This window comes from Streptomyces uncialis, from assembly GCF_001905345.1.
GTDB classification, from domain to species: Bacteria; Actinomycetota; Actinomycetes; order Streptomycetales; family Streptomycetaceae; genus Streptomyces; species Streptomyces uncialis.
In genome coordinates, this window is sequence record NZ_LFBV01000010.1 from 809,529 (window position 1) to 867,199 (window position 57,671).

At 73.3% G+C, this 57,671-nt stretch carries 35 protein-coding genes and 1 pseudogene (1 of these 36 only partly in view); 17 read left to right on the forward strand and 19 right to left on the reverse strand.

Annotation, left to right across the window (positions count from 1 at the left end; translation table 11 throughout):
- Together AB852_RS33695 and AB852_RS33700 are read right to left on the reverse strand one after the other, a co-directional pair.
- On the reverse strand, positions 1–1,215 hold a 1,215-nt coding region (locus AB852_RS33695; RefSeq protein ID WP_073794051.1), incomplete at its 3' end, for a serine/threonine-protein kinase.
- 134 nt (positions 1,216–1,349) lie between these two features.
- Entirely contained in the window at positions 1,350–3,134 is a 1,785-nt protein-coding gene (locus AB852_RS33700) for a serine/threonine-protein kinase (protein WP_073794054.1), read from the reverse strand.
- Positions 3,135–3,751: 617 nt separating this feature from the next.
- Between AB852_RS33700 and AB852_RS33705 the strand changes: the two genes are divergently transcribed.
- The 4 genes from AB852_RS33705 (at position 3,752) to AB852_RS33720 (ending at position 11,991) form a co-directional block, all read left to right on the forward strand.
- On the forward strand, positions 3,752–7,312 hold the full coding sequence (locus AB852_RS33705) for an FHA domain-containing protein (protein WP_425444200.1): 3,561 nt from the start codon (positions 3,752–3,754) through the stop codon (positions 7,310–7,312).
- Between the two features lie 983 nt (positions 7,313–8,295).
- Positions 8,296–9,717, forward strand: a complete 1,422-nt coding sequence (locus AB852_RS33710) for an ABC transporter substrate-binding protein (RefSeq protein ID WP_073794057.1) — start codon at positions 8,296–8,298, stop codon at positions 9,715–9,717.
- 7 nt (positions 9,718–9,724) lie between these two features.
- The gene (locus AB852_RS33715; protein ID WP_073794060.1) at positions 9,725–11,077 is read left to right on the forward strand and encodes a carbohydrate ABC transporter permease; all 1,353 of its coding nucleotides are present in this window, start codon (positions 9,725–9,727) and stop codon (positions 11,075–11,077) included.
- Positions 11,074–11,991: a carbohydrate ABC transporter permease gene (locus AB852_RS33720; RefSeq protein WP_073794063.1), complete on the forward strand. Its 918-nt coding sequence runs from the start codon at positions 11,074–11,076 to the stop codon at positions 11,989–11,991. Before AB852_RS33715 ends, AB852_RS33720 begins: the two co-directional genes overlap by 4 nt.
- Positions 11,992–12,135: 144 nt before the next feature.
- Here the strand turns inward: AB852_RS33720 and AB852_RS33725 are convergent, their stop codons facing one another.
- Entirely contained in the window at positions 12,136–14,409 is a 2,274-nt protein-coding gene (locus AB852_RS33725) for a bifunctional glycosyltransferase/CDP-glycerol:glycerophosphate glycerophosphotransferase (protein WP_073794066.1), read from the reverse strand.
- 364 nt (positions 14,410–14,773) lie between these two features.
- On the opposite strand from AB852_RS33725, the gene AB852_RS33730 reads away from it, so the two are divergent.
- A complete protein-coding gene (locus tag AB852_RS33730; protein WP_073794069.1) occupies positions 14,774–16,336 on the forward strand; it encodes a hypothetical protein in 1,563 nt (520 codons plus the stop codon).
- A 712-nt stretch (positions 16,337–17,048) separates the two neighbouring features.
- Complete coding sequence (locus tag AB852_RS33735) at positions 17,049–17,504, forward strand: GNAT family N-acetyltransferase (protein WP_245877015.1); 456 nt, start codon at positions 17,049–17,051, stop codon at positions 17,502–17,504.
- On the opposite strand, the gene AB852_RS33740 is transcribed toward AB852_RS33735, so the two are convergent.
- Positions 17,425–18,786 (reverse strand): DHA2 family efflux MFS transporter permease subunit, encoded by a 1,362-nt coding sequence (locus AB852_RS33740; RefSeq protein ID WP_245877016.1) that lies wholly within the window; start codon positions 18,784–18,786, stop codon positions 17,425–17,427. The two genes, AB852_RS33735 and AB852_RS33740, sit on opposite strands and share 80 nt — an antisense overlap.
- A gap of 194 nt (positions 18,787–18,980) precedes the next feature.
- On the opposite strand from AB852_RS33740, the gene AB852_RS33745 reads away from it, so the two are divergent.
- The 4 genes from AB852_RS33745 (at position 18,981) to galE (ending at position 23,842) form a co-directional block, all read left to right on the forward strand.
- Positions 18,981–19,313 carry an ArsR/SmtB family transcription factor gene (locus AB852_RS33745; protein WP_073794074.1) on the forward strand — a complete coding sequence of 111 codons (333 nt, stop codon included), beginning with the start codon at positions 18,981–18,983 and terminating at the stop codon, positions 19,311–19,313.
- A gap of 163 nt (positions 19,314–19,476) precedes the next feature.
- Complete coding sequence (locus AB852_RS33750; RefSeq protein WP_079185123.1) at positions 19,477–20,793, forward strand: glycosyltransferase 87 family protein; 1,317 nt, start codon at positions 19,477–19,479, stop codon at positions 20,791–20,793.
- Complete coding sequence (locus AB852_RS41160) at positions 20,766–22,610, forward strand: glycosyltransferase family 2 protein (RefSeq protein ID WP_073794076.1); 1,845 nt, start codon at positions 20,766–20,768, stop codon at positions 22,608–22,610. Before AB852_RS33750 ends, AB852_RS41160 begins: the two co-directional genes overlap by 28 nt.
- Positions 22,611–22,855: 245 nt before the next feature.
- Positions 22,856–23,842, forward strand: coding sequence for a UDP-glucose 4-epimerase GalE (gene galE / locus AB852_RS33760; RefSeq protein ID WP_073794079.1), 987 nt, complete (start codon positions 22,856–22,858; stop codon positions 23,840–23,842).
- Positions 23,843–24,805: 963 nt separating this feature from the next.
- Here the strand turns inward: galE and AB852_RS33765 are convergent.
- From AB852_RS33765 to AB852_RS33785, 5 genes are all read right to left on the reverse strand, one after another.
- Entirely contained in the window at positions 24,806–26,548 is a 1,743-nt protein-coding gene (locus AB852_RS33765; protein ID WP_079185104.1) for a glycosyltransferase family 2 protein, read from the reverse strand.
- Positions 26,545–28,764, reverse strand: coding sequence for a CDP-glycerol glycerophosphotransferase family protein (locus AB852_RS33770; RefSeq protein ID WP_073794082.1), 2,220 nt, complete (start codon positions 28,762–28,764; stop codon positions 26,545–26,547). Before AB852_RS33770 ends, AB852_RS33765 begins: the two co-directional genes overlap by 4 nt.
- Positions 28,765–28,871: 107 nt before the next feature.
- Positions 28,872–30,428, reverse strand: coding sequence for a hypothetical protein (locus AB852_RS33775; RefSeq protein WP_073794085.1), 1,557 nt, complete (start codon positions 30,426–30,428; stop codon positions 28,872–28,874).
- Positions 30,425–31,093 (reverse strand): GtrA family protein, encoded by a 669-nt coding sequence (locus AB852_RS33780; RefSeq protein ID WP_245877017.1) that lies wholly within the window; start codon positions 31,091–31,093, stop codon positions 30,425–30,427. The genes AB852_RS33775 and AB852_RS33780 overlap by 4 nt, the downstream gene beginning before the upstream one ends.
- 536 nt (positions 31,094–31,629) lie before the next feature.
- Positions 31,630–36,579 (reverse strand): NAD-glutamate dehydrogenase, encoded by a 4,950-nt coding sequence (locus AB852_RS33785; RefSeq protein WP_073794088.1) that lies wholly within the window; start codon positions 36,577–36,579, stop codon positions 31,630–31,632.
- A gap of 674 nt (positions 36,580–37,253) precedes the next feature.
- On the opposite strand from AB852_RS33785, the gene AB852_RS33790 reads away from it, so the two are divergent.
- Entirely contained in the window at positions 37,254–37,832 is a 579-nt protein-coding gene (locus AB852_RS33790) for a DJ-1/PfpI family protein (protein ID WP_073794090.1), read from the forward strand.
- A gap of 120 nt (positions 37,833–37,952) precedes the next feature.
- Here the strand turns inward: AB852_RS33790 and AB852_RS33795 are convergent, their stop codons facing one another.
- Together AB852_RS33795 and AB852_RS33800 are read right to left on the reverse strand one after the other, a co-directional pair.
- The gene (locus AB852_RS33795; protein WP_073794478.1) at positions 37,953–38,633 is read right to left on the reverse strand and encodes an HAD family hydrolase; all 681 of its coding nucleotides are present in this window, start codon (positions 38,631–38,633) and stop codon (positions 37,953–37,955) included.
- A 42-nt stretch (positions 38,634–38,675) separates the two neighbouring features.
- Positions 38,676–39,191, reverse strand: coding sequence for a DUF6912 family protein (locus AB852_RS33800; RefSeq protein WP_073794093.1), 516 nt, complete (start codon positions 39,189–39,191; stop codon positions 38,676–38,678).
- Positions 39,192–39,537: 346 nt separating this feature from the next.
- Between AB852_RS33800 and AB852_RS41165 the strand changes: the two genes are divergently transcribed.
- Entirely contained in the window at positions 39,538–40,260 is a 723-nt protein-coding gene (locus tag AB852_RS41165) for an Rv3235 family protein (protein ID WP_245877018.1), read from the forward strand.
- A 221-nt stretch (positions 40,261–40,481) separates the two neighbouring features.
- On the opposite strand, the gene secA is transcribed toward AB852_RS41165, so the two are convergent.
- Positions 40,482–43,292 (reverse strand): preprotein translocase subunit SecA, encoded by a 2,811-nt coding sequence (gene secA / locus AB852_RS33810; RefSeq protein WP_073794096.1) that lies wholly within the window; start codon positions 43,290–43,292, stop codon positions 40,482–40,484.
- Positions 43,293–43,523: 231 nt separating this feature from the next.
- Between secA and AB852_RS33815 the strand changes: the two genes are divergently transcribed.
- Positions 43,524–44,135 carry a GNAT family N-acetyltransferase gene (locus AB852_RS33815; protein ID WP_073794099.1) on the forward strand — a complete coding sequence of 204 codons (612 nt, stop codon included), beginning with the start codon at positions 43,524–43,526 and terminating at the stop codon, positions 44,133–44,135.
- A gap of 214 nt (positions 44,136–44,349) precedes the next feature.
- The gene (locus tag AB852_RS33820; protein ID WP_073794102.1) at positions 44,350–45,528 is read left to right on the forward strand and encodes a winged helix-turn-helix domain-containing protein; all 1,179 of its coding nucleotides are present in this window, start codon (positions 44,350–44,352) and stop codon (positions 45,526–45,528) included.
- Between the two features lie 168 nt (positions 45,529–45,696).
- Here the strand turns inward: AB852_RS33820 and AB852_RS33825 are convergent, their stop codons facing one another.
- The 7 genes from AB852_RS33825 to mtnA all read right to left on the reverse strand — a co-directional run bounded on the left by AB852_RS33825 (position 45,697) and on the right by mtnA (position 55,315).
- Positions 45,697–46,440, reverse strand: a complete 744-nt coding sequence (locus AB852_RS33825; protein WP_073794105.1) for a response regulator — start codon at positions 46,438–46,440, stop codon at positions 45,697–45,699.
- A 213-nt stretch (positions 46,441–46,653) separates the two neighbouring features.
- Entirely contained in the window at positions 46,654–47,352 is a 699-nt protein-coding gene (hpf, locus tag AB852_RS33830) for a ribosome hibernation-promoting factor, HPF/YfiA family (protein ID WP_399502650.1), read from the reverse strand.
- Positions 47,353–47,667: 315 nt separating this feature from the next.
- Positions 47,668–48,405, reverse strand: coding sequence for a ComF family protein (locus tag AB852_RS33835; RefSeq protein WP_073794108.1), 738 nt, complete (start codon positions 48,403–48,405; stop codon positions 47,668–47,670).
- Positions 48,406–48,727: 322 nt separating this feature from the next.
- A complete protein-coding gene (locus tag AB852_RS33840) occupies positions 48,728–50,515 on the reverse strand; it encodes an LpqB family beta-propeller domain-containing protein (RefSeq protein WP_073794111.1) in 1,788 nt (595 codons plus the stop codon).
- Between the two features lie 331 nt (positions 50,516–50,846).
- Positions 50,847–53,420, reverse strand: a complete 2,574-nt coding sequence (mtrB, locus tag AB852_RS33845) for an MtrAB system histidine kinase MtrB (protein WP_079185105.1) — start codon at positions 53,418–53,420, stop codon at positions 50,847–50,849.
- Between the two features lies 1 nt (position 53,421).
- The gene (gene mtrA, locus AB852_RS33850; RefSeq protein WP_187284748.1) at positions 53,422–54,111 is read right to left on the reverse strand and encodes a two-component system response regulator MtrA; all 690 of its coding nucleotides are present in this window, start codon (positions 54,109–54,111) and stop codon (positions 53,422–53,424) included.
- Positions 54,112–54,115: 4 nt separating this feature from the next.
- Complete coding sequence (mtnA, locus tag AB852_RS33855) at positions 54,116–55,315, reverse strand: S-methyl-5-thioribose-1-phosphate isomerase (protein WP_073794114.1); 1,200 nt, start codon at positions 55,313–55,315, stop codon at positions 54,116–54,118.
- A 149-nt stretch (positions 55,316–55,464) separates the two neighbouring features.
- On the opposite strand from mtnA, the gene AB852_RS33860 reads away from it, so the two are divergent.
- From AB852_RS33860 to AB852_RS33870, 3 genes and pseudogenes are all read left to right on the forward strand, one after another.
- Positions 55,465–56,766: a DUF7847 domain-containing protein gene (locus AB852_RS33860; protein ID WP_073794117.1), complete on the forward strand. Its 1,302-nt coding sequence runs from the start codon at positions 55,465–55,467 to the stop codon at positions 56,764–56,766.
- A 46-nt stretch (positions 56,767–56,812) separates the two neighbouring features.
- Positions 56,813–57,481 (forward strand): annotated as a pseudogene (locus tag AB852_RS41170) (DUF4129 domain-containing protein); the annotation flags it as partial.
- A 170-nt stretch (positions 57,482–57,651) separates the two neighbouring features.
- Positions 57,652–57,671, forward strand: partial view of a DUF4350 domain-containing protein gene (locus AB852_RS33870; protein WP_073794120.1) — the beginning only. It continues 1,192 nt past the right edge of the window; the window shows 20 of its 1,212 coding nt (coding positions 1–20); the start codon lies at positions 57,652–57,654; its stop codon lies off the right edge, out of view.

Below are 57,671 nucleotides of genomic sequence, written 5' to 3' on the forward strand. Positions count from 1 at the left end.
GGGGGGGGGGGGGGGGTCGTCCGTGGTGGCCCAGGTGGCTACGCCGGCCGCGGCGGCGAGGACGGCCGCGGCGGTCGCGAGGGTGATCCGGCGGCGCCGGACGGCGCCGCGGTTGCGCGCGGAGCCGGGGCGAGGCGCCCCGGCGGCCCGCGGCGCCCGCGCGGTGCCGTGCGCGCCGCCGTCCAGCTCGTCGGGCCCGGGCACCCGCATGCTCGTATGGGTGTCCCGGTTGGAGTCGGGGGCATGACCAGGGACCAGCGGGACCGCACCCCGCCGCACCGGGGACCCGGTCCCGGCGGCGGAGCCGTCGGCGCCGCCCTCCGCGGCCCCGGGCTCGTCCGCGGACTCCGTGAGGACCGCCTCGGGCTCGTCCACGTCCAGCGGGGGCATCCCCGCCAGCAGCGGCAGCTGCTCCCGCAGCCGCCCGCCCAGCTCGGAGGCGCGCAGCCGCGACGCGGGCGCCTTGGCCAGGCACTGGACGATCAGCTGCCAGAGCTCCTCGGGAATCCCGGGCAGCGGTACGACCGTCTCGGTCACATGCCGGCGCAGCACCGCGCCGGGGTGGCCGCCGCCGAACGGCGTGAACCCGGCGAGCAGCTCGTACAGCACGGTCGCCAGGGCGTAGATGTCGACGGCCGCGCGCGGCGGGAGGCCCTCGACGATCTCGGGCGCCAGATAGTCCGGGGTGCCGATGATCTTCGTGGCCTTGGTGCGGCGCGGTGAGTCGATGAGCTTCGCCACACCGAAGTCGGTGAGCAGGGCGCGGTGGGAGCCGCCGGGGCCGAGCGGGCCCTGCATGTCGAGGAGGACGTTCTCGGGCTTGACGTCCCGGTGGACGACACCGGCCTTGTGGGCGGCGGCCAGCCCGTCGGCGACGTCCGCGACGATGGCGACGGCGGCCTCGGGCGCGAGTCTTCGTTCCCGGTCGAGGCGGGTGCGCAGATCGGTGCCGCGCACGAGGTCCATGACCAGGGCGAGGTCGTCGCCGTCGACGACGAGGTCCCGCACGGCGACCACGTTCGGGTGGTCGAGGCCGAGCAGGGCGGTGCGTTCCTGGACGAAACGGCCGACCAGCTCCTGGTCGGCCGCGAGGTCCTCACGCAGCAGTTTCACGGCGACGGGACCCTCGGGACCCTCGCCCAGCCACACCGTGCCGGCACTGCCGCGGCCCAGGATCTGGTTCGCGGTGTACCGGCTGCCGATCTTCCGTGCCAAGGCTGCTCCTACGGACGCGTGTTGCCGACAAAGCTACGCGCCACCGGCGGCCGCCTTCACCCCGGCCGGGGAAATCACCCTCCGGATGTCGACAAGTCTCCTGGGCGGGTGTCCGCCGCCGTACGGCGGCGGACTCAGGCGCCCGAGCCGCCGCCGAGTTCCCCGAGCCAGCCGGTGACCGTACCGAACCAGTCGCTGAGCTGTTCCCAGTACCCCTTGCCGGTGCCGATCCAGCCCTGGAGCGGGCTCAGCTCCCAGACCAGCCAGCCCGCCACGAAGAGGATGAGCACGCTGAAGAGGCAGCCCTTGAGGCAGCCGAGGCCGGGGATGCGCATCCGGTTGGCGCTGCGCTGCCTCGGCTCACGGGCCGGACGCGGCTCGCGGGGCGCGCGCGGGGCGGGCTCGCGGGGCGGCGAGTAGTGCTGGGGCTGCCGGTCGGGGACCGGCGCGGGGGCGTACCGCTGCGGCTGCTGCTGTTGCGGGGCGTACTGCTGCGGCGGCGGGGGCTGGTGCTGCTGCTGCGGCGCGTACTGGGGAGGCTGCTGCGGCTGCTGCTGCTGCCGGGGCTGGTGCGACTGCTGGGGCTGGTGGTGCGGGGCCTGCTGCGGCGGCTGCTGCGGGCGCGGGGCCACCTGGCGCTGGGGGCGGCGGCGCAGCGGGTCCTCGTCCGGGTTCAGGTACTGGACCTGGGTCTGCTCGTTGCGGTCACGGGCGGCCCGGAGCTGGTTCTGCCAGGGGTGCGGGTCGTCGGGGCCACCGGGGGCGGCGCCCTGCGGGTGGTGGCCCGGGACCGGCGGCATCACGGAGGTGGGATCGGCGTCCCGGGGGCCGGTGCTCGGCAGCACGGCCGTCGGGTCGGCCGCGCCGGGGGCACCGGGGGCGCCCGCGGTGTGCGGGAGGTAGCTGGTGGCGGCGTTCGCGTCGTAGCGGCCCGCGTCGAACAGACCGGGGGGCCCGGTGTTCGGCAGGACGGTGGTGGGGTCGGCCGCGCCGGGCACGGCCGTGGGCGCCGGGTCCGGCGCGAGCAGCACGCCCACGTTCTCGGCGGCGGCGATCTGCGCCGAGGTGGCGTGCACCCCGATGCCCTGGGCGACGGCCCGCAGGCCCCGGGCGAGGTTCTCGGCGCTGGGCCGCTCGTCCGGGTTCTTGCGCAGGCAGCGCTCTATCACCGTCCACAGCGGCTCGGGCACGGTGGACGGACGGCGCGGCTCGGCGCTCAGATGCTGGTGCAGCACTTCGAGCGCGGACCCGCCGGAGAACGGCGGACGGCCGGTGAGCAGCTCGTAGAGCAGGATCCCGGCGCCGTAGATGTCGACGGCGCTGGTCTGCGGGCGGCCCTCGGCGGACTCCGGCGCGACATACGCGGGGGTGCCGACGAACTCATGGGTCCGGGTCAGCCCCGGGGAGTCGGCGAGCCGCGCGATGCCGAAGTCCGTCAGCAGCGGGTGCATCTCGCCGTTGTCCTGGCGCAGCAGGACGTTCGCGGGCTTCAGATCGCGGTGCACCACACCGTCGGCGTGGCTGGCGGCGAGCGCGTCCGCGACCTGCGCGGTCAGCAGGGAACCCGCGACCGGCGAGAACGGGCCGTTCTCGCGGAGGTAGCGGTGCAGGTCGGGACCCTCGACGAGGTCCATCACCAGGGCCAGCAGATCGCCCTCGACGACCAGGTCACGGACCCGGACGATGTTCGGGTGGGTGAGCCGCAGCAGCACCGAGCGCTCGCGCAGGAACCGCATCACGACATCGGAGTCGTTGGCCAGCTCCTCCTTGAGGACCTTGATCGCCACGGTCTCGCCGGGCTGCCCCGGCACGGCCGCCTCGGCGCCCGCCCGTTCCCGCTGCTGCGCCCGCCAGACGGTGCCCGTGGCACCACGTCCGAGCGGCTCCTCCAGGAGGTACTTGCTTCCTACCGGCCGCACGTCATGCGCTCCCTGCTTGCTTCGGGGCCTGCTCAGCCTCGCTCCGGCCCGATCCGGGTTCGGTCGGACTGTTCCGGGGGGTGGTCCGGGCGTGATCGTCGGTGACCGCGCTCTCTTCGGTTACCCGCGCCCGCCCCCGGTCATCCGGACCGCTCGGCGTGCTCGGGGTGGTGCCACCCGCTCCGTGCCCCGGTTCCGCGGGAGGTGCTCCGCGGGTCCGGGGCGAGGGACCAGGGCGTGATGCTTGCGGCCCACTGTAGTGCCGCCCGCCCGGGCCACCCGGTTTCCCGGGGACCGCGTACCGGCCCGGGCGCCCCGGTTCCCCGGTCGCGCCCGCGTCCCTCCGGGTCCGGGTGTCCGGGGGAGATCAGGGTTCCCCCGACCGCTCCCGGACCCCGCCCCGGCACCCCGTACCGGCCGGGACCGGCCCGTATCCGTGTTCGGCGGTAAGACGCGCGGCCGGGGGCGTTGGTTGCCGGGAGCGCCCGCGCGGGCGCCGGGCGGGCACTTTTGCGGGCAGAGCCGATCATTCAAGATCACGAACAGATGGCGGCCGGGCGTGTTGTCGGTGGCGGATGCGAGGATGCCCCCGTACTGGTCGACGTGCCCGGAGTGCGGTGGGGGGAATCACAGCACGGCCCCCGGTGGCCTCGTTCTGGGCGCATCCGCAGAAGGGACCGCTGACGGCGATGCAGATCCGGCTGACCGTCCTCGGGCCGCGCCCCGACGCCACGAGCCGCGTCATGGCGCGGGACGTCCTCGTCACCGCGCCCGCCGGGACCCCGCTGGCGGCGGTGGCTTCGGACCTCGCGTCGGCGGTGGCGGGCGGTGACGGACCCGTGGTCGTGTACCGGGGCCCGGAGCGCCTCGACCTCCAGCGCCGGGTCCTCGGCGAGCCGCCGCTGATCGACGGCGCGGTGCTGTCCCTCGGCGCTCCCGCGGACCCCGGTCCCGGACCGGCCGACGCGGCGGCGCAGCTCCAGGTCGTCGGCGGGCCCGACGCGGGCGGGGTGCATCTGCTGCACGGCGGCCGGGTCCTCGTCGGCCGGTCCGCCGAGGCCGGGGTCCCCCTCGACGACCCGGACGTGTCCCGGCTGCACTGCGAGATCACCGTCACCGAGGACGGTCTGGTGACCGTCGCGGACCTCGGCTCCACCAACGGCACCCGGCTCTACGGCGCGGCCGTCGGGCGGGCGCCGATGCCGCTGGAGCCGGGCGCGCTGCTGCGGCTCGGCGAGTCCACGCTGCGGCTCGCCTCCTCCCGGGAACTGCCGCCGCCGCTGCCCACCACGCCGGACGGCGAGGGCTTCGTCCGCGTACCCGGGCACGGCGACGACCCGGCAGCGGGACCCGACGCCGGTGAAGGCGACGGCGTTCCCGGCCCGGCGGGCCCCGGACCCGGGGTGCCGAGGGCACGCCAGGCCGGTGCGGCCACCCACCCGGGAGCCGCGGTCACCCATGGGGCGGGGCAGTCGTACGGCTCCCCCGGCCCGGACCGCGCGGACCCGCGGTCGTACGGCTCCGCCGCCGCGTACCGCGCGGAGCCCGGGCGGGACGCGCGGGCCCACGCGGGCGTGCGCGGGGGCGCGGGGACCGGCGCGCACCCCCCTCACCGCTCCGGGGACGACGGCTCCCACGGCTTCGGACACGACAGCAGGGGATACGACGACGGCCCCCGGTGGGCGGACGAGGCCGCGGGGCGGGACCCGTACGGCGGCGGGCACCCGTACCCGGACGACGGCCCGTCGGAGCGGGACCACGAGGACGACGGGCCGTCCCGGCCGGGCGCGCGGCGGCGGGGCGGGCTGACCGCCTGGGCCCGCCGCCTCACGGGCGGTCGCGGGACGCGGCCCGAGTGGGACCCGTACGAGGACGACGACCCGTCCGCCGACGGACACGGGCACCTGGACGAGGACGCCGGGCCGGACCCGGCGGCGACACCCGAGCTGTGGCCCGATCCCGCGTCGCTGCTGCTCACCGCGCTCGGCCCCGGGCCCCGGCTGTGGGAGCGGGACGGCGCGCACCGGGAGGCCCTGACGGTCCGGCTCGGCACCACGGACCGCGCCGACCCGGCGGGCAGCGGGGTACTGGCGGGCGTCCCGGTGACGGTCGGGCTGCGCGAGGCCGGCGGGCTGGGGCTGACCGGGCCCGGGGCGCGGCTGGCTGGGGTGGCCCGGTCGGTGGTGGCGCAGCTCGCCGCGCTGCACTCGCCGGACACCCTGGAGATCGTGCTGCTGAGCGTGGACCGGGCGCGGCCGATGGAGGAGCGGGTCGCCCGCTGGAGCTGGCTCGGCTGGCTGCCGCACACCCGCCCGGGACACGGCCAGGACTGCCGGCTGCTGCTCGCGTACGACCGGGAACAGGCCATGGCGCGGACGGCCGAGCTGATCCGGGTACTGGAGGAGCGCGGCGGCGGGGCGCCCGCGGGCGGGGACGTGTTCGGCGGGGACGGGGCGGGCGCGGTCCGCGGCGGCGGGACCTCCTGGGCGCTGGGTTCGGAGGGTGAGGCCGGGGTGTTCGCCCGGACGGCGGCCGGGGGCACCGGGCAGCCCGCCCCGGCGGCCGGGAACGACGGATCGCTCACGGTGCTGATCGTGGACGGCGACCCGGGGTCCGCCCCGCTGCGGGACGCGGTGGCGCGGCTGTGCGCGTTCGGGCCGGGCGCCGGTATCCATGTGGTGTGTCTCGCGGAGACGGCGGCGGTGCCCGGCGACGGCGGGGCGGCCGTGGCCGAGGTGTACGAGGACGCGTGCGCGGCGAGCCCGCCGCTGCGGGAGTGCGGGGCGGTCGCGCTGCTCAGCGGGGACGTGGCGACGGAGGTCCGGCTGGTCCGGGTCGCCGCCGGGCGGGTCGCCGGGCAGGGCACGGCCGGTGCGGTGGACGCGGTGTCGGGGGCGTGGGCCGAGCGGTTCGCGCGGGCGCTGGCGCCGTTGCGCACGGAGGGCGGCGCGGGCGACCGGGCGCCCCGGGTCGCGGCTCCGCTGCCCCGGGTCGCGCGGCTGCTGGACGAGCTGGGGCTGGCGCGGGCGACACCCGCGTCGCTGATGGCCCGCTGGGCCGCCGCGTCCGACGACGCGCGGGCCGTCGGCGGGCGGGCCTGGACGGTGCTCGGTGCCGGGCCGCGCGGGCCGGTGGGCGTGGACCTCGCGCACGAGGGCACCCATCTGCTGATCGAGGGGCCGCCGGGCAGCGGCCGCACCGAACTGCTGCGCGCGGTCACCGCGTCGCTGGCGGCCGCCGAACGCCCCGACCGGCTGGCGATGGTCCTGGTCGACGGCCGGGACGTCACGGGTGGCGCGCCGCCCGGCCGGGACGGCGCGGGCGGGCTCGCGGTCTGCACCGAACTGCCCCATGTGACGACGTATCTGGCCGCCGGGGACCCGCTGCGGATGCGGGAGTTCGCGCAGGCGCTCAGCGCGGAGCTGAAGCGGCGGGCCGAGCTGCTGGGCCTGCTCGACTTCACGGGGTGGCACAGCCGCGAGGAGGTACCGGGCCGGGTCGTCGCCCAGCGGGGTCCGCTGCGGGGGAACCGGGTGTCCGGGGTGGTCCGCCAGGGCGGGGAGCCGCGCCCCTCGGCGGTTCCGGGTGACGGGGCGGGGGATCTCGACACGCCGCCGAGTTCCACGATGCGGCTGCGGCCCGTGCGGCGCGGTGATCCGGGGCCGCCGCTGCCCCGGCTGGTCGTCGTGGTCGACGACCTCGACGCGCTGCTGTCGCCGCCGCTCGGCTCGACCGGCCGGCCCGCCGCGGGGTCCGTCGTCCGGGCGCTGGAGGCGGTGGCCCGTGAGGGCGAGCGGCTCGGTGTGCACCTGGTCGCGGGCGCGGCGAGCGGGACCCGGGTCGTGGACAGCGAGGCCGCGCGCCGCGCGGGGGTACGGGTCGTGCTGGACGCGGTACGGGGCGGGGCGGACGAGCCGGGGCCCGGGCGGGGCACCCTGCGGGGGGCCGACGGGCGGGTCACCGGGTTCCAGGGCGGGCGGGTCACGGGGCGGATTCCGCGGACGGCGACGTCCCGGCCGCGGGTCGTGGTGGTGGAGTGGGAGCGGATGGGGGATCCGCCCGTCCGTCGGTCCGTGCGGGAGTTGGGGAACGGGCCCACGGATCTGGCGTTGCTGGCCAGTGCGGTGGAGCGGGCTACGCGGTCGATATCCGCGGTAGCGGTCCCGTCCCTGCTGTGACGGTGGCCGTCCGGCCCTCGTGACGGCGCCCGTACCTGGGCCCCGTGGGGGTTGCCTTGGCTTGCGCTTGTGCGGTCTGTCCGGCCGGGCCTACCTGTTCCCGTGCGGGTCGTCCGTGGGTGCGCAGTTCCCCGCGCCCCTGGATGCTGCCCCATTGCGGTCGCTCTTCGGGTGCGGGCCGGTTCTCGTTTTTGCGCAGTTCCCCGCGCCCCTTTGGGGGCGCCCACCTGGGGCTGTCGTCAGAGTGCGGGCTGTCAGCAACCGGGGCCGGGGTTCACCCCCCTCCTCGTGCAGTCGCGGGACTCACGTAAGGGGGTGGGCGGGAATCTCTGCCCGCAGACTCCGATGCTCTTCAGTCGGACAAGGGGGATGTCCGACCGAGCGCGTTGGAGCGAGGACGGAGAATCCCGACCGGCACCGACCCGAAGAACAAGCAGAACGCGCCCCAAAGGGGCGCGGGGAACTGCGCACCCCACGAACGACGGCACAGGGAACAAGTACGCCCACCCGGACAGACCTCGGGGCGCAAGCGAAGGCGACCTGCGGGGAACTGCGCAAAGACGAGGGCCAACCCGCACCCGAAGAAGCGATCGCAAGGGGGCAGCATCCAGGGGCGCGGGGAACTGCGCACCCACGAACGACCCGCACAGGAACAGGTAGGCCCACCCGGACAGACCTCGGGGCGCGAGCGAAGGCGACCTGCGGGGAACTGCGCACCCACGGACGTAGCCGCACAGGGAACAAGTACGCCCAGCCGGACGGACCTCGGAAGCGCGAGCGAAGGCGACCCGCACGGGAAACCCAGGGGCGTGCGCGTGGAGGGCTTGGACGGGGGCGGGGTCGGGAAGTCACGAGGGCGACACGATCGGGTAGTTGGGCGGGGCGGTTCCCTTGTCGGGCCGAACCCCACGGGCGTACACCAGGTCCCACGGACCAGCGTTCGCAAGCACGCGAGCCAGACGCGTCAAGAGGACGGGGCAGCGATGCGCACCACCAACCCGCACGGAAATCCGAACGGAACCAGCAGGACCACGAGCCGCCGGCACCGGCATCCGGTCAGGGCCCTCGCGGTCACCACCGCCCTCGCCCTGAGCCTGGCGGCCTGCGGTGACGACGGCGGCGACAGCGACGGCGACGGGGCGAACAACGCGACGGGCACCGCCACCGCGCCCAGTGGCTCCGGACTCCAACTGCCCAAGCTGGACGGGCAGAAGCTGGAGGTCGCCGCCGTATGGACGGGACCGGAGCAGGAGAACTTCAAGAAGGTGCTCGCCGAGTTCGAGAAGCGGACGGGCGCGAAGGTCACGTTCGTCCCCGCACAGGACCCGATCATCAACTTCCTCGGTTCGAAGATCGCGGGCGGCGCCCCGCCGGACGTGGCGATGCTCCCGCAGGTCGGCGCCGTGAAGCAGGCCGTCGACAACAAGTGGGCCAAGCCGGTCGGCGCGGACGCGAAGGAGCAGTTGACGAAGAACTTCGCCCGGGGCTGGCAGGACCTGGGGAAGGTGGACGGCGAGCAGTACGGCGTGTACTTCAAGGCCGCCAACAAGTCGCTGGTCTGGTACAACACGACCGTCTTCGAGAACGCGGGGGCGAAGGAGCCGAAGACCTGGGACGAGTTCATGGCGACGGCGCGGACCGTGTACGACTCGGGGGTGACCCCGATGTCGGTCGGCGGCGCCGACGGCTGGGTGCTCACCGACTGGTTCGAGAACGTCTATCTGTCACAGGCCGGGCCGGAGAAGTACGACCAGCTCGCCAAGCACGAGATCAAGTGGACGGACCCGTCCGTGAAGAAGGCCCTGACCACCCTCGGGGAGCTCTTCGGCAAGGACGACTATCTGGCGGGCGGCGCGGACGGCGCGCTCCAGACGGAGTTCCCGCGCTCGGTGGAGCAGACGTTCACCGGCGGCGACCAGCCGGAGGCGGGCATGGTCTTCGAGGGGGACTTCGTCGGGATCAACGTCGCCCAGGCGAACGCGAAGATCGGCACGGACGCGAAGGTGTTCCCGTTCCCCGCGGTGGGCGGCGAGGCGCCCGTGGTCAGCGGCGGTGACGCGGCGGTGCTGCTGAAGGAGTCGAAGGCGGGCCAGGCACTGCTCACCTTCCTCGCGTCGCCGGACGCGGCGGCGGTCTGGGCGAAGCTCGGCGGCTATCTCTCGCCGAACAAGAGCCTGGATCTCGCGTCGTACCCGAACGACGTCCAGCGGGACATCGCGAAGGCGCTGGTCGGCGCGGGCGACGACTTCCGCTTCGATATGTCGGACCAGGCTCCGCAGGCGTTCGGCGGCACCCCCGGCAAGGGCGAGTGGAAGGTGCTCCAGGACTTCCTGAAGGATCCGAAGGACGTGGCGGGGGCCCAGCAGAAGCTGGAGGCCGCCGCGGCCAAGGCGTACAAGGACTGATCCGGCGATGACGTCGGCAACGGCGGGGGGCACCGGCAGCGGCCCGGTGTCCCCCAGGTCCCCACGGCGCAAGAGTGTGACGGGTACCCGCAAGGCGGTGGTGGTGCTGTTCCTGCTGCCCGCCGTGATGCTGCTCGGCGCACTCGTGGTCTACCCGATCGGGTACTCGCTGATCCGCAGTTTCGTCAGCGACACCGGCGGCGGTTTCGCCGGGATCGACAACTACCGGGAACTCTTCACGGACGACGGCATCAGGACCGCGTTCCGCAACAACGTGATCTGGATCGTCCTCGCGCCGACCCTGGCGACGGCCCTCGGGCTGATCTTCGCGGTGCTGACCGAACGGGTCAGCTGGGGCACGGCGTTCAAGCTGGTCGTCTTCATGCCGATGGCGATCTCGATGCTGGCGGCGGGCATCATCTTCCGGCTGGTCTACGACCAGGACCCGGACCGGGGTGTCGCCAACGCGGTGTGGGTGGGGGTGCACGACACGTTCGCCGAGTCGTCGGCGTTCCCGAAGGCCCACCCGGGCCGTGATTCGCCGCTGCGCGCGGCGGGCGGCGGGGCGTTCGTCACCAAGGATCCGGTGCGCGTAGGTGAGCCGGTCGTACTGCCGCTGGTCGGGGTGGCGCCCGATCTGATGCCGGACGGGGCGAAGGCCGCGAAGGCCGCGTCCGCCGATCCGGGGAAGGTGACGGGCACGACCTGGCAGGACTTCACCCGGGGCAAGGGCGTGGGCACCCTCGGCGGGGTCGACAGCGCGGAGCTCGGATATCCGGGGATGCGGATCGAGGCCGTGCGGGACGGGACGGTCGTCGAACGGACGACCGCCGCCGCCGACGGGACGTTCACCCTGTCGGACAAGGCGGACGGGGCACTGCTGCGGCTGCCGGAGGCCAACTTCCGGGAGGCGTACAACGGGGTGGACTGGCTCGGGCCGGGGCTGGTGACCCCGGCGGTGATCGTGTCGTACATCTGGATGTGGGCGGGCTTCGCGATGGTGCTGATCGCGGCGGGGCTCGCGAGTGTGCCCCGGGAGCTGATGGAGGCGGCCCGGGTCGACGGGGCGAACGAGTGGCAGGTGTTCCGCAGGATCACCGTGCCGCTGCTGGCGCCCGTGCTCGCGGTCGTCCTGGTGACGCTGATGATCAACGTCCTGAAGATCTTCGACCTGGTGTACATCATCGCCCCCGGCTCGTCGCAGGACGACGCGAACGTGCTGGCGCTCCAGCTCTACCGGTCGGCGTTCAGCGACGGCAGACCAGGGGTAGCGAGCGCGATCTCGGTGCTGCTGCTGCTGCTCGTGATCCCGGTGATGCTGTTCAACATCCGGCGGCTGCGGCGGGAGGCACGGCGATGACCGCGCACGGTGGAACGGCCGCCCCGGCGGCCACGGCGAAGACCGGGGGGACGGCCCCGGCGAAACCCTCGCTCGGGGCACGGCTGGCGGGTGTGGTCAGCGGTGGGCTGGTACGGGTGCTGCTGGTCGTCGTGGGGGTGTTCTGGCTGGTCCCCACGTTCGGACTGCTCCTGTCGTCGCTGCGCACCCCCCGCGATCTCGCGGACAGCGGCTGGTGGACCGTCCTCACGGAACCCGCGCAGCTGACGTTCGGCAACTACAGCAAGCTGCTGGACAACCCCGCGATCACCGACTCGCTGTGGAACACGGTCCTCATCGCCGTACCCACGACGGTGCTGGTGGTGGTGATCGGCGCGCTCGCCGGGTACGCCTTCGCATGGCTGGAGTTCCCCGGGCGGGACTGGTGGTTCCTCGGGGTCGTGGGGCTGCTGGTGGTGCCGGTGCAGGTGGCGCTGCTGCCGATCGCCCGGCTGTTCGGGGATCTCGGGCTGTTCGGGTCGATCCTGGGCGTGGTGCTGTTCCATGTCGGCTTCGGGCTGCCGTTCGCGGTGTTCCTGCTGCGGAACTTCTTCGCGGAGATCCCCCGGGAGCTGCTGGAGGCCGCGCGGCTGGACGGCGCGGGTGAGCTGCGGCTGTTCCTGCGGGTGGTGCTGCCGCTCGGCGGTCCCGCGGTCGCGAGCCTCGGGATCTTCCAGTTCCTGTGGGTCTGGAACGACATGCTGGTGGCCCTGATCTTCACGGACGCGGCGAACCAGCCGATCACCGTGGCGCTCCAGACCCAGGTCCGCCAGTTCGGCAACAACGTCGATGTGCTGGCGCCCGGGGCGTTCATCTCGATGGTGATCCCGCTGGCCGTGTTCTTCGCGTTCCAGCGGCAGTTCGTCTCGGGGGTGATGGCGGGCGCGGTGAAGTAGCCGCTCGTGGAGCACAGCCGCTCGTAGTGTCCCGGTGGCCTGATCCGGTGCGGGGGCCGGTGCGGTCCTCCGGTGAGCGGGTGCGGGGGTCCGGTGAGGGGGTGCGGGGTCCGGTGGGCGGGGTGCCGCTCGCCGGGCCCCGTCTCAGGTCAGCATGAGTTCGCGGACCACCCGTTCCGCCGCGTGGCCGTCGTCGTAGGGGCAGAAGCGGGTGCGGAACGCCGCGCGGAGGCGGTCCGTCGCGGGGGTGTCCCAGCGGTCCGAGCGGAACAGTTCGATCAGTTCGTCCTCCACGGTGGCGACGGCACCCGGGGTGTCGCCGGGGCGGCCGGACAGCAGGTCGAAGTAGGTGCCGCGGGCCAGCCGGTACGCCTGCCAGTCGGGGGCGTAGGTGATGATCGGGCGGTCCAGGCAGGCGTAGTCGAACATCAGTGACGAGTAGTCGGTGATCAGCGCGTCGGCGGCGAGGCACAGTTCCTCGACCCGGTGGTGGGCGGTCACGTCGAGGACGCGGGGGTGCCGGGGGACCTCCGCGCCGGGTCCGCAGCGGTAGTGGGCGCGGACCAGCACCACGTACCGGGGGCCCAGCGCGCGGACGAGGCGTTCCAGGTCGAGCCGGGGCAGGAAGCCGGGCTGGTGGTCCCGGTGGGTGGGCGCGTAGAGCAGGGCCGTGCGGCCGGGCGGGACGCCGAGCGCGGCACGCAGCCGTCCGACCTCGTCGGGTCCGGTGCGGAAGTAGACGTCGTTGCGGGGGTAGCCCAGTTCCAGGGCGCGGTACGCGGTGGAGGGGTAGCCGCGTTCCCAGACCTCGGTGGAGTGGGGGTTGGCCGAGAGGCTGAGGTCCCACTGGTCGGCGTGGGCGAGGACCGCGCTGAAGCTGATGCCGTGCGTCCCGGCGGGATAGCGGCGCTGGTCGAGGCCCATCCTCTTGAGCGGGGTGCCGTGGTGGGTCTGGAGGTAGGTCTGGCCGGGGCGTTTGGTGAATCCGCCGGGGAAGCCGGAGTTGCTGACGAGGTAGGTGGCGCGGGCCATGGTCCGCCAGTAGCGGCGGGTGCCCTCGACGACGTACTCGACGCCGTCCGGGACATGGTGGCGGTGCTCGGCGGCGACCACCCACACCCCGCGGATGTGCGGGGCGAGTTCCCGGGCCTTGGCGTACACGGCGGCGGGATTGCAGGAGACACCGCGGTTCCAGTAGGCGCTGTAGACGGCCAGCCGGGGGTCGAGCCCGCGTCGCAGGTCGGCGCGGTAGGCGGCCCGCATGAGCCTGCCGCGCAGCCCGGCCCGTCCGCGGTTCAGTCCCGCGGCGAGGCGTCGGCGCCGGGTGCCGGCCTTGCGCAGCTTGTCGTAGGCGAGGGACGAACCGGCGGCGACCGCGCGTTCCTCCGCGGTCCGCGGGACGTGTCCGGCGGGTGCGTGGGCGCGGTGCAGCCGGGCGGTCTCCCGGAAGAAGTCCCGGCGGTCGGCGGACCTGATCCGGCCGGGGTCGGTGAGCACGGCGAGCGCGCGGGGGGTGAGGTACGGGAAGACCCGGGCGCGCTCGTCCGGTGCGAGGCCGCCGAGCAGGGTGTCGTAGCGGGCGAGGAACGCGAGGTGCGCGGGGCCGGGGGTGGTGGAGACGCTGCCGCCGCGCCGTTCGCGCCAGCGCACACAGACCCGGTCGAGCACGGTGGCCCGCTCGCCCGCCAGCAGGACGGCCCGGTGGGCGGGGATCACGTCCTCGTAGGGGGCCTCGTCGGTGAACCCCAGCGCGTGGGCGTGCCAGAACTCGCGTCGTACGACCCGGTTCCAGGCGACGGGGGCGAGGGCGAGGGGGTCGCCGGTCAGGTCCTCGTCGACCGGCCGGACGGTCTCCCACCAGTCGATCGTGTCGTGTCCGAACAGCAGGACCTCGGGGTCGCCCGCGTGGGTGAGGGCCCGGTCGAGGGCGGGGAGGGCCCCGGGCAGCAGCAGGTCGTCACCGTCGAGGAAGAAGAGGTACTCGCCCCGGGCGCGGGCGGCTCCCGCGTTGCGGGCCGCGCCCGCGCCGGTGTGCCGGTCCAGTCGGATCAGCCGGACCCGGGGGTCCCGGGCCGCGTACTCGGCGGCGATCGCGGCGCTCGCGTCGGGGGACGCGTCGTCCACGACGATGAGTTCGAGGGTGGGGGGACGGCTGGGGGTGGGGCGGTCGACGGTGAGCGCGGCGGGGGCGGCGAGGTGGTGGGGGGCGCGGCGGATGAGGGTGGGGCGGTCGGGGGTGCGGTCGCCCGGGGTGGAGGGGTCGGGGGTGGGCGCGGCGGGGGCGTCGGGCGTGGGGGTGACGGGGGCGGGGTCGGGGGTGCCGTCGGGGGGAGGGGTCTGTCCCAGGACCGACTCCAGGCACTCCCGTAGGTAGCCCTGAATGCGATATACGGGGACGACTACGGAGAATCGGGGCATAACTCTCGACGGTAGTCAGGTCGGCCCAGCCTGTCGAAGACCGTTCGTCACTCGATGGGGTGATCAACGGCGCGGGCGATGACGGGAATCGGCAAAGGCGACGAACCCTCCCCTTTGCTGAGAGGTCACGCGTCTCACGCTTTCCCGTCGAAAGGCGGCGCCACGTGCAGCTCCCGCCCAGCCCCGTCCTGCCCGGCAGCCACGCGGAACGCCGCACGGCGGCATGCCGCCAGCGCCGGCAGGAGCTCGGCCGGCGGTCCGGCACGTCCTCCCCCAGGGGCGGGGATTCCCCGCCCCGGCCGCACCACCACCGATCACGGGGCTCCGACATGACCATCGACACCGCACGACACGGAGGCGCACGATGAGCGCCGATCTCCTGACCCGTACCCGGGCCCGGGGCGCTACCGCGCTTCGCGGACACCGCCGGCGCCCCACTCCGTTCATGGTGTTCGGCGGGCTGTTCTGGCTGGTGATGTCCCTCGCGTACTGGCGGGTGCCGATGTGCTGCGACTTCGGGCAGCACGCGGCCGTGGTGGAACGTCTCACGGCGGATCTGCTGTCGCCCCGGCACCCGATGGCCGACCTGCCGGGCGACGGCAGCCCCTACTACACGCCGTACGCGGTGACGCAGGCGCTGTTCGCGAAGCTCACGGGCCTCGCGGGCTGGGAGGTCGTCAAACTCTCCGGCCCGGTGAACCTGCTGGTCCTGCTCACCGGTGTCGCCCGGTTCACCCGCGCGGTCTCCCGCCCCACGACCGGGCCGTGGGCACCGGTGTTCGCGCTGGCCGCGATGCTGCTGCTGTGGGGCACGCTCGGCACCTGGTGGTCCGGGTTCCTCGGGCTGATGTCGATGACGGGGAACCTCGGGTACCCGTCCACGTTCGCGATCGGCCTGACCTTCTGGGCCTGGGCGTGGACGGCGTCGCTGATCCGGGACTCCGCGCCCCGGTGGCGGGGACACGCGGGACTGGGCGCGCTGCTCGGGCTGATCCTGCTCGTCCACCCGATCACCGTGATCGCGGCGGCCGTCGGCGTCGCGGCGTTCGTCGTCCCCGCGCACGGGCGGCAGTGGCTGTCACGCGCGGCGTGGCGCCGGTACGGGGTCGGGCTGCCGTGGCTGCTCGCCGCGCTCGCGGCGTGCGCGGTGGCGGCGATGTGGCCGTACTTCTCGGTGTTCTCACTGGCGGGCGACTCCAGCGTGGACGCCATCCACGCACGGCTCTACCGGAACACCCGCGAGCGCTTCTGGCTCGGGGCGCTGGGGCTGCCCGCGCTGTGGGCCAGATGGCGGCGCGACGGCGGCCGGGACCCGCTGGTCCTGATGTTCGGCCTGGACCTGCTGGTCATCGCGTACGGCTGGTTCACCGGGCACTACACCTACGGACGGGTGATGGGTATGGCCCTGGTCCCGCTGCACTTCGCCCTCGCGGTGGAGCTGGCCACGCCCCGGCCCTGGTCACGGCGGCGGCGTGCGCTCGGCGTGGCGGCCGTGGCGGCGGCGCTGACCGGCTTCCTCACGGTGCACGCGGGGGCGGTGGTGCCCCGCTCGCTGGACCCGGTCGGGTTCAAGCAGCCGCCGCGGTGGCCCACGTACGCGTGGGTGACGCAGCATGTCGGGCGCGGCGAGGTGATCCTCGCGGACGGGTACCGGCCTGCCCGGTCACTGCCGGGGTACGGGCTGAACCTGGTGGCGCCGCCGTGGCCCGATCCCGCGCTGGAGGAACGCGAGCGGAGCCGCCGGTGGTCGGCGGTGCACACCTATCTCGCGCCGAACTCCTCGCCCACGCGGCGGGCGGAGATCGTGAAGCGCTACGGGGTGCGGTGGCTGCTGCTGTCGCCCCGGCAGACGGCTCCGCCGGAGGCGGTCGTCGTCGCGTGGGACCCGCGCAGCGGGGAGGTGCTCGCCCGGGTGCGGGGCGCCTGACCAGGGCACCCCGTACGCGGGTGACGGGCGTCTGACCAGGACGCCGGGGTGCGCCGGGCGGGCCCGGCGCACGATCGGGGGGCGAGGATGCGCGGGGCCGCTGGTGGGGGGGGATACCAGCGGCCCCGCCACACCCTCTGTGGTGTCTGACGAGCGGGGCGGGGGGATTGTTCCCCTCGGGTCGCCTTCACTTGCGCTTCCTGGGTCTGTCCGGCGGGGGGTACTTCGTTCCTGTGCCGTCGCTCGGTGGGTTTGCGCAGTTCCCCGCGGGTCGCCTTCGCTTGCGCTTCCTGGGTCTGTCCGGCGGGGGGTACTTCGTTCCTGTGCTGTCGCTCGTGGGTTTGCGCAGTTCCCCGCGCCCCTGGGTGGGTGCCTCTTGCTGTCGCTCTTCGGGTGCGGGGCTGCCCTCGTCTTTTGCGCAGTTCCCCGCGGGTCGCCTTCGCTTGCGCTTCCCAGGTCTGTCCGGGTGGGCGCACTTCGTTCCTGTGCTGTCGCTCGTGGGTTTGCGCAGTTCCCCGCGCCCCTTTGGGGGCGCTGCCTGGCTGATGGTGTCCTTCGGGTGCGGGGCTGTTCCTGTGGACTGGGGGTTAATGGGTCGCGGGGGGTGTGGGGGTGTTGGTAGGTAGGGGGGATGACGGATGGGGTGGGTGTTTTCGGTGCGGGGGCTCGGTTGCGGGCCGCGGGGGCGGGGGACGGGGGGTTTCTGGGGGAAGTGCTGCTCGCGGCGTTCAACTGGGACGGGCCCCGGTTCACCCTTGACGAGGCCCTGGGGACGCCGGACATCGCGCACTACGTCACGGGGTGGCCCCGGCCGGGAGACTTCGGCGTGGTGGCCGAGGACGACGCCGGGCGGCCTGTGGGTGCTGCCTGGGCGCGGGTCTTCCCGGCCGACGAGCCCGGCTACGGCCATGTCGACCCGCAGGTACCGGAGCTGACCATCGGTGTCTTGCCCGGACATCGGGGGCGCGGTGTCGGGAGTGCCCTGCTGGACGAACTGGTGAGGCTGGCGGAGCGGTCCGGCGCCGACGGGCTGAGCCTCAGTGTGGAGGACGGGAACCCGGCCGTCCGCCTCTATGCCGCCCGCGGCTTCACCGCCGTGGGACGTGAGGGGGCGTCGGACACGATGCTGCTCCCGCTCCCCGGCGCGTCCACAGCCACAGGCCGGTGACCACGGCGCCGGCCAGGGTGACGGCGCCCGCCACGACGAAGGCGCTGCTGAGGGCTGCCTCGAAGGAGGCGCCGCCGGACTGCCGGGTGCGGACGACCGCTCCGAGCACCGCCACCCCGAGCACCGCGCCGATCTGCCGGGTGGTGCTGATGACACCCGACGCGAGTCCGCTCTCGTGCGTGCCCACGGACTGGATGGCGGCTCCGGTCAGCGGGGACATGGTCAGGGCGAAACCGACGCCGGTGACGGCCAGCCGCCACCAGACGTGCGCGTAGGCGGTGTCGGCCTGGACGAAGCCCAGCGCCAGCAGCCCCGGTCCGGCCAGGGCGAGGCCGGTGGTGACCACGATCCGGAAGCCGTACCTGACGGCGAGACGGCCCGCGTACGGGCTGACGACGACCATGGCGAGGGTGACGGGCAGGGTCTGGAGGCCCGCGCGCAGGATCGAACTGCCCTGGACGTGGACGAAGAACTGGGAGAAGAAGAAGGACGACCCCATGAGCGCGAAACCGACGACGGCCATCGCGGTGCTGGAGACGGTGAACAGCCGCTGCCGGAACAGCCGCAGCGGCAGCATCGGTGCCGGAGCGCGCTGTTCGACGGCGACGAAGGCGGCGAGGGTCACCACCGCGGCGGCGAAGCTGCCGAGGATCACCGGCGAGGTCCAGCCGCGGGAACCGCCCTCGATCAGTCCGAAGGACAGCGCCCCCACACCGAGGACGGACAGGGCCGCGCCCGGGATGTCGATCGCCGGTGCGGCCGGGTCGCGGGACTCGGTCAGGACGTACAGAGCGGCCACGAGCAGGACGGCGGGTACGTTGACGAGGAAGATGGCCGGCCAGCCGAACGCGTCCACCAGGACCCCGCCGGCGACCGGTCCGGCGGCCAGGCCGATCCCGCTGAGTCCGGCCCACAGCCCGATGGCCTTGACGCGGTCCTGCGGCACGGGGTGGGCGGCGGCGAGCAGAGCCAGCGAGGCGGGGCTCAGCGCGGCGGCCCCGATGCCCTGGAGCGCGCGTCCAGCGATCAGCCATCCCGGCGAGGGCGCGGCGGCGCACAGCACCGAGGCGAGGGTGAACACTGTCGCACCGGCCAGGAACACGCGTTTGCGGCCGAGACGGTCGGCGAGGACACCGCCGGAGAGCAGCAGCATGGCGACGAGCAGCACATAGGAGTCGACGATCCATTGCAGGCCGTCCAGCCGGAGGTGCAGGCGCTGCTGCATATCGGGCAGCGCCGCGCCGACGATCGTGCTGTCGAGCAGCACCATGAACTGCCCCATACAGGTCACGGTGAGCAGGAGCGCTGTCCGCTTCGGCCGCCTGTCCGCTGCCTCGGGTGCCTCGGCCTTCGGTAAGTCCTGGTGTGCGGTCAACGCCGTTCCCTTCTGCGACGCGGATGCCCTTGAGGGCGTCGAAGAACTTCCAGGATAGTTCCATAATCCCGAACTATCGAACTGAATGTTAGGATCGGGCCATGCGACCACTGCCCCAGCCCTCGACCGAGTCGTTGACGCTCGCACCGGTGCTGCACGCGCTCGGCGATCCGGTACGTCTGGAGCTGGTGCGGCGAGCCATGGGAAGCCCGGACTCGACCTGTTCCGCGCTCGCCGAAGGGCTGACCGTGCCGCTGTCGACGCTGTCCAACCACTGGCGGATCCTGCGCGAGGCCGGTCTGATCAGCATGACCGTCGACGGTCGGCACCGGCGCATCCGGCTGCGCGCCGACGATCTCGGCACCCGCTTCCCGGACCTGCTCGGGCCGATCCTGCGCCTCGCCGCGACCGAGTCGCCGAGCGGTACGCCATGAGGACACACGACGGGCGGCCCCGCGCGGCAGTTCGCCGGCCCTCCCGCGCGCACCGGGCCGCGAGGCAGGTCTTGAGCAGCATGCGGGCGATTTTCTGGTCATACGGTGGCGCCTGGGCGTATTAGGCGGGGTCTCGTCCGTTGTGCGGCATACGCTCCCGCTGATGACCCCTCAGACTCTCGTCCCGGGCAGCGCGTCCGCACGCCGTACCCGGCCCCTCGGCGGCGCACCGCTCGCCCTGGCGGCCGGATGGCTCGCCACGCGCGCGGGGATGCTGTTCCTGCTCACGCACAGCGGTTCCGTCCTGCTCGGTTCCGGTGGGGTGTCCCGCGAGGTGCACCATCTGTACGCGCGCTGGGCGGGGCAACTGGGCGACGGGACCTTCCCGGTGGGCGACGCGCTGTGGCAGTACCCACCGGGCGCGGGACCCGTGCTGCTCGCGCCCGCGCTGGTGCCCTGGCTGACCTATTTCGAGGCGTTCGTCGCACTGACCCTGCTCGCGGACGCCATCGTCACCGCGGCCCTCACGCGCGCGGGGCTGCGGCCCGGCCGCACCCTGGGCGGCGCCGCGCTGTGGGTGTGCGCACTCCCCCTGCTGCTGCATCTGCCGCTCGCGCGCTACGACGTACAGGTGACCGCCTTCGCCGTGGCCGGGCTGCTGGTCGCGGAGCGGTCCGCGCGCGCGGGAGGGGTGTGCGCGGCGCTCGGGGCCGCGGTGAAGCTGTGGCCCGCGCTGATCCTGCTGGGCACACCCCGGGGCCGCCCCACCCGCCGGGCGTGGACGGCGGCGGCCGTCACGGGCGGGCTGCTGCTGACCCTGCTGGCCGTCGCGTTCCGCAACCCGCAGGGCTTCCTGCGCGAGCAAGGCGCGCGCGGGGTGCAGATCGAGTCGCTGGGCGGCACCCTGCTGGGCCTCGCCCGGCACGCGGGATGGCCCGGGACGGTGCGGTACCGGTACGGCGCGATGGAGTTCGTCGGCCCCCAGGTGGACACCGTCGCCGCCGTGTCGCTGGCGCTGACCGCCGCCGCCGGGGTGCTGCTGCTGGTGTGGCGCGCGGGGGCCCGCCGCTGGACCGAGGCCACGCCCTACGACGCGGCCCTGTGCGCGGTGCTGCTGTTCACGACGACGAGCCGGGTCATCAGCCCGCAGTACCTGGTGTGGCTGCTGGGGCTCGCCGCCGTGTGCCTCACCTCGCACCGCACCAGCCAGCGGCCGGTGGCGGCGCTGGTGGTGCTGGCCACGGCGGTCAGCACGGTCGTCTACCCGCTGCTGTACGCGGAGGTGGTCGCTTCGAGCTGGACGGGCTGTCTGCTGATGCTGACACGCAACGGACTGCTGGTCACCGCGACCGCGCTGTCCGCGCGGCGGCTGTGGCGCGCGACCCGGCCCCCCGGAGCCCGCCGCCCGCCGCCGCCCGCCCCCGACGCGCACGAGACCCCGAGGAGTGTTCCGTGGAACTCCCGCGCCACGCCCAGGTGAGCGTGATCGTGATCGGCCACGACGACGCGACGCACGTGGCCGACGCGGTGCGCTCCGCCCTGGCCCAGGGGCCGGTGGTCCGGGAGGTGATCGCCGTGGACGACGGCTCCACCGACGGCAGCCGGGAGGTACTGGCCGCCCTCGCGGACGGCGAACCCCGGCTGCGGGTCCTGCCCCGCACCGGCAACAGCGGCGGCTGCGGGACGCCCCGCAACGACGGTCTGGCGGCCTGCACGGCCCCGTACGTGATGTTCCTCGACAGCGACGACCTCCTGCCGCCCCGGGCCGCCGAACGGCTCCTCACGGCCGCCCAGGAGCACCGTGCCCAGGTCGCCGCGGGGCTCTGCGTACGCCGCGAACTCCCCCACGGCCCCGACACCCCCTGGCAGCCCCGGCTGTACACCCCGCGCCCCACCGGGCCCGGTGATCCGGCGCTCCCCCCGCCCCCGTCGGCACCACCGGACCCGTCGGACCCGGTGAACCCGGCGGAGGACCCGCTGGACCTGGTGGATCTGTCGGACCCTTGGAAACCGGCCGACCCCGCCGAACCCTTCGACCCGGCCGGGGCCGCCCCACGTCCCCCGGCCGTCACGGAAGGCGGCCCGGCCGGACCCGTCGGAGCACCCACCGGGCTGCCCGTCGTGGAGCACCCGGCCGATCTCCCGGCGCTCGCGCGGGACACCCTGTGCGTCAACAAGCTCTACCGCACGGACTTCCTGCGCGACCACGGCATCCGGTTCCCCGACGGCCGCTTCCCCTACGAGGACTTCGTGTTCACCGCGCGGGTGCTCGCCGCCGGGCCCCGGATCGCGCGCGTGCCGGACCCCGTCTACGTGTGGCATGTGCGGCGCGGGGCGTCCCGGCTGTCGATCTCGCTGGACCGCGCGGGCGTCGACAACTGGCGGGCCCGCACCCGCGCCCACGGACAGGCCGTCGACATCCTCCGCGCGGCGGGCGAGCAGTCCCTCGCGCGCGCGAGCAGCGCCGCGTTCCTCGACCTCTCGCTGCGCATGTACGCGAAGGAGCTCGTCCGCCGCTCCCCCGAGTACCGGCGGCTGTGGTGGGCCGACGCCCGCGCCCATCTGGCCGGATTCGACAGCGCCGACCTGGAACCCGCCGACAGCCCGGGACGCCTCGTCGCGCGCGTGCTGCTCGTCTCGCCCGAACCCAGGGACCTCGTACGGCTGCGGGAACTCGCCGCCCGTCCCGCCCGGCTGCTGCCGCCCTACGCGCGCGATCCGGACGGCACCCCCGTGTGGTCCGCCGAGCTGCCCGGGGCCACCCTGGAGAAGCTCGTCGTCCGGCCCGCCGCGGCCCTGCCGCTGGCCGTCGAGGGCCGGCTGCGCCCCCGCGCGCGCGGGACACTGCTGCGCCTCCGGCTGCACGAGCTGTACGGGCGGGTGGCCGCGGCGGGACCCGTGACGGCCGTCGCGGAGTTCGCGGAACGGCGGTCGGGACGGGTGGGATGGGCGCACGCCGTGGAGTTCACCGCCGGGCGGCACGACGGCACCTGGACCGCCGAGGCCGCCGTGCCGCTGCGGGAGCTGGGCGCCGGGACATGGGACCTGCGGGTGCGGCTGCGGTTCGCCGACGGCACCGGGCGCCGCGTCACCGCGCACGCCACGGAGGAACCCGGGGACCTGAGGCGCCACGCCGTCCCCGACCCCCGGCACGGCTTCCTGCTGGCGCAGCCCTACGCCACCCACTCGGGGGCGCTCGCGCTGCGGATCGCCCTCGGGCCACGCGGGGCGCTCGGGGTCGCACGACGCCGGCTGGTCCGGCTGCTGCGCCCCGGCGGACGGCGGCCCTCCCCGTAGCACCGGCGCACGACACTGCACCTCGTCGCGGAAGATCACCCAAAGGGGTTACTTGCGCCCACTGTTGACGGGAAGTCAGAATTCCTCTTGGTTGCGTCGCAGCTCAGCGCGGGGGCGGTGGGCTCTGACAGACTGCGCCCGTACGGGCGATCCCTCTTCGCGCGTCCGTGCGACCACCGCATGACACGCTTCAGCGCGCGCCGCCAGACGCGCGCCCATACGACAGGACAGGGTGAACAACGACCATGACCTGGCTGATCACCGGCGGTGCCGGCTACATCGGGGCCCATGTCGTCCGCGCGATGCGCGCGGCGGGCGAGCGGACCGTGGTCTACGACGACCTCTCCACCGGCGACGCCGACCGGGTGCCCGACGGCGTACCCCTGGTGGTGGGATCGACCCTGGACCCGAAGCTGGTCGCCCGCGCGCTGTCCGGGCACGAGATCACCGGGGTCGTGCATCTGGCGGGCCGCAAACGGGTCGACGAGTCCGTGGAACTCCCGCTGCGCTACTACCACGAGAACGTCGAGGGGCTGCGGGTCCTCCTCGACGCGGTGACGGCGGCCGGGGTGTCCTCGTTCGTCTTCTCGTCGTCGGCGGCCGTCTACGGCGCGCCGGACACCCGGCTGGTCACGGAGGACACCCCGTGCGTGCCGGTGAACCCGTACGGCGAGACCAAGCTCGTCGGTGAGTGGCTGGTCAGGGCCGCCGGGCGCGCCCATGGGCTGTCGACGGCGTCGCTGCGCTACTTCAACGTCGCGGGGGCCGCCTCCCCCGAACTCGCGGACAGCGGCAAGTTCAACCTTGTCCCCATGGTCCTGGAGCGGCTGACCGCGAACCGGCCGCCGCGTATCTTCGGCACCGACCACGCGACGCCGGACGGCACCTGTGTACGTGACTACATCCATGTCGCGGACCTGGCCGAGGCGCATGTGGCCGCCGCGCGGCATCTGCGGGAGCGGGGGCCGGGCGCCGAACTGACCCTCAACATCGGGCGGGGCGAGGGGGTCTCCGTGCGCGAGATGATCAGCGAGATCACGGCCGCCACGGGCAGTCGTCTCCCGCCGGAGGTCGCGCCGCGGCGGGCGGGGGACCCCGCGCGGGTCGTCGCCTGTGCCGATCGGGCCGCGCGGGTGCTCGGGTGGAAGCCGCAGCGGGATGTGCGCGACATGGTCACGTCGGCTTGGCTGGGCTGGCAGCGCGCCCAGTCCCGCCCGGCGCCCCGCCGCTGACACGTTCCACGGCTCCCCGTCGCGCCTGGGGTTCCAGCTGGGCGCACTTGTTCCCTGTGCCGTCGCTCGTGGGGTGCGCAGTTCCCCGCGGGTCGCCTTCGCTTGCGCTTCTGAGGTCTGTCCGGGTGGGCGCACTTCGTTGCTGTGCCGTCGCTCGGTGGTTTCGCGCAGTTCCCCGCGCCCCTGGATGCTGCCCCTTCTGGTCGCTCTTCGGGTGCGGGGCGGTTCTCGTCTTCGCGCAGTTCCCCGCGGGTCGCCTTCGCTTGCGCTTCCCAGGTCCGTCCGGCGTGACGCACTTCGTTCCTGTGCCGTCGCTCGGTGGTTTCGCGCAGTTCCCCGCGCCCCTTTGGGGCGCGTTCTGCTTGTTCTTCGGGTCGGTGCCGGTCGGGATTCTCCGTCCTCGCTCCAACGCGCTCGGTCGGACGTCCCTCTTGCCCTGCTGAAGAGCATCGGAGTCTGCGGGCAGAGATTCCCGCCCACCCCCTTCGCTGAGTCCGGCGAGTGCGCGAGGAGGGGGGTTCCGCAGAAGACGGACAGCCCCAGCAACCCGAGGCGCCCCAAAGGGGCGCAGGGAACTGCGCAAACGAGGACCGGCCCGCCCCCGAAGAGCGACCGTAATGGGGCAGCACCTCAGGGGCGCGAGGAACTGCGCACCCACGGACAACCCGCACAGGCACAGATGCGTTCAGGTAGGCGAACCCAGGGGCGCAGGGAACCGCGCAAAAACGAGGACAGCCCCGCACCCGAAGAACAACCGCAAAAGGGCAGCACCTCAGGGGCGCGGGGAACTGCGCACCCCCGGACAGCCTGTACAGGAACAAGTACGCCCACCCGGACAGACCTGGGAAGCGCAAGCGAAGGCGACCCGCGGGGAACCGCGCACCCGACGAGCGACGGCACAGGGAACAAGTACGCCCCGCCGGACGGACCTCGGAAGCGCAAGCCAAAGGCGAGCCGTCCAGCTCAGCGACGGGGGCGGCCCCCACCTCGAAGCCCGGCCCGCAGGGCCCCCGCTCGGGCCACCTGGAAGACGCGCGCGGGCAGCCCCTTGGGGGCCCACCGGATCTGGAGCCGCCCCGCACCCTGCGGCTCCGGCTCCACCGTGATGTCGTGCGGCGCGAGCCCCCCGTGGTAACCGACCCGGGTACTCATCGCGGGGAACCCGAGGGGCGCCAGCAGCGGCCCCGTGTTCCGCAGGCCGTCCTGGGTGAGGACGACGACGGGATGCCGTGCGCCCACGAACCCGCGCACCGGGACCGGGGCCTGCGCGAGGTCCAGCCGCACCTGCCCCTCGAACACCCCGGGCCGCACCGGGTCGAGGCGGAAGGGGACTTCGAGCCGCCGCCGGCCCGGCGCGATGGCCAGCAGCGCGGACTGCGGGCCGACCGCCAGCCGCAGCCCCGGGTCGTAGCTGCGGACCACGAGGTCGACGACGGCGCCGGGGCCCTGGGCGACGGACAGGATCTCGTGCCGGAACAGCTTGCCGGAGAACGGTCCGCTGTCCACCCGCTCGTCCGCGAGGTCCAGTTCCCGGCGTCCGGCCGAGGTGGCCGGCACCCGGTCGCCCCAGTACAGCCGTCCGTCGGTGCCCGCGCTGACGGTCCGGGGCGCGACCTCCTGCGCGAGGCCGCGCGCGGCGATCCGTGCCTCGTCGAGCCGCCCGTCCCGAACCAGTTGGAGCACCACCCGCTCGGGGCGCGTCAGTCGGGCGTACGCGGCGGGGGCGAGCGTCGCGAGGTACGGGTTCACCAGCTCGGCGAACCCGGCGAGCCACGCGTCGTCGCGGTGGGGGAGGTCACCCGCGTACATCCGGAAGTCGTGCTTGAGGAACTTGTGGTCCTTGTCGGGGCGCAGGTCCGTGTGTCCGGTCTCCACGAGGAACTCGTCGATGAGGCGCTGGACGTGGACGCGGTCGCGGACGTTGCCGAGTTTGTGGCGCTGGTTGGAGATCGAGGCGGCCCCGGCGGCGGCGAGCGGCGCGATGTACCAGCGGTAGACACGGTCCGGGACGACGGTGAACGCCTCGGCGAGGCAGTACGCCTGGGCGGAGAACAGCTGGTCCTCGTAGTGGATGCCCTCGGGGAAGCGCAGCCGGTGCCGGTCCAGGAATTCCGTGCGGTACATCTTGCTGGTCGCCAGGTGTTCGAACAGCAGCCCGGGTTCCGACCCGATACCGCGGACGGTCCGCCGCTCGGCCACCAGGTGCGGCATCCAGGTCGAGGTGCGGCCGGTGTCGACGCGGACGCGTTCGACGGCGCCCATCACGAAGTCGACGCGCTGCTCCCGGTGCGCGGCGAGCAGCGACTCGACCGCGCGGGGCGGCAGTTCGTCGTCGCTGTCGAGGAACATCACGTACGGCGCGCGGGCGATGTCCAGGGCGCGGTTGCGGGGGACGCTGCATCCGCCGCTGTTCTCGGGCAGCCGCAGGACGGTGATGCGGTCGTCGAGGTCGGCGAGGGCGCGGGCCACGCGCGGGGTGTCGTCGGTGGAGTGGTCGTCGCTGATGATGATCTCGATGGCGCGGTGCGTCTGCGCGCGCAGCGACTCGACGGCGCGCGGCAGCCGTTCGGCGTCGTTGTGGACGATGACCGTGACGGTCACATCGGGTTCGCCGACCGCCTGGGCGGACCGGACGACCAGCGAGGAGCGGTCGGGGCGGTCGGGGCGGTCGACGCGCGGCGGGACGGCCGCCTCGGGGGATGTCATGTGTCGTCCGCCTCCTGCGGGGTCGGGACCGGGGGCCTTTCGCCGACGGGGACCACCGTCGGCAGGGTGTCCCCGGTCTCCCCGAGGAAGACCCGGCGTACGACGCGTTCTGCGGCGTGGCCGTCATCGTATCCGCAGAACCGCAGGCGGAACGCGGCGCGGGTGCGGGCGGCCTCGGCGTCCCGCCAGGCGCCCGAGCGGATGATGTCGGTGAGCTCGTCCTGGGTGCGGGCGAGCCGCCCGGGCGGCTGGGCCGTCAGGTCGAAGTAGACGCCGCGGGTGGTCGCGTACGTCTCCCAGTCGTCGGCGTAGATCACGATGGGCCGGTCGAGGCCCGCGTAGTCGAACATGATGGACGAGTAGTCGGTGATCAGTCCGTCGGCGGCGAGCAGCAGGTCCTCGACGGGGTCGTACGAGGACACGTCGACGACCCGGCCGCTGCGGCGCAGCGCGGCGAGCGCGGGCGGGGCGACCCCGTAGAAGTAGTGGCCGCGGACCAGGATCACGGTGTCGTCGCTGAGCTGTCCGGCGAGTTCGGCGAGGTCGAGCCGGGGTGTCCAGCGCGCCTCGTAGTCCCGGTGGGTGGGCGCGTAGAGGAACGCGGTGCGGCCGCGGGCGATGCCGAGGCGTTCGCGGATCGCGCGGATGCGGGCGGGTGTCGCGCGGTGCAGGACGTCGTTGCGGGGGTAGCCGTGGTCGAGGGAGACATAGCGGGCGGGGTAGGCGCGTTCCCAGGTCTCGGTGGAGTGGGCGTTCGCGGAGACGCTGTAGTCCCATTTGTCGACGCGGGCGAGCAGGGCGCGGAAGTTGAGGCCCTTGGCGGCGGCGGGGTGGTCGAGCTGGTCCAGTCCCATGCGTTTGAGCGGGGTGCCGTGATGGGTCTGGAGGTGGATCGCGTCCGGGCGTTTGACGACGGCGCCGGGGAAGTTGACGTTGTTGACGAGGTACCGGGCGCGGGCCATGACCTCCCAGTAGCGGCGGGTGCCGGGGACGACATGGTCGGTGCCGGGCGGCAGCAGGGGCACCTTGTCCCTGGCGACGACCCACACCCGGTGGATGTGCGGGGCGAGGTCGCCGAGGGTGCGGGCGATCGCGGCCGGGTTGCAGGTGACGCCCCGGTCCCAGTACGCGGAGAACACCGCGAGGTGCGGGTCCACGGGCTGTTCCAGGGCGCGCCGGTAGTGGTGGTCACGCAGCTTCGCGGCGGCCCGGCGGCCCCGGCGCCGCAGCTCCCGCTGGACCTCGCGGCGTTTGTGGTTGACGCTCTGCACGGCCCGGTAGCGGGGGTACGCGTCCTGTTCGAGGAGCCGGTACCTGATCCCGTCCAGGCCGTCGGGCCGGGGGTGTCCGGCGGGGCGCCAGCGGTTCGCGGCGCGGGCGGCACGGTGGAAGAACTCCCGGGCGACCGGTCGGGGCAGGTCGCCGCGCGCGATGATCCGCAGCCACTCGTGGACCATCACGTCGTACAGCGCCGCCCGCAGCGGGGCGGGGGTGCCGAGTTCCGCCATGAGTTCCTGCACGGCCTCGTACCGTCCGACGGCCGCGTAGCGGTCCTCGGGGGTGGGGGGTGGCAGGCTCGCGGGGCGCAGCCGCCGTTCGTCGAGGGCGACCTGGTCGAGGGCGGCCACCCGTCCGGCGCGCAGCAGGGCCGTATAGGACACGACGAGGTCATCGGGGTGTTCGCCCAGGTCGGGGTGGGCGCGCCAGAAGGCGGTGCGCACGAGCCGGGCGCCGAGCAGCGGGGTGACACGCAGCAGGTCGGGGAAGTCGGCGAGGGCCAGCGGTGCCCGGCCGGCGCGGGCGAGGAGGGTGCCGTCGGGGGACGGGCGGGCCTGGGAGTACCAGGTCGAGGTGACGTGGTCCAGGGCGATGACGTCGACCTCGGGCGGCTGGTCGGCGGTGAGGCCGGCGAGGACGCGCGGGGCGTCCGCGGGGAGGCGGTCCTTCGCGGGGACGAAGTGCAGCCAGGGGCCGCGGGCCAGGTCGGCGGCGAGGGCCCGCGCGCGGACGTCGGGGGTCCCCTCGGGCAGCGGCAGCGGGACGATACGGGGGTCCCGCAGCGCGTAGCCCTCGGCCAGCCGGTGGGCGGCGGGTCCGGTCGTCGCGACGATCACCTCCGTGTCGGCGCCGGGGGCGGTGACGATCCCCTCCAGACAGTCCGCCAGCCTGCCCTGCACGTTCCTGCCGTACACCACAACACTCAAGCGGGGCCGCATGACCGCTCCTCCCTGCCTCGGCCCGGACATGTCCGGGCATTTCCCACCGTCTCATGAAGCCACCGCCCCGCCGTCGGACGAGCGTCCGCCGGGGCGGCCCGTCCCGGTCAGCCGCCTCCCCCCGCCGCCCCGGGCACCGGCACCCTGTACAGCCGGTGCCCGCCGGGGCCCCGCGCGGTCTCCCGCAGTCCGTCCCCCGGCGTACGCGGACCGTCCAGGACCCAGCGGACCTGGTAGGTCCGCAGGATGCGCGCGCGTTCGGCGGGGGCGGTGCCGCGCGCGTAGTAGCGGTCCATGGCGGCGGTGCGCTGCCGCGCGTCGGGCAGCAGCACGTCCGGGTAGCCGGGCGCCACGGTGTACGGGCCGTGCGCGGGGATCTGCCGCGCGGGGAGCACCTTCGCCATCACCACGTCCCCGTACCGGGTCCACGGGACGATCCAGCGGTACCCCTCCCACGGCTCCCGCGCCTTCGCCGCGACCGGACCGGGCAGCTCGCGCGGCGGGACCACGTACCCGACCGTGCCGATCTGCGCCCACGCCCCGGCGAGCAGCGCGGCGCCGAGCGCTCCCCCGTACAGCGCCCGCCAGCGGGGGCGCCCCCGGTCGAAGACCTCGATGCCCGCCGCGAGCTGCGCGGGCACCAGGGCGGCGGGCAGTGCCCGGCCCCACGCGTGATGCCCGGTGAGCTGCCCGAGGACGACGGCGAGCAGGCCCAGCCCGAAGAAGAGGACCAGCGGATCGCGCCGGTCCCGGGTCCAGCGCGCCCCGAGGGCCACCACCCCGACGGCGGCCAGCCCGAACCGGACCACGGTGTCCTGGTACAGCGCCCGGTGGATCGCGTCGAGTCCGCCGGTCCCGAGCAGCGCGAAGAAGTCGTAGTACGGCCACACCCCGACCAGCAGCAGCCCGAGGAGCGCCCCGGCGGCGAGCCGCGCCCACACCACCCGGGCGGGCCACGGCCGCGCCCCGAGCACCAGGGCCACGGCGCCCAGCGCGGCGACCACCCCGGTGAACTGATGCACCAGCAATGCCGTCCCCCACAGCAGTCCCAGCCCCAGGAACACCGCCCAGGACGCCCCGGCGGCCAGTGCCCGGCGCAGCCACGCCCACAGATGGAACGCGAGTCCCAGCGCGAGGGTGCTGGGGTACGAGACGGTCAGCGCCAGTGAGCCGAGGCCCGTGAACCCGCTCCACGCGAAGACCTGGGTCCCCCACAGCAGCGTCAGGCACAGCAGGGTCACGGGGACGGCGGCGGTCCGCGGGGTGAACGTCCGTACGAACCGCCACACCCCGCCGAGCAGGACCGCGAGCGCGATCACCGCGCCGGTGCGCAGCACCCCGAACGTGGGCACCCCGCCGAGCACCGCGAACAGCCCGAGCAGCACCGTCCACGGCGAGTAGTAGGGGCTGGGGGTGTCCTCGGCGACCAGCGGGTTGCCCGGGTGGGCGAGGTCGTGGCGCAGCCGTTCGACGGTCGCGGCGTGCATCCCGAGGTCACCGATCCACGGCAGCGGGACGATCACCAGCGCCAGCAGGACGACCAGGAGCAGGGCGGCGCCCCACACGGCGTACGGGGCCGTCGAGCGGGCCGCGGCCAGGGCCCGGGAGCGGGCGGGGGGACGGGGCGCCGAGGGTGCCGTCGGCCGCGCCCGGTCGAGGGTCATCGCCGCGCGCGGGCCGCGCGGTCCGGCGCCCGCCGGGCGTCGGGCAGGGTGTCGTGTCCGCAGGGGTGGCCGCCGCGGTGGCCGCTCTTCCTGCGGTTGCGGTGGGGGCCACGGCGGCCACGGGGCTGGCCGCTCTCCTGTCCGTGTCCGCAGGAGTGACCGCTTTCCCGGTTCCCGGCGGGGGCGCCGCCGTCCGGCTGGAAGACCCAGGTCCGGTAGACCAGGAACCGGAACGCGGAGGCGAGGCCGATGGACAGGGCCTTCGCGAGGTTCGACGCCAGCGGGCCGGTCAGTCCCGCGCCGTGGTACGCGGCGTAGAACAGCACGCTCTCCATGAGGACACCGAGTCCGCTGAAGACGAAGAACAGCATGATCTGGCGCTGGGTGCGCGAGGCCCGGTCGCGGTAGGCGTAGAAGCGGAAGCCGAGGTAGTTGCCCGCCATGGCGAGCGAGCTGGCGAGGACCGTCGCGGTCATGGGGCCGGTGCCCAGCGCGTGCAGCAGCACGTTGAAGACGGCGAAGTTGACCGCGACGCCGGTGCCGCCGACGATCCCGAACTTCACGATCTCCAGCGCCAGCCCGCGCAGCCGGGCCGGGGCGGGCGGGAACGCGGGCGCGGGCGCGGACGGTGGTCGCTGTGGGCGGGCGGAGACATTCACGGTCACGAAGCGGCACCCCTCGGTGTGACAATCGGGTCCACCATAGACGGAATGTCACCTATTGCCCGTATTACCCGATACACCCTGTCGGTGGACCCCCGCACCCGAACACCCACAGCAGGAGGCCCCCCAAAGGGGCGCGGGGAACCGCGCGAAAACGAGAACCGCCCCGCACCCGAAGAGCGACCGCGAGAGGCACCCACCCAGGGGCGCGGGGAACTGCGCGAAACCACCGAGCGACAGCACAGGCAACAAGTGCGCCCAGCACCGAGTACCCAGGGGCGCGAGGAACCGCGCACCCACGAACGGCCCGCACAGGAACAAGCACGTCCAGGTGCACGAACCCAGGGGCGCGAGGAACCGCGCACCCACCGAGCGACGGCACAGGGAACAAGCACGCCCACCCGGACAGACCTCGAAAGCCCAAGCGAAGGCGCCCCGCGGAACCGCGCAAAAAGGGAGGCGCCCCGTACCTCATCAGGTACGGGGCGCCCCTGCGCACTTCGTGGGCGGACCGAAACGGCCCGCCCACGTACCACCGCTCAGGTATGCGTACGCAGCAGCGTCCGCATGGTCCGCATCGCCACCGACAGATTCGCCAGGTCGAAGTCCTCCGACACCTGGATCTCCTCCAGCGTCGACCGGGCCCGCCCGAGGATCGCCGCGTTCTTCTCCTCCCACGCCTTGAACCGCTGCTCCGGCGACGACTCGCCGTCACCCACCGCGAGGACGTCCGCCGTCAGCGCCGCGTGCGCCGCGTACAGGTCCTCACGGATGGACGCGCGGGCCATCGACTGCCAGCGGTCCGCCCGCGGCAGCTCGATGATCCGGTCCATCAGCTGGGTGATCCGCAGCCGGTCCGCGAGGTCGTAGTACACCTCGGCGACCGCCATCGGATCCTTCTTCACCCGGTCCGCGATCGCGACGATGTCCAGCGCCGGGAACGCCGACGAGAACCCGGCGACCCGGGAGGCCAGCTCGTCGGGCACCCCCGCCCCGGTCAGCTCGTCGCAGATCCGCTGGTACCACTCCGAGTCCGCGCCGCGCAGCAGCTTCGGCAGCTCGGCCCAGACCTGACGGACCCCGTCGCTGAAGAAGCCGATGGTCTCCGCCAGTTCCAGCGGCTGGTGCCGGTTGTTGAGGAGCCAGCGCGTGCCGCGCTCCACCAGCCGCCGCGAATGCAGCCTGACCTGGGTGAGGACATCCGCCGCGACGACGGTGTCCAGCGCCTCCACGGCGTCCCACACCGCGTTCAGACCGAAGATCTCCCGTGCGGCGAGCTGCGCCCGCACGATCTCCTCCAGGGACGCCCCGGACTCCTCGCGCAGCCGGTGCAGGAACGTCGAACCGCCGGTGTTCACCGTGTCGTTGACGAGGATCGTGGTGATGATCTCGCGGCGCAGCGCGTGGGTGTCGATCTGCTCCGGGAACCGCTCGCGCAGGGCCGCCGGGAAATAGGCCAGCAGCAGCTTGCGCAGATACGGCTCGTCGGGCAGCCCGGTGCCGATCAGCTCCTCGGCAGCCGTGATCTTGGTGTAGGCCATCAGGACGGCGAGTTCCGGCTGGGTGAGGCCGCGGCCCGCGCCGAGCCGCTCCCGGATCTGCCGGTCGGTCGGCAGGAACTCCAGGGCCCGGTCGAGGTCGCCGTCCTTGGTGAGCTTGCGCATGAACCGCTGGTGCGCGTGGAGCAGCGACGAGGACTGCGCGACGGCGTTGGAGAGGGCGACGTTCTGCGCGTAGTTGCTGCGCAGCACCAGCCGGCCGACCTCGTCGGTCATCTGCGCGAGCAGCTTGTTGCGCTGCTTGACGGTCATGTCGCCGTCCGCGACGACCGCGTTGAGCAGGATCTTGATGTTCACCTCGTGGTCGGAGGTGTCGACGCCCGCGCTGTTGTCGATGGCGTCGGTGTTGACCCGGCCGCCCTTCTCGGCGAACTCGATCCGGCCGAGCTGGGTCAGCCCGAGGTTGCCGCCCTCGCCGACGACCTTGGCCCGCAGTTCGGCGCCGTCCACGCGGATGGCGTCGTTGGCCTTGTCACCGACGTCCGCGTTGGACTCGGCGGACGACTTGACGTACGTCCCGATGCCGCCGTTCCACAGCAGGTCGACCGGGGCCTGGAGGACGGCCCGCATCAGGTCGGCGGGCGTCATCTTGGCGATGGCCGGGTCGATGCCGAGAGCCTCCCGGATATGGCTGTTGAGCTGGACGGCCTTGGCGGTACGGGGGAAGATCCCGCCGCCGGGCGACAGCAGCGCCTTGTCGTAGTCGGCCCACGAGGAACGCGGCAGTTCGAACAGCCGGCGCCGCTCGGCGTAGGACACGGCCGAGTCGGGGCTGGGGTCGATGAAGATGTGCCGGTGGTCGAACGCGGCGACGAGCCGGATGTGCTCGGACAGCAGCATGCCGTTGCCGAACACGTCGCCGGACATGTCACCGACGCCGACGGCGGTGAAGTCCTGGCGCTGGGAGTCGTGGCCCAGCTCCCGGAAGTGCCGCTTCACGGACTCCCAGGCGCCGCGCGCGGTGATGCCCATGCCCTTGTGGTCGTAGCCCGCGCTGCCGCCGGAGGCGAAGGCGTCCCCGAGCCAGAAGCGGTAGTCCTCCGCGACCTTGTTCGCGATGTCGGAGAAGGTCGCGGTGCCCTTGTCGGCGGCGACGACGAGATAGGTGTCGTCCTCGTCGTGCCGGACGACGCCCTGCGGCGGCACGACCTCCCCGCCGACCAGGTTGTCGGTGATGTCGAGGAGCGCGGAGATGAACGTCTTGTACGAGGCGACGCCCTCGGCGAGCCACGCGTCGCGGTCCTCGGCCGGGTCGGGCAGCTGCTTGGCGACGAATCCGCCCTTCGCGCCGACCGGCACGATCACGGTGTTCTTCACCATCTGCGCCTTGACCAGCCCGAGGATCTCGGTACGGAAGTCCTCACGCCGGTCGGACCAGCGCAGACCGCCGCGCGCGACCTTCCCGAACCGCAGATGGACGCCCTCGACCTTCGGGGAGTACACCCAGATCTCGTACGCGGGCCGGGGCGCCGGGAGGTCCGGGATGGCCTGCGGGTCGAACTTCATCGACACGTAGGCGTGGTACCCGCCGTTGTCGGTGTGCTGGAAGAAGTTGGTGCGCAGGGTCGCCTTGATGACGGTGAGGAACGAGCGCAGGATGCGGTCCTCGTCCAGGGACGCGACCTGGTCCAGGGCGCCCTCCAGTTCCTCCAGCAGGCCGTCCGTCAGCTCCGTCCCGGCGCGCTGGCGCTCCGGTGACATCCGCGCCTCGAACAGGGAGACCAGCAGCCGGGTGGTGTGGACGTTGTTGCGGAGGGTGTCCTCCATGTAGTCCTGGCTGAAGGTGGAACCGGCCTGCCGCAGGTACTTCGCGTACGCGCGCAGCACCGTCGCCTCGCGCCAGGTGAGCCCGGCGCTCAGGACGAGTTCGTTGAAGCCGTCGTTCTCGGCGGCGCCGGTCCAGGTCGCGGAGAACGCCTCCTGGAACCGCTCGCGGCCGTCCTCACCGAGGTAGTCGCCGTTGCCGCCGCTCACGTACTTCGGCAGCCGCAGCCCGAAGTCGTAGATCCACGCGGTCGTCCGGTCGGCGCAGCGCAGCTCGTAGGGCCGCTCGTCGATGACCTCGACGCCGAGCCGGCTGAGGACCGGGAGCACCGCGGACAGGGAGACCGGCTCGCCCGTGCGGTAGATCTTGAAGCGGCGCTCCTCGGGGGCGCTGCCGACCGGCTCGTACAGGCTGAGCGAGAAGTCGTGCGGGGAGTGCTTGAGGGCGTCGAGATGTCCGAGGTCGGCGACGGCGGCCCGCGGCGAGTGGTCGGCCTTGTAGCCCTCGGGGAACGCGTGGCCGTAGTTGCGCAGCAGTTCGGCGGCGCGCTCCTCACCGCACTCGGCGTTGAGGGCTTCCCCGAAGCCGTCGGCCCAGGACCGGGCGGCCTCCACCAGCCGGGCCTCGATGCGGTCCTTGTCGGCGTCGCTGAGCAGCGGCAGTTCGGTGCCCGGGGCGACCCGGACGACGAAGTGCAGCCGGGACAGGATCGACTCGGTGTTCCACGCGGTGAAGTCGACGCTGGTCCCCGACAGCTCCTCCTTGAGGATGTCGATGATCCGCAGCCGCACCCCGGTCGTGTAGCGGTCGCGGGGCAGGTAGACCAGAGCCGAGTAGTAGCGCCCGTACTCGTCCTTGCGCAGGTAGAGCCGCAGCCGGCGGCGTTCCTGGAGGTAGAGGACGCTGGTGACGATGGCGCGCAGCTCGTCGGCCGGGGTCTGGAACAGCTCGTCGCGCGGGTACGTCTCCAGGATCTGGAGCAGGTCGCGGCCGTCGTGGCTGTTGGGCGAGAAGCCCGCGCCCTGGAGGACCTCCGCGACCTTGCGCCGCACGACGGGCACCCGGCGCACGGACTCGGTGTAGGCGGCGGACGAGAACAGTCCGAGGAAGCGGCGTTCCCCGACGACGTTGCCGTCGGCGTCGAACTTCTTCACCCCGACGTAGTCGAGGTAGGACGGCCGGTGCACGGTGGAACGGCTGTTGGCCTTGGTGAGGACGAGGAGCCGGTGCTCACGGGCCTTGGCGCGGGCGTCGGCGGGCAGCCGGTTGAACGACGGGCTGACCGGGTGGTGGTCGTCGCCCTCGAGCGGCGGGTCGGAGCGGAGGATTCCGAGACCGGTGCCGGGGACGGCCGCCAGCGAGTCGTCGTCCCGCAGGTCGTACTCGCGGTAGCCGAGGAAGGTGAAGTGGTCGGCGGCGAGCCAGCGCAGCAGCTCGCGGGCCTCCTCGACCTCCTGGTCCCGCAGATCGTCGGCGGTCGGCTCGGAGGGCAGGTCGTCGGCGATACGCAGCGCCGCGTCCCGCATCTTCTCCCAGTCCTCGACGGCCTCCCGGGCGTCGGAGAGGACCCGCAGCAGATCGGCGGTGATCTGCTTGAGGTCGGCGCGGTCGGTCTCGCGGTCGATCTCCACATGGATCCACGACTCGACGAGCGTGTCGTGCGGAAGGTCCTTGCGGCCGCCGGAGGCCCGCTCGCCGGGAAGGATCTCCAGGAGCTTGCCGGTGACGTCGCGGCGCACCACGAGCTGCGGGTGGATCACCAGATGGATGCCGCGGTTCTGCCGGGACAGTTCATTGGTGACGGAGTCGACGAGGAACGGCATGTCGTCGGTGACGACCTCCACCACGGAGTGGCTGCTCGTCCAGCCGTTCTCCTCGACGGTGGGGGTGTGCACCCGGACGTTCGCCGTGCCCTGGGGGCGCGTCTCGGCGAGCCGGTGATGGGAGTAGGCGGCCCCGAACACGTCGACCGGGTCACGGTCGGCGAGGTCCTCGGCCGCGGTGTGCAGGTAGTAGCGCTGGAGGAACGCGAGCAGGGTGTCCCGGTCGGGGGCTCCCTCGCCCGTCGTCCCGGTCGGCAGTGTGCCCCCGACCGGACTGTTCTCAGCTACCCGGGCGGCCCGTGCGAGCAGCTCGGCCTTGGCTTCGTCCAGCTTGGTCTGCATTGTCCTCTGGCTCCTGTCGCGCGCCGTTGCGTGACGTAGAAAAAGGTGAAGAGACGTAACGCCACGACACGGGGTGTCCGGTCGTTGGTGACGCTATGCCGCGATGCGCGCAGCCCGGGGCGGATTCAGCCAAGTACCGGCCGTCGCCCTGTGCGCGAGGACCAGCGACCGCCCGGGCACGGATTTCCTCCGCGTGCACCGGGCGCAGGGCAGGGGCTACGACGCCCCCGCGGGATATCGCGCTGATCACGGGTCAAGGCTATCGCTCCCCCCTGGGGAGCCGTCATGAGCCGTATGTGTACAAATCCAGCGGTCAAACTTTGACAGTCTGCACACCTCGTTCCTGAGCAGGTGTGATGCATGGCGGGCGGTGTGACGAAGGCGACAGGGGACCGGGCGCGGGGCGGCCCTCCGCACGGGTGACCGCCCCGCTCGGGCACGGGCCCGGCGGGGTGCGGCGGGGTCCGCGCACCGGGAGCGGGTTCCGGCCGACGGCGGCCTCCCCGCGTGTCCCGGGGCCCGCCGGGGCGTTCCCCTGGTGTCGTCCGCGCCCTCTCGGCAGGGGTTCCCGGCGGACGGCACGGTGAGCACCGGGGGCGGCGCGTGAGCGCTGCGGGAACCCGCGGGCGCGCACGGGCGCTGCCCGCTGGACCCAGGACGGAGTGAGGACGGCGATGTCGGCGAAGGTCCTGATCGTGACCGGTGACGCGGCGGAATCCCTGGAGGTGCTGTACCCGTATCAGCGGCTGCGCGAGGAAGGGTACGAGGTGCATATCGCGGCCCCGACCCGCAAGACACTCCGGTTCGTCGTCCATGACTTCGAGCCCGGCTTCGACACGTACACCGAGAAGCCCGGCTACACCTGGCCCGCGGACCTCGCGTTCGCCGAGGTCGACCCGGGCGACTACGTCGCGCTGGTGATCCCCGGCGGCCGGGCACCGGAGTATCTGCGCGGCGACGCGGAACTGCGCAAGATCCTCAAGGCGTTCTTCGACGCGGACAAGCCGGTGGCCCAGATCTGCCACGGGCCCCTGCTGACCGCCGCCATCGGCTCCCTGCGCGGACGCCGGGTCACCGCGTACCCGGCGCTGGAGCCGGACATGGAGATCAACGGCGCGGAGTTCCAGGACGCGGAGGCCGTGGTCGACGGCACCCTCGTGTCGTCCCGCGCGTGGCCCGACCATCCCGCGTGGATGCGGGAGTTCCTGAAGATCCTGCGCGCGGCCCACCCGGTGGACCCGTCGGACGGCTAGCCGTACTCCCGTACGGTGCGGCGTCCGCCCCCCGCCGGGGCGGACGCCAACCGGCGGCCACCCTGCGCCCCCTGCGTCACCATGCAACCGCCCTGCGACGGCCCTGCGACCGCCCGATGATCAACGGCGGCGCGGCGGCTGTCCGGCCAGCTCCTCCGCGACCGCGACCGCCTCGGCCAGCGAGTCCACGACGGGCACCCCGGCGCCCTCCAGAGCGGCTCTGCTGTGCGAACCACCGGTGTACAGCACCGCGCCCGCGCCGACGGACCGCGCGGCCACGGCGTCGTCCACCGCGTCGCCGATCACCAGGACCCGGGACACGTCGAGCACACCGAGCGCCGCGACATGCCGCGCCATCGCCTCCGCCTTGGTACCGCCACTGGGCCCGGTCCGGCCCTCGACCAGCGTGAACGACGCGTCGATACCGAAGGCGCGGACCAGTGGCACCAGCTCCTCGTGCCCGAACATGCTGAGCAGCGACTGGCTCCGCCCGGCGCCCCGCCAGCCGGCGAGCAGCGCCTCCACCCCGTCCGTCAGCCCGCAGCCGACCCGGTGCGCCGTGTAATGCCGCTGGAAGGCCGCGTCCATGACCAGCCACTCGCTCTCCGTGGGCAACCGGCCCAGCCGCCGCTCGTAGAACCTGGGCACCGGCACGCAGTACAGCTCCCGGTACTGCTCCACGGTGACCGGCCCCAGACCGATCTCGGCGAACGCGGCGTTGCTGGCGCCGACCACGGCGTCGATGTCGTGGAACAGCGTGCCGTTCCAGTCCCAGACGATGTGCGTTCCCTGCTTCCCCATACGGAAGAACGTACCCGCCACCACCGACAGCGCCCCGGGGGCTCAGTCGCCGAGGCCCACCAGCTGGGGGATCTCCTGCGTCGCGTACCAGAGCAGCTCATGGTCCTCGGCGCCGTCGACCACGAACTGCGCGTCACCGTCGCCCTGGTCCGCCGCGCCCAGCGCACTCGCCGCCGCGGAGACGTCCGCGTCGGCCTCGTCCGAGTCCACATGCACGGCGGCGGCCCTGGCCAGCGCCACGGGACGGGCGATCCGCACCTCGCCGAGCGCACCGGGGTCGAGCCCGCGGTCCGGGTCGGGGACCGCGTCGGCGTCGGGGACCTCGACCGCGACGACGACCCGGCGGCGCGGACACCCCGGGTCCACCGCGAGCAGCCGCAGCGAGGCCGCGGCGGCCCTGTTCAGCGCCGCGTACTCCAGCTCCTCGATGTCGTCGGAGACGTACCACTCGCGCAGCGCCGGGGTGACCGCGTACGCCGTGAGAGGGCCGGGTCCCAGCTCACCCGCCTTGTGCGCCTCTGCGAGACCGGGAAGGGTCAGGGGGACGTACACGCGCATGACGGGCCGCTTTCTGGGACGGGCCTGCCTCGGGGGGCTCCCGGAAGGCCGACGAGGACGGTTCCCGGGAGGCTGACCTCCCGGGTACCGGTTGACCCAGGATACGTGCGCGTGTCCCCGATCGGGTCGGCGTACCCGCATCGGAATCGCCCTTCCGCACCCCGGGGTTCACCTCCCCGACCCCGCTCCCACCGGCGCGAAGACGCCCGGCGTCACCCTGATAGGTGAATCCCCGGCCCCCGCCCCCGAGGCCATCGGGACGTTGCGCCGCCCTCCCCCGGTACGTACAAGATCCACCACAAGCTACTGCCGGGTAGCAGAGCGGCCCGGCGATCGGGGGACCCCCATGCACAAGGTCATGACCCGCGCCGCGGCCCACACGGCGGCCGGCGGGACGGCGGGCACCGGGACGGGCGGCGCGGACGGTTCCGGGGCGGGCGGCGCGGACGGTCCCGGGGCGGGCGGCGGCGCGGACGCTGGTACAGGCGGCGGGGCGGGCAGGGGTACGGGCGGCGGGGCGGGTGGCGGGACTCGTGACGGCGCACCGCACCGGCCCGCCGGCCGGTCCGCGACCTCGCGCCCGCCCGCCCGGCGCGACCCCCGCCGTCCGGGAGGTCCCCCGCGGGGCGCCGTACCCCGTCAGGGCGGCGCACGTGGCCCGGCGGGCCACCCGGCACCCGGTCACCTCGCGGGCGGCCCCCGGACGCCCCCAGGCGCCGCCAGGCGCCCCGCGGCGCCCGACAGCGGCCCGCCGCGCCCCACCGACCTCTTCGCCGACCGCCTCCTCGCCGTCCTCACCGGCCGCCGGCCCGTCCACTCGATGCTGCGCCACACCGCGGGCAGCGCGTACGACGAACTCGCCCGGCTCGCGGAACACGGTCCGCTGCGCACCCGGGGACCGGCCCCCGTGGTCCGCGACGTCGGCTACTGCGTACCCCGCAACGGCGCCGTCGAGGTCTTCGCCCGTATCGCCACCGGGGACCGGCTCAGCGCGATGGCGTTCCGGCTGGAACGCGGCCAGGACCTCCGCTGGCGCTGCACGGCCATCGACCTGGGCCCCGGAACCTGACCCGACGACCGCCGCCCACCGGGACGGGATACCGGGCCCCGGGGGGGGCGGGGTACCGGGCCCCCGGGCAACGGGAAGGGCCGGGCTCCCTGAGGAACCCGGCCCGTCACCGGCACGACCGAACGGCTGCGGCTGCGGCTGCGGCTGCGGCTGCGGCTGCCACCCAACGGCGGCTGCCGCTACCGCTCACCGAACAGCGGCTACCAGCTCCGCACCGGCCACTACTTCTTGCGGCGCCGACCGCCACGCTGCTGCTTACGGCGCTCCGCGCGCGTAAGGCCGTCGGCCTCCGAACGGACCTCGCCCTCACCCGTCTCGAAGTCACCCTCCACGACACCGCCCTCACCGTCGACGGTGGGCGCGGAGAAGTGCAGCCGGTCCGGCCGCTGCGGAGCGCCCAGGCCCTTGGCCCGGATCTCGGGACGGCCACCCGCGGGCGCCCCGTCCTGCTTCTCCAGCGACGTGGGCGACGCGTCCTTGACCTCGACCTCCTCGACCTGCTGCTCCACCTGGACCTCCAGGTTGAACAGATAGCCGACGGACTCCTCCTTGATGCCGTCCATCATCGCGGTGAACATGTCGAAGCCCTCGCGCTGGTACTCCACCAGGGGGTCCTTCTGCGCCATCGCGCGCAGACCGATGCCCTCCTGGAGGTAGTCCATCTCGTACAGGTGCTCACGCCACTTGCGGTCCAGCACCGACAGCACGACCCGCCGCTCCAGCTCCCGCATGATCTCGGAGCCGAGCTGCTTCTCCCGCGCCTCGTACTGCTCGTGGATGTCGTCCTTGACGGACTCCGAGATGAACTCCGCGGTCAGCCCCGCGCGGTCCCCCGCGGTCTCCTCCAGCTCCTCCACGGTGACCTTCACCGGGTACAGCTGCTTGAAGGCGCCCCACAGCCGGTCCAGGTCCCACTCCTCCGCGAAGCCCTCCGCGGTCTCCGCCTGGATGTAGGCGTCGATGGTGTCGTCCGTGAAGTGCTGGATCTGCTCCTCGAGGTCCTCGCCCTCCAGGACCCGGCGGCGCTCGCCGTAGATGACCTCGCGCTGCCGGTTGAGAACCTCGTCGTACTTGAGGACGTTCTTACGCGTCTCGAAGTTCTGCTGCTCCACCTGCGACTGCGCGGACGCGATCGCGCGGGTGACCATCTTGTTCTCGATGGGGACGTCGTCGGGGACGTTCGCCATGGCCATCACCCGCTCGACCATCTGCGCCTTGAACAGCCGCATCAGATCGTCACCGAGGGACAGGTAGAACCGGGACTCGCCGGGGTCGCCCTGACGGCCGCTACGACCGCGCAGCTGGTTGTCGATACGGCGCGACTCATGCCGCTCGGTGCCCAGGACGTAGAGCCCGCCGAGGTCCTTGACCTCCTCGAACTCCGCCTTCACGGCCTCCTCGGCCCGCTCCAGGGCGGCGGGCAGCGCGGCGGCCCACTCCTCGACGTGCTCCACCGGGTCCAGACCGCGCTGGCGCAGCTCCGCCTCGGCGAGGTCGTCCGGGTTGCCGCCGAGCTTGATGTCGGTGCCACGGCCGGCCATGTTCGTCGCGACCGTCACCGCGCCCTTGCGGCCCGCCTGGGCGACGATCGTCGCCTCCCGGTCGTGCTGCTTGGCGTTGAGCACCTCGTGCTGCACACCGCGCTTGGAGAGCTGCTGCGAGAGGTACTCCGACTTCTCGACGGAGGTCGTGCCGACGAGGATCGGCTGACCCTTCTCGTGCTTCTCCGCGATGTCGTCGACGACGGCCGCGAACTTCGCGACCTCCGTGCGGTAGATCAGGTCGGACTGGTCCTTGCGGACCATCGGCCGGTTCGTCGGGATCGGGACGACACCCAGCTTGTAGATCTGGTGGAACTCGGCGGCCTCGGTCATCGCCGTACCGGTCATGCCCGAGAGCTTGCCGTACAGCCGGAAGAAGTTCTGGAGGGTGATCGTGGCAAGGGTCTGGTTCTCGTCCTTGATGTCCACCCCTTCCTTCGCCTCGATCGCCTGGTGCATGCCCTCGTTGTAACGGCGGCCCGCGAGGATACGGCCCGTGTGCTCGTCGACGATCATGACCTCGCCGTCGATGACGACGTAGTCCTTGTCGTTCTTGAACAGCTCCTTCGCCTTGATGGCGTTGTTCAGGTAGCCGACAAGGGGGGTGTTCACGGACTCGTAGAGATTGTCGATGCCGAGCCAGTCCTCGACCTTGGCGACGCCCGGCTCGTGGATGGCGACGGTGCGCTTCTTCTCGTCGACCTCGTAGTCGCCGGTCTCCTCGATGCCCTTGAGGGTGTTGCCCGGCTCACCGCGCTTCAGGCGGTTGACGAGCTTCGCGAAGTCGCTGTACCACTTGGTGGCCTGGTCGGCCGGACCGGAGATGATCAGCGGCGTACGCGCCTCGTCCACGAGGATCGAGTCGACCTCGTCCACCACGGCGAAGTTGTGGCCGCGCTGGACCAGCTCGTCCTGCGACCACGCCATGTTGTCGCGCAGGTAGTCGAAGCCGAACTCGTTGTTCGTGCCGTACGTGATGTCGCACTGGTACTGCTCGCGACGCTGCGACGGCGTCATGTTCGCGAGGATGCAGCCGACGCTGAGACCGAGGAACTTGTGGACGCGGCCCATCATCTCCGAGTCGCGCTCCGCGAGGTAGTCGTTCACCGTGATCAGGTGGACGCCCTTGTCGGACAACGCGTTCAGATAGGTGGGCAGGGTGCCCACCAGGGTCTTGCCCTCACCGGTCTTCATCTCGGCGACATAACCGAGGTGCAGCGCGGCGCCGCCCATGATCTGGACGTCGTAGTGCCGCTGGCCGAGCACGCGCTTGGCGGCCTCGCGCACCGTGGCGAACGCCTCGGGCAGCAGGTCGTCCAGCGAGTCGCCGTCGACATACCGCTGTTTGTACTCGTCGGTGAGGGCCCGCAGCTCGGCGTCGGAGAGGGCGACGAAGTCCTCTTCGATGGAGTTGACCTGGTCCGCGATGCGGTGCAGCTTGCGCAGGATCTTGCCTTCGCCTGCACGCATGATCTTCTGGAGGACGGACACGGGGGTAGATCTCCTTGCCGGTCGGGCCTGGCACGGTCGGATTCCGTTGAGCAACGGCCATCGTATGCGAGGACCGCGCCACGTCGGGAGGTCCGCACCTACGAGAGCCATCAGGACAACGGACCAGCGCCACGGAAGGTGCCGCGCTCCCGCACGAATTGTGATCGGTCGCTCACATCCGCCCGGCGAATCCAGTGGCATCCCGCCCGCGCGCACCCGCAGAATCAGTCGATGGAGCACGTCACCCTGACCACCGAACGCCTGCTGCTGCGGCCGTTCGCCCCCGCCGACACCGACGAGGTGTCCGCCGCCTGCCAGGACCCCGGCATCCAGCGGTGGACGACGGTCCCCTCGCCGTACACCCGCGAGGACGCCGCCCTGTTCGTCGGCCGTATCGCCCCGGGCACCTGGCGTGACGGCACGGAGTACTCCTTCGCCGTGCGCCTGCGCGACCCCGACGGCGGGGCAGGCCCGCTCGTCGGCGCCGCCAGCCTGCACCACCCGAGCTCGGGCACCTGGGAGATCGGCTACTGGACCGCCGCCGGGCACCGCGGCCGCGGCTACACCACCGAGGCCGTCCGGGCGCTGGCCCGCTGGGGCTTCGGCTCCCTCGCCTGCACCCGCCTCGAATGGCGCGCCGAGGTCGGCAACACCGCGTCACGGGCCGTCGCCGAGCGCAGCGGCTTCACCATGGAGGGCGTCCTGCGCGCGGGCATCCTCAACAAGGGCACGCTCCGCGACTGCTGGGTGGGCTCCCTCCTCCCCCACGACCTGGGCATGCCGAGCCGCGACACCTACCTCCCCGCGCGCGGCACCCCGACCCCGCACGACACCCCGGCCTGACACCCCGGCCCGTACGACACCCCAGGCCCGTCCCGCACGACATCCCAGGCCCGCACGACACCCCGGCCTGACACCTTCGGGCCCGCACGACATCCCGGCCTGACGGGAACCGCGGAGTCGGGAATTGCCCGGTCCGCGGCCGTCGCCAGGCGAGCCGCGTCCCGGCCGGAACCAGGGGCCCGGAGTGTCAGTGGGGGCGTCTATCGTTCGGGATATGACCACCCTGCCGCGGCCCGCCGCCGCACTCTCCGCCGACGAGGCCCGCCGTATCGCGCTGCGCGCGCAGGGGTTCCTCGGAGCGCCGGACCGCAGGGGCGGGGTCCGGGGCGTGCTGCGGCACCTCGGCGCGGTCCAGCTCGACACGATCTCCGTACTGGCGCGCTCCCATGAGCTCATCCCGTACGCGCGCCTGGGCGCCGTGGGCCGCCCGGCGGTCGACCGCGCGTACTGGACGCCCACGGCCGGCGGCGCCCCCCACGCCTTCGAGTACTGGTCGCACGCCGCGTGCATCCTGCCCGTCGAGGAGTGGCCGCACTTCGCGTTCCGCCGCCGCGCCTACCGCGCCCGCCCGCACTGGGGCCACGACCTGCCGGACGGCTCCTACGACCAGGTCGTCGCGCAGCTCCGCGCCGAAGGCCCCCTGACGGCCACGGAGCTGGGCGGCGCGAAGAACGGCGGCGAGTGGTGGGACTGGTCCGCGTCGAAGGTCGCCGTCGAGCGCGCCCTGATGTACGGCGAGGTGGTGTGCACCGAGCGGCGCGGCTGGAAGCGGGTGTACGACCTCGCGGAGCGGGCCATCCCCGCCGACCTCCTCCATGACGAGCTGGACGACCGCGAGTGCCTGCGGCGGCTGGTCGCGCTCGCCGGCCGCTCACTGGGCGTCGGCACCCGCGCGGACCTCGCCGACTACCACCGGCTCAAGGGCGAGCAGGTCGACACGGTCATCGCCGACTCCGGTCTCGTACCGGTGTCGGTCGAGGGCTGGGACCGGCCCGCGTGGGCGGACCCCGCGGCCCTTGGCAGCGTCCCGCGCGGACGGCACCGCACGACGCTGCTGTCCCCGTTCGACTCCCTGATCTGGGAACGCGCCCGTACGGAGCGGATCTTCGGCTTCACACACCGGCTGGAGGCGTACGTCCCCAAGCCCAAGCGGATCCACGGCTACTTCGCGATGCCCCTGCTCTCCGGCGGCAGGCTCCTGGGCCGGGTCGACCCCGCGCGCGACGGCCGCACGCTGGTCGCCCGTCAGGTGTCCCTCGACTCCCCGAAGGCGGTCGCCCCCATGGCCCAGGCCCTCAGGGAGGCCGCGGAGTGGGTCGGCTGCGACACGGTACGGGTGGAGCGGGTCACCCCGGCCCCGCTGGCCGCCCCCTTGGCCGCGGCGCTCGTCTGAACCGGTCCCCGCGCCCGAGCAGCGAGCAAGTGCCCCGAAGGGGCGCGGGATACCCACGAGAGCCCCGTACGGGACAAGCGCGCCCAGCCCGGAGAACCCGGGAGACCCGGGGGACCCGGGAGACCCTGGAGACCCTGGAGACGCAAGCGAAGGCGCCCCGCCGAGGCCCTACCGGATCTCCAGGATCTTCTCCCGCATCGCGTACACCACCGCCTCCATCCGGGAGTGCAGCTGAAGCTTCTCCAGGATGTTGCGGACATGGTTCTTCACGGTGTTCTCGCTGATGAACAGTTCCTTGGCGATGTCCCGGTTGTTCATCCCGGTCGCCACCAGCTTCAGCACCTCCAGCTCACGATGGGTGAGCCGGGGCGCGGGCACCAGCCTGCGCTCGTCGGTGCGCTGGATCATCGACTTGAACTCGGTGAGCAGCTTCGACGCCATCGAGGGGCTGATCTGCGACTGACCGTCCGCGACCGCGCGGATCGCCGTCGCGACCTCGTCCGTGGAGATCTCCTTGAGCAGATACCCGGTGGCCCCGGCCTTGATCGCGTCGTAGAGGTCGGCCTCCTCGTCGCTGATCGTCAGCATGATGATCTTCGCGCTCGGGGCCACCTCCTTGATCGAGGTGCATGCCTCGATCCCCCCGCGCTTGGGCATCCGGACATCCATCAGGACGATGTCGGGCAGCAGGTCCGCCGCCTTGTCGACCGCCTCCGCGCCGTCGCCCGCCTCCCCCACGACCAGGATGTCCTCCTCGTCGTGGAGCACGATCTCCAGCCCTCGGCGGAACAGCGCGTGGTCGTCGACCACCAGGACCCGGATGGGCTCCGCACGGGAGGAACCACCGGCCGGTCCCATGCCGACGGCGCCGTCGGCGCCCACGTCACGCATCGGTCCGAAGCTGTCCGCCATCGTTCCTCCCCCTGAAGGCCGTGGCCCGTCTGGGTGCCGCCCGACCGGTGCGCCGCCAACCCGGGGCGGCAGCAACCCGGTTGACGTGTCCGACATGATTTCATGCCCGGACCCTTCCGGGGCGACAGCCACGTGCTCCGGCCGGTCGCACACGGGTGCCCCCGGGGGCGTACGCGCTCCCGGGGGCACACATTGTCCGTCGGTGGACGGCGGTCACCCGCCGAGTGCGCCGCCCGCGCCCGCCGACTCGACCCGGCTGACCATGGGGTCCGTCGTCAGATGGATGACACCGTAGTCGTAGGCGTGGCGCCGGTAGACCACACTGGGCTCCTTCGTCTCGGAGTCGACGAAGAGATAGAAGTCGTGCCCGACCAGCTCCATCTCGTAGAGCGCCTGGTCAAGGCTCATCGGGGCAGCCACATGGGTCTTCTCCCGGACGACGAGAGGGCCGTCGCCCTTCACCTCCAGCGAGCCGATCCGCTTCGTCGGGATCTCGTCACCCGCGGGCTCGGGGTCCTTGGCGATGCTGCCGTCACCGTTCAGATGCGCGGCGTCGGGGACCCGGTCGGCGACCTCGGCGGCCGGGATACGGCCGGTGCCGCGGCGGGTGCGCCGCTTGTCGTGCTCCTTGCGAAGCCGCGCCTCAAGCTTGTCCGTCGCCAGGTCGAGCGCCGCGTACGGGTCGCTGGCCGCCGCCTCGGCCCGGATCACCGGGCCACGGGAGCGGAGCGTGATCTCCACCCGGTCGGCACGGTCGGCCTGTCGGGGGTTGGGCTCCTTGGACACCTCGACGTCCAGGCTGATCACCTTGCCGTCGAGCTTCTGGATCTTGTCCAGCTTCAGCTTCTCGGCCACGTGCTTGCGGAACCGCTCGGGCACCTCGGTCTTGCGGCCCTTGACGACGATGTCCACGCAGAACTCCGTTCCCGGATGGCTCCGCCCGATCGACGGAGCGTCTCCCTTTTGCACCAGGCCCCGGTGACTCCCGAGGCCACGGACTCGGTGGCTTTCACCTCCTCCTCCCCCGGGGACAAGATCCTCACCCCACCGTCTCGGATGATGATGAAAAAACCCGAGGCAAGGCATTCCCTATCCACGGGATCGGCTGCCCGCCTTTCCCACAACTGAACATATCCCGCCGGGGCCGATGGCGTCACCCTCTCTTGCCCGACACCTCCGTTCAAGCGAATTGAACCCCTCACGAGCTGCAACGACGCAACTTCTCGCTCAGTTCCGGTTTATTTCGAAGGAATCCGGAGATGCAGCTACTACGGCCGCCGTCAGCGTTATTCCGCTGCCCGCTGCACGTAATGCGCGGGCCGCTTCCGTCAATGACGCGCCCGTCGTCATCACATCGTCCACGATCACCACACGGACGTCTTCCGCCAGCAATGCGTCACCTCCTGTGACCACCCGCAACGCCCCGTCGAGATTGGCCCTGCGTTCCTGCGGACCGAGCCCCACCTGATCCCGCACACCCCGCCGCTGACGCAGCACCGGGGCCACCCCGGCCGGCCATCCCGCCCGCCGCAGCACCGACGCCGCGACCAGCGCCATCCGCCGCGTCGGATCGTGCCCCCGGGCCCGCGTGGCACCCCGGGAGGAGGGAACGGGGACGAGGAGGAGCGAGGGACGGCGGTTCGTGGTGGACGGGTTCCGGGGGGCTCCCCCCACCCCCACCCCTCCCCCCACCGCCCCCGCCAGTGCCTCGCCCAGCGGCTTCGCGAGGTTCAGCGCGCCGCGCTCCTTGTGGGCGAGCAGCACCTCGCGTACCGAGTCGCGGTACGGCGCCGCCGCGTGGACGACCGGCAGCCCCGACGGCTCGGGCAGCGGCCGTACCCGGCGCGGCGCCCGTCCGGTCAGTCCCGTACGGCATCGCGCGCACAACGCCGTACGAGGAGTGCCGCAACCGCCGCATCCGGTCGGCAGTACCAAGTCGGTGAAGTCCTGCCACCAGCCCCGCATGAGTCCACTGTGCCAAGGGTCGGGGGAGTCGGCCACCCCTGTGGACAACGGCCTGTGGAAAACCCGGCGGACCCCGCCCGACCAGCGGGTACGCGCCTGGCCGAGGAACGCCCGGGAGAGGTGTCACGTCGGATGTCAGCCACCCCCGGGACAGCCGGGCTCCCCGGGGCCGACCGGACGGCCGGACAGCCGGACAAAGCCTGCCGTGGCGGTCGTGGCGCCCAGGGAGACCGTCAGCCCGGGTAGCCCGGTGTCAACCCGGGTACCGGTGTCAGCCCGGGTGGACCGGTGTGAACACAGGCAGCCCGGTGCCAGCCCGGTGTCAGCCCGGGTAGACCGGCGAGGTTCCGTTCTTCAGTACCGTCCGCCAGGGCTCGCCCGGGGGCATCCGGACGATGCCGTCGTCGGAGTGGGCGACCAGCGGCAGCCGGTCGTCGTTGCTCGCGGCGATCTCCTGCACCCCGGTCAGTCCGGGGAGCACCCCGCTCGCGGGGGTGGAGCCGTCCGTCTGGACATAGCGGATCTGCTGGACCCCGCCGCTCTCCCGGCCGACCACCACCAGCCGGCTGCCGCCCGCCCAGGACATGGCGGTGACCTCCTCCAGCTGCGGGGCCACGGCGCGGGCCTCCACGACGGCGACATCGCTGCGGCTGTCGAGACCGGGGAGGTAGCCGTGGACGGGTGAGCGGTCCTCGACGCCCTGGCGTTCGACGCGGCCGATCCGCAGGGTCCGCTTGCCGTCGCGTTCCACGATCAGCGCGATACGCACACCGTCGGCGGCGACCCGTACCGCTTCGATGTGACTGTCCTCCAGGCCCGGCGTCCGCACCACGACGGGGTCACCCGTGCCCTGGCGCAGCATGAACAGCCGGGGGTCGCGGGGGTCCTTGTCCGCGATCCACAGGTCGCCCCGGCCGTCCCAGCTGGGGGTGGTCAGCCGGTCGGTCTCCGCCTTGGCGGTGCTGCGCAGCACCGGGTCGCCGACGGAGGCACCGTCGCGGAAGGAGGCGACGTACAGGGAGCGGCCGTCCCGGGAGACCCCGGCGGCGAGGTCCTCGTCACGGGAGACGGCGGCGGTGCTGAGTTGCTGCGCTCCGGTGCCGAGCGGGCCGGGGACCGGTTCGGGGTCGGCGGCGGTGCTGACGCCGGGCAGCCGGACGAGGCGCTTCTTCAGGTCGAGGAAGTACTGGTAGTCGGGGCGTCCGGCGGTGCGGTGGGGTGCGACGGTCTCGGCGCGGTCGGCGGTGAGCTGGCACAGCGGTGAGCCGTCGGAGCGCTGGATCTCGACCTGTTCGATGCCGTTGGCGGGCCAGTCCTGGAGGGTGAAGATCAGCTGTGCGGCCATCTCGGTGCACTGGGTCTGTCCGACGCCGTTGGCGGCACTGCTGAGCGGCACCTTGAGGGTGTCGTGGCTGTCGGGGGTGAGGGTCTGGGTGCCGCTCTTCAGCAGGGTGCGGGTCGGGAAGCTGGAGCGTACGACCGGGTCCAGCCACCGGGTCGGCCCGTCGAGCAGCAGCCGTACGGTCTGGGTGACGGGGTCGATCCGCTGGCGTACGTAGACGGGGTCCGCGACGAGGCGTTCCTGGCCGTGCCGGGACGAGGAGCCGTCGACGGCGAAGTAGTACTTGTTGACGGGTTCGTAGATGCGGAGGAAGTCGGTCTCGCCGAGGACGACACCGCGGGGTGGGCGGTTGATCCGCCATTCGTTCCCGGCGCCGCCGTCCTTGATGAGGTGGACGGGCTGCTGGTAGGTGCCGTTCGCGGGTTTGTAGGCGTGCTGTGCGTCGACGGTGGCGACCCGGCTGCCGTTCAGGGTGTAGACCTTGCCGTCGCGGTCGCCGTCGTTGTCGCCGGGGCGCTGGGCGGAGGTGGTGGGGCCGTCGGCGAGGACGGTGGTGGCCACTTCGGGGCGCCACTCCTTGGACGCGTCCTCGGTGAGGTATTTGCGGGCCATCTCGAACTGTGGGTCGTCGCTGGTCAGGGCCTCCAGGAAACCCTGGACTATCTCGGCGGGCTGGGCGCCCTCCCGGGGCGGCATCGCGAAGACGCGGACCTGGGAGTCGGGCAGTTCGGACGCGTCCACGTCACGCAGGTCCCCGTTGTCGGGCATGGTCGCGCAGCCCGCGAGCAGGACGGCGCAGCACCCCAGTACGAGGCCGCCGCGCGGTCGTGTGACGGCCCGTGACCTGCCACCGCGCCCGGCGGCCGGCGGGTCTGCGGGGCGGCCGTTGCCAGCACCGCCGTCGGCCCTGCCGGACGAGCGGTCGGCGCGGCCGGGTGTACCGGGGACCGAAGGCGCCGGAGCGACGCCACCGCCCCCGAGCCCAGGCCCGCCACCGCCCCCATGGCCGTGCCCGAGCCCGTGCGCAGGACCGGGCACCCGCCCGCCCCGCTCACGCCAACCACGCAACCCACGCCACCGTCCGAGCAGTCCTCCGGACTCACCCACGGGGCTCCTCCCGCTCGTTCCCCGGCCGGTCGCCGGTCGTGCCCGTCAGTGCCGCCGATGTCCCGGGGGCACCCGTACGGTCCCCGGCACCGCCCGTACCGCGATCCCCGCCCGCGCTCCGGTCGCCGCCCCGGTAGCGGTCGGCGTCCACGCGCCCACCCAAGTCCCGGCGCCCGCCAACGTGCCCGTCGCCGTGCCCGCCAACGTGCCCGTCGCCGCTGCCGTCATCACGTCCGTCCACGTCCTCGCCCACGTCCCCGTCGACATCCCGGGCACCGCGTCCGTCACCGCGTCCGTCGTCACGTCCGTCGCCGTGCCCTTTGCGCACGCCACGCCCGTCGCGCGCGCCGGTGTCCGGGGCGGCGGCCGGTCCCGTCCCGTTGCCCGGGGTGTGCGGTCGTCTCGCGCCGGACGTGGTGCCGGGGCCGCACAACGTCGTGACGTCCTCGGTGGCTTCGCCGTGCGTGGCCGACGCCGGTCCGGTGCCGTCGCGGCGGGGGACGACCCGGGAGCCGTTGCTCGGCAGTGCCGCCGGGTCGACGACGGGTGTGGTGCCCGTGGTCGACCCGCCTTGCTGGGGCAGCGGGCTCCGGCCGGGGCCGCCCGCGCGCGGGGGCACGGTGGACGCGGCGGAGCGCGGTGCCCCCGTGCGCGAGTGGTGCCCGGCGGCCGGGTCGCGGGGTCCGGTGGCCGGTGCGGGGACGGCGCGGGCCGCGGCGGAGAGCTGGGCCGGGACGGTCGCCGCCGAGCCGCCGGCGGGCGGGGGCGGGGGCCCCTGGGCCGCGTCCCGGTTGCGCCGCGAATCCTCGGGTTCCAGTGGTATCGGGGAGCCGCGCAGTGCCTCGTCCGCGGTGCGCGGGAGGGTGAGGCGGAACTGTGAGCCGCCGCCGGGTTCGCCCCATGCCTGGAGCCAGCCGCCGTGCAGCCGGGCGTCCTCCAGGGCGATCGACAGTCCGAGGCCGGTGCCGCCGGTGGTGCGCGCGCGGGCGGGGTCGGCGCGCCAGAAGCGGCTGAAGACGCGGGTGGCCTCGCCGGGCTTGAGTCCGACGCCGTAGTCGCGGACGGCGACGGCGACGGCGCCACCGGCCGTGGCGAGCCGGACGACGACGTCCCGGCCCTCGCCGTGTTCGACGGCGTTGACGACGAGGTTGCGCAGGACCCGTTCGACGCGGCGGGTGTCGGCCTCCGCGATGACGGGCTGCTCGTCCCCGACGACGCGTATCCGGGTGCCCTTGCGTTCCGCGAGGGGTTCCGCGCCGCCGACGACCCGGCGGACGACCTCGCGCAGGTCTATCGGTTCGGCCTCCAGCGCGGCGGCGCCCGCGTCGAACCTGCTGATCTCCAGCAGGTCGGCGAGCAGTGACTCGAAGCGGTCGAGCTGGTCGGCGAGGAGTTCGGCGGAGCGCGCGGTGACGGGGTCGAAGTCCACGCGTGCCTCGTGGATGACGTCGGCCGCCATACGCACGGTGGTGAGGGGGGTGCGCAGTTCGTGGGAGACGTCGGAGACGAACCGGCGCTGCATCCGGGACAGCGCCTCCAGCTGCTGGATCTTCAGCTGGAGGTTCTGCGCCATCTTGTTGAAGGCTTCGCCGAGGCGCGCGATGTCGTCCTCGCCGGTGACCTTCATCCGTTCCTGGAGGCGGCCGGCGGAGAGGCGTTCGGCGATGCCCGCGGCCATCCGTACGGGGGTGACGACCTGGCGTACGACGAGCCAGGCGATGGCGCCGAGGAGGACGACGACGAACAGTCCGGCGGTGGCGAGGGTGGTCTTGACGATGCTGAGGGACTTCTCCTCCTGGGCCAGCGGGAAGAGGTAGTACAGCTCGTACCGGTCGCTCTGGGGGGTGCTGAGCTGTGTGCCGATGGCGAGGCCGGGCTGGGAGGGGCGGCCGTCGCTGTAGATGATGCGGGTGTAGCTGCGGGAGGGGCCCGTGTTGTCGTCGACGCCTTCGCGCAGGGTCAGGGGGACGCTGGCGGGCGCGTCGACGTTGCCGGAGCCGCGGGGGGCGCGGGCGCTGACGTTGCCACCCTCGCCGGGTGGGTTCAGGGTGACGACGTGGAAGGCGCCCTGGCCGCTGGCGGACATCTGCTGGACGAGGTCGTTGAGCCAGATCGCGGAGTTCTGCCGGGGCAGTCCGTCGCGGGCGTTGCCGTCGGAGGTGCCCTCGCCGGCGGACCTGGCGAGGGTCTCGGCGACGCGGAAGCCGCCGGTGGCCTGGCTCTCGGCGCCCTTGACCTTGGCGTCGAGGAGGCCGTTGCGGACCTGTCCGATGACGACGAATCCGAGCAGCAGGACGACACCGAGCGACATCAGCAGGGTCGTCGCGACGACCTTGAGCTGGATGTTGCGTCGCCACAGGCGTACGGCGGGCAGCAGCGGGCGGCGCACCCAGCGGGCGAACAGCCGCAGCACGGGGCTGCCCTGCACACCGCCCTGGAGCAGCAGTCCGCCGTCGATGAGGCGCCGCACGCGCCGCCGTACCGCGCTCCGGCCGACAGGCCGTCCCGCCCCCGCCCCCGGAGTCCCGGGTGCCGTGGCCGAGACGGCACTGTCGTCCCCGGGCATGTCAGCTCGGTCCGGCCTTGTATCCGACGCCCCGCACGGTCACCACGATCTCCGGGCGCTCGGGGTCCTTCTCGACCTTGGAGCGCAGCCGCTGGACGTGGACGTTGACGAGCCGGGTGTCGGCGGCGTGCCGGTAGCCCCAGACCTGCTCCAGCAGGACCTCGCGGGTGAACACCTGCCACGGTTTGCGGGCGAGCGCGACCAGCAGGTCGAACTCCAGGGGGGTCAGCGCGATGGACTGACCGTCCCGTTTCACCGAGTGGCCGGCGACGTCGATGACGAGGTCACCGATCGCGAGCTGCTCGGGCGCGGGCTCCTCGGAGCGCCGGAGCCGGGCCCTGATCCGTGCGACCAGTTCCTTCGGCTTGAACGGCTTGACGATGTAGTCGTCGGCGCCGGACTCCAGGCCCACGACCACGTCGACCGTGTCGCTCTTCGCCGTGAGCATGACGATCGGTACCCCGGACTCCGCCCTGATCAGACGGCACACCTCGATACCGTCGCGGCCCGGCAGCATCAGGTCGAGAAGCACCAGATCGGGCTTGCTCTCCCGGAAGGCGGCCAGCGCCTTGTCGCCGTCCGCGACGAACGACGGTTCAAAACCTTCACCACGCAGCACGATGCCGAGCATCTCGGCCAGTGCCGTGTCGTCGTCGACGACAAGGACTCGTCCCTTCATAAACGACATCATCCCATTAGCTAATCGTTACCTGGCGTGACCTGGCACACAGCCCGGCGATCGCCGGGGCTGTCACGGGCGAAACGGCGCCCATTTCGGTGACGACGGCGGTCACCAGTTCCGGTGGCGTCACGTCGAACGCGGGGTTGTACGCCTGGGTTCCCAGGGGTGCCACCGGAACCCCGCCTCCCGCTCCCGCCGCGGTGTGCGGCATCCGGACCTCCGTCACCTCGTGTCCGGACCGCTGCTCCACCTCGATGGACGCCCCGCTGGGCGTGTCGAGGTCGATGGTGGTCACCGGGGCGACCACGACGAACGGCACATGGTGGTACCGCGCGAGCACGGCGAGCGGATAGCTCCCCACCTTGTTGGCCACCGAACCGTCGGCGGCGATCCGGTCGGCCCCTATCAGTACCGCGTCCACCTCTCCCGCCGCGAACAGGGATCCCGCGGCGCTGTCCGTGAGCAGTGTGTACGGCATGCCGTGCCGGGCCGCCTCGTAGGCCGTGAGCCGCGCACCCTGCCACAGGGGACGGGTCTCGTCCACCCACAGCCGCCGCAGCCGTCCTTCCCGGTGGGCGGCGAGCGCCACCGCGAAGGCGGTGCCCTCCCCGCCGGACACGAGCGCCCCGGTGTTGCAGTGGGTGAGGACCCGGTGCCGGCCGCCGGGCAGCAGCTCGTCGAGGAGGGCGAGGCCGTGCCGGGCCATCGCCGCGCTGGCGTCGGCGTCCCGCGCGTGCAGGGCACGCGCCGCCGCCAGCGCGGCCCGCGCGGCCCCTGCGCGGTCCCCTGCGCCCACGGGGGAGCCGCCGGGTGCACCTGGGCCACCGGTACCGCCGGTGGCCGTCGTGCCGCCGCTGAGCGCCGCGCGGTAGGCCGCCTGGGCCAGCCGGACCCCGCGCGCGAGGTTGACGGCGGTGGGGCGGGCCGCGGCGAGCGCGTCGGCCGCCTCGTCCACGTCGGCGCCACGGGCCGCGGCCAGCGCCACCCCGTACGCGCCCGCCAGGCCGAGCAGCGGCGCTCCCCGGACGGCGAGCGTCAAGATCGCCTCCACCAGCGACGCGGCGTCCGCGCACACCAGCTCCGCCTCCTCCGCCGGGAGCCGCGTCTGGTCGAGAAGCACCAGTACAGGGCCTTCGGGAGGTTCGTCCCAACGGATCGCGGGAGTCCGCCCGCGCCGCGCTCCGTCACCTGGACGCCCGTACTGATCAGCCATTCGTCCAGTCTGCCCCGGACCGGTGCGACAAATGAAGGCCCGCCGGTGACGGAGCGTCCGGTCCACCCGGTCCGTCCGGCGACCCGTCGTGGCACGATGGCTGCCGTAGCGCCGCCGCGACCGCGGACCGGCACCGAGAAGGAGCCACGATGAACGACACTCCGGGCTGGGCCTCGCCCGGACGGTCCGCCCCCTCCGACGGCGACGGTCAGGGCGTACCCCGCCCCGCCGAGCCCGCGGACGGCCCGACGGACGCCCCCGGCCCCACCTCGAAGTGGTCGAAGGAGCAGCCCCCCGCCGACGACTGGTCCGCCCCCGCGGGCCCGCCACCGGCCCGTACCCCGCAGACCCCGCCCCCCGGCTGGGGCGGTCAGGCCCCGGGCCCCGGCTGGGGTCAGGCGCCGGGCGGTCCGGGCTGGGGTCCCCAGGGGCCCGGCGGACCGGGCTGGGGTGCCTGGCAGGGCAGGCCGCAGGCCGCCAAGCCCGGGGTGATCCCGCTGCGCCCGCTCGGCGTCGGCGAGATCCTCGACGGCGCGGTGTCCACGATGCGCGCCCACTGGCGCACGGTCCTCGGGATCTCCCTGGCCGTCGCCGTCGTCACCCAGATCATGACCGTGCTGCTCCAGGGCCTCGTCCTCACCGACATCGACACCACCGCCCTGAACGACCCGGGCGCCTCGCTCGACGAACTCGGTGACGCCCTCGGCAACTCCCTGCTCGTCACGGGCGTGATCCTCGCGATCACCCTGCTCGGCACGATCGTCGCGACAGCCCTGCTGACGACGGTCACCAGCCGCGCGGTCCTCGGCAAGCCCGTGTCGACCGCCCAGGCATGGGCCGACGCCCGCGCCCAGCTCCCGAAGCTGTTCGGTCTGACGGCGCTGATCGCGCTGATCTCCGGCGGGATCGTCGGCATCGGCCTCGTCCCCGGCCTGCTGGCCGGGGACAGCGACGGCGCCCCCGGACTGCTCGCGCTCGGCGCGATCGCGGGACTCTGCGTCGCGGTGTGGCTCGTCGTCCGGCTGTCGCTGGCCTCGCCCGCGCTGATGCTGGAGAAGCAGGGCATAGGCAAGGCCATGAGCCGGTCCCTGAAGCTGGTCCGGGGCGCCTGGTGGCGGATCTTCGGCATCGGCCTGCTCGCCGCGGTGATCGCCAACATCCTCGCGTCGATCATCGTGATCCCCTTCAGCATGATCGCGAGCGTCGCCGCCGGGGACGGCCCGTCCGGCTTCCTCACCGGCACGAGCGGCGTCGGCTGGACGTTCCTCGTCATCAGCGGTGTCGGCTCGGTCATCGCGTCGATGCTGACGCTCCCGGTCACCGCGGGCGTCACCGTGCTCCTGTACATCGACCAGCGCATCCGCCGCGAGGCCCTCGACCTCGACCTGGCACGCGCCGCCGGGGTCCCCGGCCAGGGCACCGGCACCCCCGGTCCCGTACCGGGGAGCTGACCGGGTGGGTGCCGCGGGGGGCGCGCCCGCCACGGCGGCGGGCGCGATCGCGGGTGCGCCGGCCGGCGTACCCGCCGGTGACGACGCGCCACCGCTCACGATCCCCCGTGACCCCGCGCGGGAGGCCGCCGAACGCGAGCTGTCCCGGCCGATGTACCACGAGAACGACCCGGGCCTGTTCCAGCGCGCGCTGGACGCGTTCCTGGGATGGGTGGACGACGTCTTCTCCGCCGCCTCCGGCGCGTCACCCGGCGGCGTCGTCGGACTGACGGTGATCGTCCTCGCGGCGGCCGCCCTGATCGGCGCGCTGTGGTGGCGCCTGGGCAGCCCGACCCGTACACCGCGCGGCTCCGCGCCCCTCTTCGGCGACCTGCCGCGCAGCGCCGCCGAACACCGGGCCACCGCCGACACCCACGCCGCCCAGGGCCACTGGACCCCGGCCCTCCAGGAACGCGTACGGGCCCTCGTCCGCGCCCTGGAGGAACGCGCCCTGCTCGACGCCCGCCCCGGCCGCACCGCCGACGAGGCCGCCGCCGAGGCGGGCCGCCCCCTGCCCGGCCACGCCGACCGGCTGCGGGCCGCCGCGCACGCCTTCGACGACGTCACATACGGCGGACGCACCGCCGACCGCGACACATACCAGCGGGTCACCGCCCTCGACCACGACCTCCAGCGCGCCAAACCGGTCCTCACCCCACCCGCCCCCCACAGCGACCCCCACCCGACCGGCCACGCGACCACCCGCGCCACGACCGCGACGAGCACCAGCACCAGCACCAGCACAGGCACAGGCACAGGCACCAGCCAGCGCACCGGCACCGGCACGGGCACCGCCGACACCCCCGGTCCCCCACAGGCACCCGACCGCACCCGAGGGGACGCCGAATGACCCACGCGCCCCTCCT

What these genes read in the sequence shown, in the direction of transcription:
- mtnA (WP_073794114.1), bottom strand. Translation starts at nt 55,315, where the DNA reads ATGGCTGATCAGTACGGGCGTCCAGGTGACGGAGCGCGGCGCGGGCGG.
- AB852_RS33765 (WP_079185104.1), bottom strand. Translation starts at nt 26,548, where the DNA reads ATGACATCCCCCGAGGCGGCCGTCCCGCCGCGCGTCGACCGCCCCGAC.
- AB852_RS33835 (WP_073794108.1), bottom strand. Translation starts at nt 48,405, where the DNA reads ATGCGGGGCTGGTGGCAGGACTTCACCGACTTGGTACTGCCGACCGGA.
- mtrA (WP_187284748.1), bottom strand. Translation starts at nt 54,111, where the DNA reads ATGATGTCGTTTATGAAGGGACGAGTCCTTGTCGTCGACGACGACACG.
- AB852_RS33790 (WP_073794090.1), top strand. Translation starts at nt 37,254, where the DNA reads ATGTCGGCGAAGGTCCTGATCGTGACCGGTGACGCGGCGGAATCCCTG.
- AB852_RS33770 (WP_073794082.1), bottom strand. Translation starts at nt 28,764, where the DNA reads ATGCGGCCCCGCTTGAGTGTTGTGGTGTACGGCAGGAACGTGCAGGGC.
- AB852_RS33800 (WP_073794093.1), bottom strand. Translation starts at nt 39,191, where the DNA reads ATGCGCGTGTACGTCCCCCTGACCCTTCCCGGTCTCGCAGAGGCGCAC.
- AB852_RS33820 (WP_073794102.1), top strand. Translation starts at nt 44,350, where the DNA reads ATGACCACCCTGCCGCGGCCCGCCGCCGCACTCTCCGCCGACGAGGCC.
- AB852_RS33785 (WP_073794088.1), bottom strand. Translation starts at nt 36,579, where the DNA reads ATGCAGACCAAGCTGGACGAAGCCAAGGCCGAGCTGCTCGCACGGGCC.
- AB852_RS33795 (WP_073794478.1), bottom strand. Translation starts at nt 38,633, where the DNA reads ATGGGGAAGCAGGGAACGCACATCGTCTGGGACTGGAACGGCACGCTG.
- AB852_RS33860 (WP_073794117.1), top strand. Translation starts at nt 55,465, where the DNA reads ATGAACGACACTCCGGGCTGGGCCTCGCCCGGACGGTCCGCCCCCTCC.
- AB852_RS33825 (WP_073794105.1), bottom strand. Translation starts at nt 46,440, where the DNA reads ATGGCGGACAGCTTCGGACCGATGCGTGACGTGGGCGCCGACGGCGCC.
- AB852_RS41165 (WP_245877018.1), top strand. Translation starts at nt 39,538, where the DNA reads ATGCACAAGGTCATGACCCGCGCCGCGGCCCACACGGCGGCCGGCGGG.
- AB852_RS33730 (WP_073794069.1), top strand. Translation starts at nt 14,774, where the DNA reads ATGAGCGCCGATCTCCTGACCCGTACCCGGGCCCGGGGCGCTACCGCG.
- mtrB (WP_079185105.1), bottom strand. Translation starts at nt 53,420, where the DNA reads ATGCCCGGGGACGACAGTGCCGTCTCGGCCACGGCACCCGGGACTCCG.
- AB852_RS33745 (WP_073794074.1), top strand. Translation starts at nt 18,981, where the DNA reads ATGCGACCACTGCCCCAGCCCTCGACCGAGTCGTTGACGCTCGCACCG.
- galE (WP_073794079.1), top strand. Translation starts at nt 22,856, where the DNA reads ATGACCTGGCTGATCACCGGCGGTGCCGGCTACATCGGGGCCCATGTC.
- AB852_RS33720 (WP_073794063.1), top strand. Translation starts at nt 11,074, where the DNA reads ATGACCGCGCACGGTGGAACGGCCGCCCCGGCGGCCACGGCGAAGACC.
- AB852_RS33740 (WP_245877016.1), bottom strand. Translation starts at nt 18,786, where the DNA reads ATGGGGCAGTTCATGGTGCTGCTCGACAGCACGATCGTCGGCGCGGCG.
- AB852_RS33725 (WP_073794066.1), bottom strand. Translation starts at nt 14,409, where the DNA reads ATGCCCCGATTCTCCGTAGTCGTCCCCGTATATCGCATTCAGGGCTAC.
- AB852_RS33750 (WP_079185123.1), top strand. Translation starts at nt 19,477, where the DNA reads ATGACCCCTCAGACTCTCGTCCCGGGCAGCGCGTCCGCACGCCGTACC.
- AB852_RS33775 (WP_073794085.1), bottom strand. Translation starts at nt 30,428, where the DNA reads ATGACCCTCGACCGGGCGCGGCCGACGGCACCCTCGGCGCCCCGTCCC.
- AB852_RS33815 (WP_073794099.1), top strand. Translation starts at nt 43,524, where the DNA reads ATGGAGCACGTCACCCTGACCACCGAACGCCTGCTGCTGCGGCCGTTC.
- AB852_RS33715 (WP_073794060.1), top strand. Translation starts at nt 9,725, where the DNA reads ATGACGTCGGCAACGGCGGGGGGCACCGGCAGCGGCCCGGTGTCCCCC.
- AB852_RS33710 (WP_073794057.1), top strand. Translation starts at nt 8,296, where the DNA reads ATGCGCACCACCAACCCGCACGGAAATCCGAACGGAACCAGCAGGACC.
- AB852_RS33840 (WP_073794111.1), bottom strand. Translation starts at nt 50,515, where the DNA reads ATGCCCGACAACGGGGACCTGCGTGACGTGGACGCGTCCGAACTGCCC.